Below are 54,292 nucleotides of genomic sequence, written 5' to 3' on the forward strand. Positions count from 1 at the left end.
CGGGGCTGCGCCCGCGCGCGAACGGGCGCGACCCGATGCTGGGCGCGGTGCCGGGCGCGCCGGGGGTGTTTGCGGCGCTGGGCGCGTTCAAGATCGGCTTCGGCATCGGGGCGAAGGTCGGCGCGGTACTGGTGGAGGAGATCATCGGGGGGCGGGTGGACATGCCGGAGAGTTTCCGGGTGGCGGCGCATCTGGGGCGGTGAGGGGTGAGGCTCCGGCTCGGGGGCCGGAGCGGTGGCGGAGGGGATGGCATGTGCCGGACTTGATCCGGCGGGGTCCAGGACGACGTGTCCCCGGCTCAAGGCCGGGGGGCGGGTCACGCTGGAAGCGTGCCTTCGGTACGACCGATGCGTGGCGGTGCTGCGCACCTTGATTCCGCGCAGGGGACCGGAGGTAAGCTTTCGGCACGACCGATGCGCAGCGGGCTTCGCCCTTGATTCCGCGCTGCGGAGTGGCTCAAGCCGCGTCGGCCTGCATCGCCAGCCTTCCGTCGGGGCCGCGGACCCAGAGGCGGAGGGTGTCGCCCTCCGCTTCGGCGCAGGTCTCGATCTGCTCTCCGCAGAAGATCGGGGCGCGGGCGCGGAAGGAGAAGGTCTCGAGCCGCCCGAGCGTTCGCTCCGCCCGCAAGGCCAGCAGTTGCGCGAGGATCGGGCCGTGCACGACGAGGTCGGGATAGCCTTCGACCGCCCGCGCGTAGTCGCGGTCGTAATGGATGCGGTGGCCGTTGAAGGTCAGCGCGGAGTAGCGGAACAGCAGCGTGGTGTCGGTCGGGTGCCGTTCGGGGGCGACCGCTTCGCACCGTTCGGGCGTGGCGGCGGGGGCATCGGCCTCGCGGTAGACGAGGTCCTGCTCCTCGACGAGGCAGAGCGTGCCGTCCTGCACGATCTCGTGGCGCAGGGTGACGAAGGCGAGCGGACCGGTGCGCCCGGTCTTGCGCACGGCGCTGGCGACGGTGCTGCGCCGCTCCGCCGGGCGGCCGGTGGCGAGCGGGGCGTGGAAGCTCAGCCGCCCGCCCGCCCACATGCGGCGGGGCAGGCCCATGTCGGGGATGAAATCGCCGGTCGCAGGGTGGCCGTCGCGGCCCAGGGCCGCGGGCGGCTGCGCGTCCCAGAAGTAGATGTGATGGGCGAAGGGCGGCACGGTCGCGGCGTCTCCCGCGATGCCCAGCGTGGCGAAGAGGGCGGAAATGCGCGCGGGGTCCATCAGGTCCATCGCGGTGCGGGTCTCGGTCATGCGCGCGTCTCCGTCGCCGTCAGGTGGTCGCGGCGCAGCCGGGCGGTCTGCTCCTGCGCGGCGGTCTTGAGATGGGCGCGCATCGCCTGCTCGATGAAGCCGAGATGATCGTCGAGGGCCGCCTGCGCGGCATCGGGGTCGCGGGCCTCGATCGACTCGAGGATGGCGCGGTGATGGGACAGGAGTGTGTCGCGGATGTCGCCGTTGTCGAACAGGAGCCCGCGATTGTAGAACACGCCGCGCTTCAGCATCTCGAACATCGAGCGCATCATGTGCAGCATGACGACGTTATGCGCCGCCTCGACGATGGCCATGTGGAACTGCACGTCGAGATCGGCCTCGGCCTGCGGGTCGGAGCGGGCATGGGCCGCCTCCATCCGGGCGAAGATGCGCGCGATCACGTCGAGATCGGTGGGGGTGGCGTGGCTGGCGGCGCGGCGCGCGGCGAGCCCTTCGAGATCGCGGCGGAAGGCGAGATAGTCGAAGAACGCCTCCTCATGCGTGGAGAACAGCGCGATCAGCGGCGGGGCGAAGGCGTTGCCGAGCACGTCGGCGACATAGGCCCCGGCGCCAGGGCGGGTTGTGACGAGGCCGCGGTGCTCCAGATCGGCCAGCGCCTCGCGCAGCGATGGGCGAGAGGCGCCGAGCCTGTTTGCGAGGTCGCGTTCGGCGGGCAGACGCTCGCCGGGGCGCAGAACGCCGCGCAGGATCAGACGCTCGATCTGGCGGACGATGGCATCGGCCACGCGCTCGGTCTCGATCTTCTGGAAGGGCATCGGGCCTCCGCCGGTGACTGGTCCGAAAACCTTACCACGCGGAGGGGGGCCTGCAAGCGGGTGTTCAGGCGGCGGACTTGATGAGGCCGGATCCGAGCCCGCGGATCGCCGCGCTGACCCGGTCGTTCACGCCGAGCTTCTGGTAGATGCGGCGCATATAGGCGTCGACCGTGTAGCTGGAGATTTCCAGGATATCGGCGATGGAGCTGTTGGACTTGCCCCGGGCGACCCAGGAGAGGACCTCCTGCTCACGCTTCGACAGCGGCGCGCGCTCGAAATCCTCGACCTCGCAATAGCGGTGGTGGGTCAGCTGGCAGGCCCATTGCAGCATGCGCAGGTCGGCGCGGCTCAGGGGCGCCACGTCGCGGACATAGCCGAGGCCGAAATAGCCGTTGCGGCCGTAGGGGCCGAAGACCTGGATGGCGATGCCGTCGCCTTCGACCTTTTCCTCCATCTCGTCGATGAACTCCTGCTCGGAGGCGGTGAGCTGGCGCAGGTTCTCCAGATCGGACCAGAGGAAGGGCAGCGAGCGGTTGAGCGCCGCGGCCGGGATCGGGTCGATCTGCCAGAGCTTTCGGTCATGGTAGTTCTCGACCCACTCGGCGGGCAGGCCGTCGGAGCGAATCTGCAACGCGCTGTCGGAGGTTTCCCAAGCCAGCGGCATGACGTGATAGCTCACGGTCTCGAAATCATGCGAGTGAAAGAATTCGACGCAGCAATTCCACACCTCTTCCGCCGTTTCGCAATCGGCCATGTGCTGGATATACTTGTCGATATCGACGACTTGGGGGCTGGTCATCGGGTGATCCTTTCCTGCGTTCCCCACAGAAACCCCCGGAGGATCGGCGAAGTTCCGCCAGTCGGCGCGATTTGTCCCCAGATCACGTGGCACGCGGGCGGGGTCGGGCCGCGTTCAGAGGGACTAGGCCGACTGCTCCCGCTCCTGTTCGCGCAGGCGCATCAGCCCTTCGACCTTGGCGATGAGATCGGGGATCGGCACGGGTTTTCGGAGGACGAGATCCGCACCCATCGCGCTGGCCAGTTCCAGCACCGGCGCGCCGCGCCCCCCGCTTGCGCCGGTGATCGCGACGATGGGCAGGTCGGGCCGTTCGGCGCGGGTTCCCGCCGACCGCAGCATCCCGACCAGCTTCACCCCGCCATCGGAGATCAGCGCGCCGTCGCGGCGAATGTAGATGTCGGCGATGACGGTATGGGCCTCGTTCCGGGCCAGCCAGTCGAGGCAGTCGCTGGCGTTGTGGGTCTGTACGACCCGCATCCCCGCCTCCTCGAACGCGATCTGCCATTCGGCGGCGAGGGCGAGGTCGTCCTCCATGATCATCACTGTCTTCAAATCACCTCTCCCGCCGTCATCGCCTCCCCTGCCAGTCGGAGCACGACGCCCAGGGTCGAAACGAGTTCAAAGGATAGGGGGCGTTCGGCGGGTTTGTCCAAGAAAAAACTGGTAAACGCGCTGTCTTGGCGTGCGGTGGTGCTGAGGATGTGGAGCGGGTGACCGGCGGCATCGTGCAGCTCTGCGGGCGCGGTCTCGGCTTGCGCGATCGCGCGGGCATCGACCGCGATCCGTGGCTGCACCTCGACGGGCGCGGCTTGGCCGTAAGTGGGATCGAGTTGCAGCACCGGCATGCGGTGGGCGAGCGGTTCGAGGGCCTGCGAGTCGAGCGCACCCGCAACGGCGGGCAGGGCGTCATCCTCGTTCCAGCGGTGGACATGAACGCCCTGCGCCCCCGCCAGCGCGCGCAGGCTGCGGGCGAGCACCGCGTGATCGCGCGCGCCATCCCCCTGTCGCCTGAGCAGGGTGAGCATGTGGGTCATCGGATCGGCGGGCGCGTCGCTGGTGCCGGGTCTGAGCTGGAGGGCGACCAGCTCCCCCTGCCGCAGGAGGCGACAGCTATGATCGGTGCCCTCGACGGGCAGGACGCCGGTGGCGAGGCCGGTGGTCGCCTGGCGCAATCCGCCAAGGTTGCGCAGGAGGTGGAGGCTGCGCGAGTTGAGGACGTCGTCGGGCGCCTGCGCCAGCCAGTCGGCCCGGTCGCTGCCCAGGACGGTGCCGAAGTGAAGGTCGGTCAGCAGGACATGGTCGCCGGTCGGGCGGGGCCAGTCGATCGATACCGGATCTTGCGACGACATGCGCTCAGCCCCGGCCCGGAATCAGCCGCAGATGACCGCCGCGCGGAGGGTCGTCGCCGCCGTCACCGTCATCCTCGCCGTCCGGCTCCGCTTCCTGCGTCAGGGCGGGAGGCTCGCCGGGCGTGCGGCCCAGCCGGGCGGTATCCGCGGCGAGCAGCCGTTCGAAATTGAAGCAGACATGCTCGATCTCGCTGCGGAAGGCGATGATCTGCGAGTGGAGCCGCTCGGTCCGGCCGACATCGCCCTCGGCGAGCGCGCTCTCGATCTCGGACTCGAAGTTGCGCAAGGGCAGGTAGATCCGCTCGACCGCCTGGTTGACCGCCGTCTCGACCGCACGCAGGGCGGTGTCGTCGTTCAGGACGCCGGGCGCGAGCATGCGCAGCGCGTTGCCCTGCATCTGGCGGATGCGGATGGTCAGGGCCGTGACCTCCTCCGCGTAGACGCGGGCGAGCACGGAGGCGCCGCTGAGGGTGCAGTCGTCGAGCACGACCTGCAGATCGGGCAGGCTGACCATCCCCGCCTGTGCCGGGGCGTCGCGGCACATGGAGAGGATCGCGTCGGCCATGTCGGTGTCGAACACGTCGGCGACGGGGCGATCCTCGTCGAAGGCGACGCGCAGGCGGGTGCCGTCGAGCACCATCTCGAAGCTGCGGATCGTCACGCCCGCGCGCGCCGAGCGCATCGCCTCGATCGTCAGCGCCGGGCCGAGATCGGCGAGACGCTGGCCCTGCGGCGCGGCGCTGTCCCTGTCATCCTGCCCCGACATGGAGGTCACTCCGTCCCCTGGTGGTCATGCAGGCGACACGATCCCGGACACGCGCTGTGCCTCGGGCTCGATCATCTGCGGAAGGTTCAGCATTGTTAACGCGCAATGGGCTGGTTTGTCACGGAAATTCGGTGTCTAGTGAAGCAGGATCTTCGAAGGACGGGAATGGCGCGGGCATGGCGGAGGGTGACGGAATACGGTGCCCCGTCGTGGGGATCGGCGCCTCGGCCGGCGGCTTGCCCGCGCTCGTCGATCTGTTCGGGGCGCTCTCCCCTCCGACCGGGGCGGCCTTCGTCGTCGTCCAGCACCTCGCACCTGGCGGGGCGGCGGCGCTGATCCGGCAGCTGGCGCGCGAAACCACCTTGCCCGTGCTCGCGGCGCGCGACGGGGCGGTGTTGCGGCCCGATCACGTCTATGTCGCGCCCGACAGGTGCGATCTCGGCCTGGTCGGGGACCGGCTGCGGGTGCTGCCGGTCGCGGCAGATCGGGTTGGGCCGGTGCCCTCGATCGACGGGTTCTTCCGCGCGCTGGCGCGGGCGCGGGGCGAGATGGCGACGGGAGTGGTGCTGTCGGGCACGGGCTCGGACGGGGCCGGAGGGCTCGACGCGATCGGGCGGGGCGGGGGCCGCGTGTTCGTGCAGGATGCCCACAGCGCGCGATTCGACGCGATGCCCGCCGCGGCGCGGGCCGTCTCGGGGCTTGCCGACGGTCTCAGCGCCGTGGCCATCGGGCGGCACCTGTCCTCGGCGGCGGAGCCGGAGGCGGAATTCGACCTGCCGCGGGAGATGCTGGTGCAGCTGGGCGCGTTGATGCAGGCGCGCACGGGCGCCGAGCTCGCGCAGTACAAGCCCACCACCTTGCGCCGCCGCATCGCGCGCCGGATGGCGATCGTGGGGGACGTGCGCCCCTCCGACTACATGCAGCGGCTGCGCACCGATCCGGCGGAGGCGCCCGCGCTGCTGTCGGAACTGGCGATCACGGTGACGTCCTTCTTCCGCGATCCCGAGGCGTTCGCGCGCTTCGGCCGCGTGCTCGCTGCCCGCCTGCGGCCGGATCGCACGCTGCGCGTCTGGGTCCCGGCCTGCGCGACGGGGGAGGAGGCCTGGTCGCTCGCCATGCTGCTGGCCGAGGCGGACGGGGGGGCGTTCGAGATCCTCGCCACCGACATGGATGCGGAGGCGCTGGCGGTGGCCGAGCGCGGCGTCTACGTCGCGAAGGATTGCGCGGGTTTGCCTGCGGAGCGGGCCGCGCGCCATGCGGTGTCCGTGGAGGGCGGGGGTATCCGCATCGGCGAGCCGCTGCGCGCGCATGTCCGCTTCGCCGCGCATGTGCTGGGCGATCCGGCCCCCGGCGACGGGTTCGACGCCGTCAGCTGTCGCAACGTGCTGATCTATTTCAACGGCGCGTTGCAGGCGCGGGTTCTGTCTCAGATCCACGCGGCGCTGGTGCCGGAGGGGCTCTTGTTCCTGGGGATGGCGGAGACAACGGCGACCGCGGGCACGCTCTTCGCCCGGCTGGAGGGGCGCGGCCCGGTGCATGTGGCCGTGGCGCCCGGCGACCGGCACGCGGCGGAGCGTTTCGCGGCCCTTCAGGAGCAATTCGGCGAGGCGATCCTGCTGGCGACGCCGGGAGGTGAGACGCGCGAGATCGGGGACGCGGCCCGCGCGCCGCTCGGCCTGATGCCGCGTGCGATGGAGCCGGGGCAGCCGGTGCTGACCGGTCCGCTGGCCGAGGATGTGCGCAACATCGTGCGTGGCACGTTCGCGAGCGGCGCGCGGCAGGAGAGCGGCCCGCTGACCCGGCCCGATGGCGGCGGCGCGGTGCGCCTGATCGCCGAACCGCTGGGCGAGGGCGAGGGTGTGGTGGTGCGGGTCGCGCCGACCGATGCGGGCCCCGCTGCGGCGGACGCGACGCTGGCGGCGATGAATGCGGAATTGCTGGCCGCGAACCAGGACCTGCAGGCCACGAACTCGGCGCTGGAGCTTGCCAACGAGGAATTGCAGTCCACCAACGAGGAGCTGATCACCGTCAACGAGCAGCAGCAGGTCAGCGCGACGCAGCTCGTCCGCGCGTTGCGCGAGCTCGACACCGTGCTGTCGGTGCTGGAGGCGCCGGTGCTGACGCTCGACGCGCGGCTCGACGTGCTGCGCGCCTCGCCCGCGGGGCGGAGGCTTTTCGGCGTGCCCGACGGGGGCGGGCGGATCCATCTGTCGCGCTGTGCGCTGCCCGAGGGCGCGCCGGATGCGACGCAGCTGACCGAGGAGGTGCTGCGGCCCGGCGCGGCACGGGACTTCACTGTAACGGTTGCGGACGGGGCGCGCATCCTGCGGGCGACGCCGTTCCGCGATGCGCGGCGGCTGGTGGTCGGCGTGGTGCTGAGCCTGCACTGATACCGGCCGGGGGAGGCGGAATGCGCGAAGGCCCGCACGGTGTCGCGCGGGCCTTCATCTTCCGGTCAAATACGCCCGCCCGCCGGTTCGCAGGGGCGGGCGGGTCCGCGTCTCAGAGCTTGGCCATCGCGACCGCGGTGTCGGCCATGCGGTTGGAGAAGCCCCACTCGTTGTCGTACCAGGTCAGGATGCGGCACATCGTGCCTTCCATCACCTTGGTCTGGTCCATGTGGAAGATGGACGAGTGCGGGTCGTGGTTGAAGTCGATGCTGACCAGCGGCTCGTCCGTGTAGCCCAGCACGCCCTTCAGATCGCCATCGGCGGCGGCGCGGATCGCGTCGTTGATCTCCTCGACCGTGGTGTCGCGCGCGGCCTTGAAGGTCAGGTCCACGACCGAGACATTGGGCGTCGGCACCCGGATCGCGACGCCGTCGAGTCGGCCTTTCAGTTCGGGCAGGACGAGGCCCACCGCCTTGGCCGCACCGGTCGAGGTCGGGATCATCGACATCGCGGCGGCACGCGCGCGGTAGAGATCCTTGTGCATCGTGTCGAGCGTCGGCTGGTCGCCGGTGTAGCTGTGGATCGTGGTCATGAAGCCGTGATCGATGCCGATGGCGTCGTTGAGGACCTTGGCGACCGGCGACAGGCAGTTGGTGGTGCACGACGCGTTGGAGACGACGGTGTCCTCCGCCGTCAGCGTGCCGTGGTTCACGCCGTAGACGATGGTCTTGTCGGCATCGGCGCCGGGGGCGGAGATCAGCACCTTCTTCGAGCCGTTCTCCAGATGCATGGATGCCTTGTCGCGCGCGGTGAAGATACCGGTGCATTCCAGCGCCACGTCGACGCCGTCCCAGGGCAGGGCCTTGGGATCACGCTCCGCCGTCACCTTGATCGGGCCCTGGCCGACGTCGATCGTGTCGCCGTCGACCTTCACCTCCGCCGGGAAGCGGCCGTGGACGCTGTCATAGCGCAGGAGGTGGGCGTTGGTCTCCACGGGGCCTAGATCGTTGATGGCGACGACCTGGATGTCGGTGCGCCCGCTCTCGATGATGCCGCGCAGCACGTTGCGCCCGATGCGACCGAAGCCGTTGATGGCGACCTTGACCATGGAATTCTCCTCTCGATCCGGCCCACGACGCCACGTCGCGGGGTTCGGGGGGATAGATACGCATGGGAGGCGCGCTGTCTACCCTCGCGGGGCGTGTGCGGTACAATCGCAAGCGGTTGCGGGGCGTTTGAGGCCGACCTTCCCGCCGCGAGCGACCGATCAGGTCAGCAGCGCCACCTTCGGCATGTCCCCGCGGCACAGGGCTGCGAGGACGGCGGGGTAGAGCTTGTGCTCCTGCTTGAGGACGCGCGCGGCGAGGTCGGCCTCGGTGTCCTCGGGCTTCACCGGCACCACGGCCTGGCCGAGGATCGGGCCGTCGTCGAGGGCGGCGGTCACGCCGTGGACCGTGCAGCCATGCACCGCGACGCCCGCCTCCAGCGCCTGACGGTGCGTGTGCAGCCCCTTGAAGAGCGGCAGCAGCGAGGGGTGGATGTTGAGGAGGCGCCCCTCCCATTTCGCGACGAACTCGGGCGAGAGGATGCGCATGAAGCCTGCGAGGCAGATGAGGTCGACCTCGGCGCGCTCCAGCACGGTCTGTATCGCGCCCTCGAACCCGGCGCGGTCGGGATAGTCGGCATGGGGGACGGTGGCGGTGGGCACGCCGCGCGCCTCGGCCTTGCGCAGGCCGGGGGCGCCCTCGACATTGGAGAGGACGAGAACGGGTCGCCCGTCGATGCGGCCGTCCTGCATCTCCTCGACCAGGCGGACCATGTTGGAGCCGCTGCCCGAGATCAGGATCGCGACGCGCTTCACCGCAGGCTGCCCGAATAGGCGACGCCCTCGCCCGCGACGACGGAGCCGAGGCGCACGGGGGCCTCGCCCGCCTCGGTCAGCGCGGCGGTGACGGTGTCGGCGGCGTCGGCGGCGACGATCAGGATCATGCCGATGCCGCAGTTGAAGGTCTTGAGCGCCTCGCCCTCGTCGAGATCGGCCTGGCCGATGAGCCAGTCGAGAATCGGGGGCAAGGCGATCGCGTCGAGATCGACCTCGGCCCCGCAGCCGTCGGGCAGGGCGCGGGGCAGGTTCTCGGTCAGCCCGCCGCCGGTGATGTGCGCAAGCCCGTGCACCCCGCCCGCGCGGATCGCGGCGAGCGCCTGCCGGACATAGAGGCGGGTGGGGGCGAGCAGCGCGTCGCCCAGCGTGCCGCCTTCGAATTCCGCGTCCCAGCCCAGGCCGCTTTCGGCCACGATGCGGCGCACGAGGCTGTAGCCGTTGGAATGGACGCCCGAGGAGGGCAGGCCGATCAGGACGTCGCCGGTGGTCACGCCTGCGGGCAGGGCGGTGCCTCGCTCCATCGCGCCGACGGCGAAGCCGGCGAGGTCGAAATCATTGCCCTCGTACATGCCCGGCATCTCGGCCGTCTCGCCGCCGATCAGCGCACAGCCCGACAGGCGGCAGCCCTCGGCGATGCCCTCGACCACGCGCGCGGCGCTGTCGACGTCGAGCTTGCCGGTGGCGAAATAGTCGAGGAAGAACAGTGGCTCCGCCCCTTGGCAGATCAGGTCGTTCACGCACATGGCGACGAGGTCGATGCCGACGTGATCGACGCGGCCGGTGTCGATGGCGATCCTGAGCTTGGTGCCCACCCCGTCGGTCGCGGCGACGAGGATCGGGTCCTCGTAGCCCGCGGCCTTGAGGTCGAACAGCCCGCCGAAACCGCCGAGCCCGGCCATGACGCCCGCGCGGTTCGTGGCCTTGGCGGCGGGCTTGATCCGCTCGACCAGATCGTTGCCCGCGTCGATGTCGACGCCGGCGGCGGCGTAGGTGAGTTTGCTCATGGGAAAAGGCCCTCGTGCCGGGATCGGTTGCGCCCCGTTTAGCGGTGGTGCGGGAGCCTGTCCATCGCGGCTGCGGCCTCAGCCCTTCGCGACCGCCCGGCGGGCCGCCTGAGGCATGAAGAACCGATTCACGAAGATGACCGCGGCGGTGAAGAGCGCGAGCGTCATGACGAGGATCACGGCGAGCGTCCCGTCCATCGGCAGGCCGAGCGCGAGGATGGCGAGCGGGGCCAGCAGCAGCTGCATCGCGAGGAAGGCGATGGCGGCGACGATGGCCCAGCGCCACGCCTCAGAGGGCGTCGGCACGCCGCGCTCGCGCCCCCAGCGGTCGCCCACCTGGTTGGCCGCGACCATCGCCGGGATGATCGCGGTGACGCCCGGCGGGATGCCGAAATCGACGAGGGCGGCGAGCAGGAATTCCAGCAAGGTCAGCGCGACGAGGGTGCCGACGAGCCATAGCAGGTAGGTTCCGAGATAGGGGGTGCGGGGGCGGTCGGGGGCAGGGTCTGTCATGCGTCGTCTTTCTGCGGCAGGTGCCGGGGGAAGATGGCCGGTCGCTCGCCCAGACGCAAGCCGAGCATCGACGCCACCAAGGTGAGCAGGAATACGAGTGGCAAAATCGCTATGGTCGAGGTCGAGGCCCCGGACGTGAGCGCGATGCAGAGCGCCGCGAGATGAAGAATGGCGAGACCCGGTGCGGCGCAGCGGATCGCCTCAATCAGCGTGAGCGGCCGGATCGCGCGGGACCTCGGGCTCCGGGTTGCCAACAGGTCCACGATGCCGGGCGCGAACCCGCCGGCCATGAAGGCCGCGAACAGGAGGCCGAACCGGTCGCCCCACGGCCACGCGGTGAAGAAGACCAGAATGAGGATCGGCAGGGCGACCTGTATCGCAAGACGACGGCACCGGGTCATTCAGACCTCCTTGACCCCACGCGAAGGTCTGCTATCGCTTGGCGCGCTCAGGGCCTGTAGCTCAATTGGTTAGAGCAGAGCGCTCATAACGCTTTGGTTGCGGGTTCAAGTCCTGCCGGGCCTACCAGCTATTCCGCATAGATCATCTTGCGGGTCATGCCGCCGTCGATGGCGAAGTCCTGGCCCGTGACGAATCCCGCGCCGTCCGAGGCGAGGTAGTCAATCGCCGCGGCGATGTCGGCAGCGCGGCCCACGCGGCCCGCCGGGTGCTGGGCGTGGTCGACCGCGCGCAGCTCCTCGGCCTCGCCGCCGGGACGCAAGGCGCCCACCTCGATCCAGCCGGGCAGCAGCGAGTTGACCCGGATCTCGGGCCCCAGCGAGATCGCGGCGGAGCGGGTGAAGCCCAAAAGCGCGCCCTTGGCGGTGCCGTAGGCCTCGCAATCGGGCTCGGCCATCACGGCGCGGGTTGAGGCGATGTTGACGATGCTGCCGCGTGCCCGGCGCAGAAACGGGACCGCCGCGCGGGTGGCGAGGAAGGCGGAGGTGACATGCGCGTCCTGCCAGCGCCGCCAGTCGGCGAGGCTCAGATCCTCCAGCGGGCCGGAGACGGGGTCGGAGATCCCGGCATTGTTGACGAGCAGGTGAAGTTGGTCGCCGAAGCTGTCGGCGATGCGGGCGAAGGCCGCCGCGACCGCGTCCTCGTCCGAGGTGTCGCAGCCGATCGGCAGCACGGCGTCGCCCGCCATCTCCTCCAGCGCGTCGCCGTCGATGTCGAGCGCCGCGACGCGCCAGCCGGTCGCGGCGAGGTGCTGCACCACGCCGAGGCCGATCCCCTTCGCGCCGCCGGTGACGACGGCGTGCCTCATGCGAGGGTCTGCGCCGTCTCGCAGGCCAGCGCCTCGATCCCGGCCCAGTCGCCCGCGCGCATCTTGTCGACCGGCGCGACCCAGGAGCCGCCGACCGTCACCACGTTGGGCAGGTCGAGATAGTCGCGCGCGTTGGACAGGCTGACGCCCCCGGTGGGACAGAAGGCGATATCGGGCAGGGGGCTCGCCAGCGCCTTGAGCATCGGCACGCCGCCCGCGGCGGAGGCGGGGAAGAACTTCAGCACCTCGTGGCCCCGTTCGGCCAGCGTCATGGCCTCGGTCGGGGTGTTGCAGCCGGGCAAGAAGGGAAAGACCCGCTCGGCCACCGCGTCCATCAGGGATGCGGGCGCGCCGGGGGAGACGCCGAAGGCGCAGCCCGCTTCGATGCAGTCCTCGACGTCGCGCGCCGTGCGCAGGGTGCCCGCGCCGACCACCGCGCCCTCGACCTCGCCCGCGATGCGGCGGATCGCTTCCAGCGCGACGGGGGTGCGCAGCGTCACCTCCAGCACGTCGATGCCGCCAGCGACCAGCGCGCGGGCCAGCGGGACGGCGTGGTCGATCTCCTCGATCACGATGACGGGGATCATCGGCGCACGGCGCGCCAGCTCCAGAGTGGACAGGCTCATGACGGCCCTCCTTTCACTTCCTAGAAATATCCCCGCCGGAGGCGGCGGGACCTCTGATCTCACTCGGCGGCGGTCGGGATCTCGACCGGCTCGGGATGCAGCACGCTCGCGCCGCCGGCGGCGGGGCCGACATTGCGGCGGAACGCCTCGAAGAGCTCGCGCCCGATGCCGAAACCGTTGGCGGAGAGGTCCGCGGTCACCGCCTCGCGCGCGTCGAAGCCCTCGGCCTTCACGATCAGCTCTCCGGTTTCGCCGTCGACGCGGACGATGTCGCCGTCGCGGATCTTGGCAATGGGGCCGCCATCGGCGGCCTCGGGCGACAGGTGGATGGCGGCGGGCACCTTGCCGCTCGCCCCCGACATGCGGCCATCGGTGACGAGCGCGACCTTGAAGCCCTTGTCCTGAAGCACGCCCAGCGGCGGGGTGAGGGAGTGCAGCTCGGGCATTCCGTTGGCCTGCGGGCCCTGAAAGCGGACGACGACCACGACGTCGCGGTCGAGATCGCCCGCCTTGAACGCGGCCTTCACGGCCTCCTGGTCGTGGAACACGGCCGCGGGGGCCTCGATCACCCGGCGCTCGGGCTTCACGGCGGAGGTCTTGATGACCGCGGTGCCGAGATTGCCGGTCAGAAGCGTGAGGCCGCCGGTCTTCTGGAACGGGTTCGACGCGGGCCGGACGATCATGTCGTTGCCGCTGGCCTTCGGCGCCTCCTCCCATGTCAGCTCGCCGCCGATCACCTTGGGCTCTCGCGTGTAGTGGCGCAGGCCCTCGCCCGCGATGGTGCGCACGTCCTCGTGCAAGAGGCCCTCGTCCAGCAGCTCGCGGATCAGGAATTGCAGCCCGCCCGCCGCGTGGAACTGGTTCACGTCGGCGAGGCCGTTGGGATAGACCTTGGCGAGCGAGGGCGTGACGGAGGAGAGATCGCTCATGTCCTCCCAGGTGATGGCGATGCCCGCGGCGCGCGCCATCGCGACGAGGTGCAGGATCAGGTTGGTGGAGCCGCCCGTCGCGTGCAGACCGACCATGCCGTTGACGAAGGCGCGTTCGTCCAGCACCTCGCCCGCCGGGGTGAACTCGTTGCCCGCGGCGGTGATCTGCAGCGCACGGCGGGTGGCCGCTTGCGTCAGCGCGTCGCGCAGCTCGGTGCCGGGATTGACGAAGCTGGCGCCGGGCAGGTGCAGACCCATGAACTCCATCAGCATCTGGTTGGTGTTGGCCGTGCCGTAGAAGGTGCAGGTGCCGGGCGAGTGGTAGGAGGCCATCTCGGCCTTCAGAAGCTCGTCGCGGCCGATCTCGCCCTTGGCGTATTTCTGGCGGGTCGCGGCCTTCTCGTCATTGGGCAGGCCGGATGGCATGGGACCGGCGGGCACGAAGACCGCGGGGATGTGCCCGAAGGTGGCCGCCGCGATGACGAGGCCCGGCACGATCTTGTCGCAGATGCCGAGGAACATCGCCGCGTCATAGGCATTGTGGCTGAGGCCGACACCCGCGGCGAGCGCGATCACGTCGCGCGAGAAGAGGCTGAGTTCCATCCCCGGCTGGCCCTGGGTGACGCCGTCGCACATGGCGGGCACGCCGCCCGCGACCTGCGCCGCGGCGCCGGCGGCGCGCGCCGTCTCGCGGATCATGTGCGGATAGCTCTCGTAAGGCTTATGCGCCGAGAGCATGTCGTTATAGGCGGTGATGATCCCGATATTGGCGGACGGCGTGAAGCTGAGCGTCTCCTTGTCCTGCGGGCCGCAGCCCGCCGTCACATGCGCCATGTTCCCGCAGGACAGCACGTTGCGGTGCGGGCCTTGGTCGGCGGCGCGGCGCATGCGGTCGAGATAAGGCTCCCGAAGCGGTTTGGATCGCTCGACGATGCGGTCGGTGACCGCCTTGATCTCGGTGCGGACGGACATTGGCGTGCTCCTGCAGTTCGAGGTGCGGGCCTCGCATGACATGCTCGTGCCAAGCGCGACTTCGTGGGATGACGCAACGTATAGGGCGGTGACCGCGCCGGGTCCAGCGACGCGCGGCATGGAATGTTCGCGCGAACATTCCGCCACGTCAGGTTGTGCCGGGACGGGCGAGCGCACTTGCATTACCGCGCACAGCCGTCATGCTGATCCCGTAACGGAGGATCGGGCGATCAACGACCCGGCCCCGCAAGGGAGGACGTGCAGGATGGACCTGCTGCAACTGCTTATCGGCGGTATTGCGAACGGCTGTATCTACGGTCTGGTCGCGCTGGGCTTCGTGCTGATCTACAAGGCATCCGAGGCCGTGAACTTCGCGCAGGGCGATTTCCTGATGCTGGGCGCGTTCCTCGGCATCGCCTTCATCAACACGGCCAATGCGGACCTGCCGTTCCTGGTGGGGATGGTCGCCGCGGCCCTTTGCCTCGGCGCGTTTTCCTATGCGCTCGACCGGTTCGTGCTGCGCGCGATCTTCGGCCAGCCGCAATTCGCGATGGTGATCCTGACCATCGCGCTGGGCTTCATTCTGCGGTTCCTGGCGGGGACCTTCTTCGGGTTCGAGCCGACGAGCCTGGAGACCCCGTTCGCGGGCGAGATCCTGTATCTGGGGGCGCTGTCGCTGCCGGTGGCGGACCTGATCATCATCCTCGCGACCTGCGCGCTGACCTTCGGTCTGTGGCTGTTCTTCGGGCGGACGCGGCTGGGCGTGGCGATGCAGGCGAGCTCGCAGAACCAGATCGCGGCCTATTACATGGGCATTCCGGTCAAGCGGGTGAACTCGATCGTCTGGGGGCTGTCGGGCGTGGTGTCGGCCATCGCGGGCGTTCTTTTCGCCGCCAAGGGCGCGGTGGAGCCGGCCGTCGGTCTGATCTTCGGCATCAAGGCCTTCGCCGCGGCGGTGATCGGCGGTTTCGGCAGTCTGCCGGGGGCATTGTTGGGGGGGCTCCTGATCGGCGTGGTCGAGCAGGTTGCGGGCCGCTACGCGCCCTCGGGCTCGGCCCAGATCGCGCCCTACGCGCTGATGCTGCTGGTGCTGATCCTGCGGCCGGGCGGGCTGTTCGCGCAGATCGCGCAGAAGAAGGTCTGAGATCATGCGGGTGCATTTCAAGAAATCCTATGACGAGGATATCCGCCTGTTCGAGGACGGTCGGCGGCTGGCGAAATACGCGGTGCTGCTGGCGGTGATGATCCTGCTTCCCTTCGTGCTGAGCGAGTACCTGGTGGGCGAGATCACGCTGGTGCTGATCTACTGCGTGGCGGGGATGGGGCTGATGATCCTTGCCGGGCATACCGGGCAGGTGAGCCTCGGCCATGCCGCCTTCATGGCGATGGGGGCGTTCTCGAACCTGTGGTTCATGGAGCAGGGGCTGAACTTCCTGATCGCGCTGCCGCTGGCGGCGATCTTCACCGGGGTGGTGGGGGCGGTGATCGCGCTGCCGATCCTGCGTTTGTCGGGGATCTACCTGGCCATCGCGACGCTGGCGCTGTCGGTGATCGTCGAAGATATCGCGATCATCGCGGAGCCCTTCACCGGCGGGGTCATGGGCGTCTTCGCCCCGGTGATCGAGTTCTTCGGCCTCAGCATCGACCGCTACGGCGCGCCGCGGGCGTTCTACTGGATGTGCCTCGCCGTCGTCGTGCTGGTGACGCTGGGCTATGCGAACCTGTTGCGCTCGGCCACCGGGCGGTCGTTCCTCGCCGTGCGCGACAGCGAGGTGTCGGCCCGCGCGCTGGGGGTGAACGTGACGCGGACGAAGGCGCTGGCCTTCGGCCTGTCCTGCGCGGTGACGGGGCTGGCGGGCGCGCTCTACGCGCATTTCGTGCAGATCGTGAATTACGAGAGTTTCCTGATCCTCTTGTCGATCAACCTGGTTCTGCTGGTAGTGATCGGCGGGCTGGGGTCGATCCATGGGGCGTTCTTCGGCGCGATCGTGGTGGGGCTGCTGCCGCAGTTCATCGCCATCGTGCGCGACTTCCTGCAGGCCAATGCGGGCATCGACATCTCGGCCTATCCCGGCCTCGACACCACGGTCTTTGCCGCGATCATCATCGCCATCGTGATCTACGAGCCGCTGGGGCTCTACGGCTTCTACATGAAGCTCAAGACCCAGTGGCAGCTGTTCCCGCTGGCGCGGCGCGACATGTTCCGCCGCTCCAAGACCTACCTCAAGACGGAGCGGATGCGATGAGCCTCCTGAGCGTCTCGGACCTCTCGATCAATTTCGGCGGGGTGAAGGCCGTGGACGGCGTGTCCTTCGACGTGGAGCCGGGCGAGGTCTTCACCATCGTCGGGCCGAACGGGGCGGGCAAGTCGACGATCTTCAACCTGATCTCGCGCTTCTACCAGCCCACCGGGGGGCGGATCGTCTTCGACGGGGAGGACATAACTTCTACCCCTGCGCATCACATCGCCGAGCTGGGGATCGCGCGGACCTTCCAGAATATCGAGCTGTTCGATCATTCGACGGTGCTGCAGAACCTGCTGGTGGGCGCGCATACCAAGCGGCGCGCGACCTGGATCGAGGACGTGCTGCACCTGCCGCGCACCCGGGCGAACGAGCGGGAGGCGCGGCGCGCGGTGGAGGAGGTGATCGACTTCCTCGACCTCGCCGCCTATCGCGACAAGATGATCGCGGGCCTGCCCTACGGCGTGCGCAAGGTGGCGGAGATCGCCCGCGCGCTGTCCTGCGACCCGCGGCTGATCCTGCTCGACGAGCCCGCCTCGGGCCTGTCGGTGGAGGAGACGGCGGACATGGCCTTCTGGATCGAGGACATGAAGAAGGACCTGGGCCTGACAGTGCTGATGGTCGAGCATGACATGAGCCTCGTCTCCGCCGTGTCGGACCGGGTGCTGGCGGTGGTCGAGGGCCGCCCGCTGGCGCTGGGGACCAGTGCCGAGGTGCAGAGCGATCCGCGTGTAATCGAGGCCTATCTGGGGACGGCGGCATGAGGATCGGGTGCGACCGTCCGTCCGGCGGCACGCCGGACGATGCCCGCACCGCCCCCCCGGGGCGGGCATTCTGCCCACCCCGCGGCGCGAGCACCGTCCTTCCCGCTTCGGAGCAAATGCCATGAAAGACGCCGCCACCACAAACGTCCTAGAAGTCCGCAACGTGGAGACGTTCTACGGGCCGATCATGGCGCTGCGCGGCGTGTCCATCGACGTGCCCGAGGGCAAGATCGTCACGATCCTCGGCGCGAACGGGGCGGGCAAGACCACGCTGATGAAGACCGTTTCGGGTGCGCTCGACCCCGAGAAGGGCTCCGTCACCTTCCTCGGCGAGCGCGCCCACGGGGCGGAGCCCGACGAGATGGTCAAGCGCGGCATGGCCCATGTCCCCGAAGGGCGCGAGGTATTCCCGTTCCTCAGTGTCGAGGAGAACCTGCGGCTGGGCGCCTATACCCGCCGCGACCGGGAGATCGGGGACGATATCGAGATGTGCTACCAGTACTTCCCGATCCTGAAGGAACGGCGGGCGCAGCAGGCTGGGACCCTCTCGGGCGGTCAGCAGCAGATGCTCGCCATCGGGCGGGGGCTGATGGCGCGACCGAAGCTCATGCTGCTCGACGAGCCGTCGCTGGGCCTGTCGCCGCTGCTGGTGCAGGAAATCTTCGGCATCGTGCGGCGGCTGAACGAGGAGCAGGGCGTGACCATGCTGCTGGTCGAGCAGAACGCGCAGATCGCGCTCAACACCGCCGACTATGGCTACGTGCTGGAGATCGGGCGCATCGTGATGGCGGGCGAGGCGTCGAAGCTGCTGGCGAGCCAGGACATCCAAGAATTCTACCTCGGCGGCGGCCACGCGGACGGCCCGCGCGAGCAGAAGCGCTGGAAGCGCAAGAAGACGTGGAGGTGAGCGGGATGCTGAACGTGAGCCTGCGCCAGAAGATCCTGATGGCCCTGATCGCCATCGGCTTCTTCCTCAGCCTGACGGCCGAGACGCATGGGTTCCGCATCACCACCTCAGTCGTGACCTTCGCGCTGGCTCTGGTGCTGTTCTGGGTTCACCGGCGCGAGGAAGAGGGGGAGGGGGAATGAGCGGCTCGTCGATCTGGACGCCCTATCGCTGGGTTCGCGACGCGGGACGCAGCAGTGATCGCATGGCGCGAATACACGGTAGCCGCAGCATGATGCGGTACGGCTCGGCCACGCGTCGTCACGGCCTGACTTTCCTGTTCCGTGTTTCGGTTCTGGTCGTGCCCTTCGTCGCAGGCGGCGTGATCATCCTCGCGCAATATGGTGAGTGGCTCGCTCAGCAGGATTTGTTTTGGGTCGCGGTCATGCTGCCATTCGCCTCCACGCTGTACCTCCTTTTCGGTGCGGCGCTCGATGTGCCGGAGAAGGCGATCGACAATCTCGACGATCCGGTAGCGCCGCATAATGTCAGACGACGCGGGAGGGGGCAGGGATGAAAGACCACATGGACGATCTGGCGCCGCCCAGCCCCGTGACCTTTGACGGGCATGACACGGTGGTGAAGCTCTGGGCCGCGAAATGCGCGGAGCGGGGCCGCGCGACCGCGCATCGGGAGAAGGATTACGGCATCTGGCAGGCCTATTCCTGGGCCGACTGGTACGACCGCGCACGGGCCATCGGCCTGGGGCTGGTGGAACTGGGACTGACGCGCGGCACGCCGGTCTCGATCCTCAGCGAGGACAACAAGGAATGGCTCTACTGCGATCTGGGGATCGCGGCGGTGGGGGGCATCCCGTCCGGCGTCTATACAACCGACAGCGCCAGCCAGCTGGAATATCTCGTCAACGACAGCGGCTCGGCCTTCCTGTTCGTCGAAAATGACGAGCAGCTCGACAAGTATCTCGAGGTGCAGGACCGGGTTCCGACGCTGCTCAAGGTCATCGTGTTCGATCCCAAGGGGCTGCGCGACTTCTCGCATCCGAAGGTGATGTTCCTGTCGGATCTCTACGAGATCGGGGAGAAGGCCGAGGACGGCCCGCGCCGCTTCGAGACGGAGATCGCGAAGTCCGAGCCGGGCGATACGCGGATGCTGATCTACACCTCCGGCACCACCGGGCCGCCCAAGGGGGCCATGATCTCTCACGAGAACATGCTGTTCCAGATGTGGGCGGGCCAGCAGGTGCTGACCGTGGACGCGCGCGACGAGCAGCTGTGCTTCCTGCCGCTGTGTCACGTGCTGGAGCGGATCGTGTCGGTGGAATATCCCATCGCGGTGGGGTCGACCGTGAATTTCGCGGAGAGCCCCGACACGGTGTTCGACAATCTGCGCGAGGTCAGCCCGCATATCTTCACCGCCGTGCCGCGATTGTGGGAGAAGATCTATTCGCGGGTGATGATCCTGCGGTCCGAAGGCACGCCGCTGGGCAGGTGGGCGTTCGACAAGGCGCTGGCGAGCGGGGCGGCGAAGCTGGCGGGCGAGAGCGCGCCGTTCCACTGGTTCTGGAACGCGACGGTGTTGCGCAACATCCGGCAGATGATCGGCATGGACCGCAACCGGCGTTCCACCACCGGGGCGGCGCCGATCTCGCCCGAGCTCATTCGCTGGTACGGCGCGCTCGGCGTCACGCTGCTCGAAGGCTACGGCATGACGGAGACCTCGGGCGTGGCCTCGGTCAACATGATCGGCGACAACCGCATCGGCACGGTGGGGCCGAAGCTGCCCGGCACCGAGTTGCGCATCGCCGAGAATGGCGAGATCTGCGTGAAGGGGCCCAACGTCTTCAAGGGCTACTGGAAGAAGCCGGAGAAGACGGCGGAGGACATCCGCGACGGCTGGCTGCACACGGGCGACGTGGGCCGGATCGGCAACGATGGCGCGCTGACGATCACGGGGCGGGTCAAGGACATCATCATCACCGCGGGCGGCAAGAACATCACCCCGGCGGAGATCGAGAGTCGGTTGAAATTCTCGCCCTACGTCTCCGACGCCGTGGTGATCGGCGACCGGCGCAAGTATTTGACGGTGCTTATCATGATCGACCAGGAGAACGTGGAGAAGTTCGCGCAGGACCGGCAGGTGCCGTTCTCGGACTTCGCCTCGCTGACCCGCGCGCCGGAGGTGGTGGAGCTGATCGACGGCGTGGTGCAGGAGGTCAACAAGGACTTCGCCCAGGTCGAGCAGATCAAGTATTTCCGCCTGATCGACGTGTTGCTGACAGCGGAGGATGACGAGCTGACCCCGACGATGAAACTCAAGCGGGCCTTCGTGGAGAAGAAGCACGCGGGGCTGATCGAGGAGATGTATTGAGACCGGGGCGGGGGCGCTGCCCCCGAGGGCCTTCGCGGCCCTCTCCCCCGGGATATTTCGACGAAGAAGAAGCTGGCGGAGCGCGCGTGGCGCGGTAAGCTGGCGGGCAAGGACGGGCGGCAAGCCCGCGATGTTTCCAAGGGAGGAAAGACATGAAGAGACTGCTCACGGCCCTCGCGGCCACGACCCTGATCGCGGGCGCGGCCAGCGCCCAGACCCGCGGCGTCACGGATGACGAGATCGTCATCGGCGGCTTCCACGACCTGTCGGGCGGCTTCGCGGCCTTCTCCGTCCCGGCGGTCGAGGCGGCGAACCAGGTGTTCGAGGAAGTGAACGCGGCGGGCGGCGTGCATGGCCGCCAGATCCGCTACGTGGTCGAGGATCACGGCTACCAGGTGCCGCGCGCGGCGCAGGCGGCCAACAAGCTCGTCAATCGCGACGAGGTGTTCGCGATGCTGCTGAGCCTCGGCACGCCGCACAACCTCGCGGCCTTCCGGGTGATGGACCCCAACAACGTGCCCAGCGTCTTTCCGCTGACGGCGGCGCGCCAGATGCTCGAAGGGCCGGAGGAGCTGCGTTACGCGGCCACCGCCTCCTACTACGACGCGGTGCGCGCGGCGGCGGGCTACATCATCGAGGAGGAGGGCGTCAGCCAGGTCTGCTCGATGTACATCCCCTCCGATTTCGGGGAGGAGATCCACGAGGCGACCGTCGACGAGGCTGCCGATACCGATGGCGTCGAATATGTCACCGAGACCACGCACCGCCCCGACGAGAGCGACTTCACCGGCGCGCTGGCGCGGCTGCGCGACGCGGGCTGCGAGCTGATCACCGTCGCACTGACGATCCGGCCCACGATCACCGTGGTGGCGACGGCCAAGCAGATGGGATGGGAGGATGTGAAGTTCCTGGTCTCCTCCGCCGGGTTCCACACCGCGGTGGCCAAGGTGCCGGGCGGCGTGACCGACGGGCTCTATGCCGGTGCGGGCTGGCAGGATCTGGAGGCCCGGATGGACAACGAGGAGGTCGCCGCCTGGGTCGCCACCATGCAGGAGCGGACGGGCGAGTTTCCGGGCACCGGCGCGCTCTTGGGCCGGTCCGCCGCCCACGCGCTCGTCATGGCGCTGGAGGAAGCGGGGCCGGACCTGACGCTCGAAAGCTTCACCGCCGCGATGGAGACGCTGGACTACGAGGACCAGATCGCGGGCAACCGCATGCAGATGGGTCCGGGCGACCATTCGGGCGCGGAGGAGATCTTCATCTCGCGCATCTCGGATGGCGGCTGGGAACTGGTCGGCACCGCCGATATCGAGTGATCCGGTCCTGAGACGAAACGAACGGCCCGCCCCACCCGGCGGGCCGTTTTGCATGCGACGATCGGTCGGCGATTGCGGCTGAACCCGGACGGTCCTGCCGCGTTGAACGGGCAGAGTATTCCTTCGGAGTTCCCGACCATGACCACCCCCCGTTTCAGCGACCGCGATCGCGAGCTTCTGTTCGGCGAGGATCAGCTGCGCCCCGGCGACGCTGTCGTGCATTTCGAGCACGGTCTCGCCCGTTACGAGGGGACCGAGACGGTCGAGCTGGGCGATGAGCGGCAGGAGCTGACCGCCTTCGTCTATCGCAACGGGGGCAAGCTGATGCTGCCGGCCGAGCAGGGGCAGGATTTCTGGCCCTATGGCGCGCCCGCGGACGATGTGACGCTGGACCGGCTCAAGACCGATGACTGGACCGAGGCGCGCGACGAGATGGTGACGGAGCTGAAGCGCAGCGCGGGCGAGCTGCTGAAGGAGGTGCGCGCGCGGCAGGCGCACACGGCGCGCAAGCTCGACTGCGGGGCGGAGGACTATGCCACGTTTTGCGAGGGGTTCGGGTACGAAGCGACCGAGGATCAGGCGCGCGCCATCGAGGCGGTGCGCGCGGACCTCGCGCGCGACGTGCCGATGGACCGGCTGCTGATCGGCGACGTGGGCTTCGGCAAGACCGAGGTTTCGATGCGCGCGCTCGCCGTCGCGGCACTCGCCGGATATCAGGCGGTGATCGTGGCGCCGACGACGGTGCTGGCCCGCCAGCATGTCGAGGAGGTGCGCGCGCGGTTCGGACCGCTGGGGATCGCCTGTGCCGAGCTGTCGCGGCTGACACCCTCGGGCGAGCGCGACGCGGTGCTGGCCGCGATCGCCGGGGGCGAGGCGCAGGTGGTCGTCGCCACGCAGGCCGTGCTGTCGGAGGACGTGAGCTTCGCTGATCTCGCGCTGGTCGTGATCGACGAGGAACAGAAATTCGGGCGACAGCAGAAGCTGGCGCTGCACGACCTGTCGCCCGGCGCGCATGTGCTGCGCATGACGGCGACGCCGATCCCGCGCTCGCTGGCGGCGGCAGAGGTCGGGCTGCTCGACGTGTCGGTCGTCGCGACGCCGCCCGCCGCGCGCAAGCCGGTGGAGACGGAGATCGGACCGCTCGACGCGAATGTCCTGCGCCGCGCGCTGGCGCGGGAGGTGGAGCGGGGCGGGCAGGTCTATATCGTCTGCCCGCGCATCGCGGGGGCGGAGCGGATCGCGGAGGATCTGGCCAAGGACGGGACGGAAGCCGTGCTCGCCCACGGGCAGCTGTCGGAGGCGGAGCTGGAGGCGCGGATGCTGCGCTTCACGCGCGGCGAGGTGCCGGTGCTGATCTCCACCGCCATCATCGAGAGCGGGATGCACAACCCGCGCGCCAACACGATGATCGTCTGGGGGGCGGAGATGTTCGGGCTGGCGCAGCTGCACCAGCTGCGCGGGCGGATCGGGCGCGGGGCGGAGCAGGCGCATATGCTGCTGATGACGGAAGCGGAGCTCGACGCGGAGGAGCCGGACGAGGCGGTGCGCCGCCTGCGGTCCTTCCGCGAGATTTCGGGCATCGGCGCGGGTTTCCGCATCGCGCGGGAGGATCGCAACATTCGCGGCTTCGGCGAGCTGGACGGCGACGAGCAGTCCGGGCAGCTGTCGCGGCTCGGGATCGGGCTCTACCGGCATATCCTGCGGCGAGAGATCGAGCAGGCGGCCTGAGGCTCAGCCCCGGCGGCGACGCCTGCGGCCCTCCTTCTCGCCCCCGGTGTTGAAGCTGACATCGGGCAGGGACGTGTCTGCGCGCAGTTTGGTGTAGGGCGCGGTCGCGTGCGGGATGTTGGAGGCGGCGACGAAATGCTCCTGGAAGCGGGGCTCGATCGCCGTCTCGACCTTCTGGATCTCGCCGACAGTGTGCTCGATCTCGGACCGGGAGGCGCGGTTGAGCAGCGCGATGCGTGCGCCGGTGCCCGCGGCGTTGCCAGCGCTCGTCACCTTCTCGACATCGCAATCGGGGATCATGCCCAGCACCATCGCGTGCTTGGGGCTGATATGCGCGCCGAAGGCCCCGGCCAGCACGACGCGGTCGACCTCGTCCACGCCGATCTGGTCCATCAACAGCCGCGCACCCGCGTAGAGCGCGGCCTTGGCGAGCTGGATCGCGCGCACGTCGCCATTGGTGACGGCGATGCGCGGCGTGGTCTCGTCGCCGGGATGCAGGACATAGGCATGGGTGCGGCCGTCGGGCTCGATACGGTCGCTGCCGGTCTGCTCGGCCGAGCCGATCAGGCCGTTCGCGTCCACCAGCCCGGCCATGCGCATCTCGGCGATCGCCTCGATGATGCCGGAGCCGCAGATGCCGGTGATGCGCGGCACCTCCTCGGCGAAACCGGGATCGTTGGACCACAGTTCGGAGCCGATGACGCGGAAGCGGGGCAGCTTGGTCGCGGGGTCGATCTCCACCCGCTCGATGGCACCGGGGGCGGCACGCTGGCCCGCGCTGATCTGCGCGCCCTCGAAGGCGGGCCCGGTCGGGGAGGAACAGGCGAGCACCTTATCGCGATTGCCCAGCAGGATCTCCGCATTGGTGCCGACATCGACGATCAGCACCAGGTCCTCGGACCGTTCGGGCGCTTCGGAGAGCGCGACCGCCGCCGCGTCCGCGCCGACATGGCCCGCGATGCAGGGCAGGACATAGACCTGCGCGCCGGGATGGATGCCGAGGTCGAGGTCGCGCGCTGCGAGGTAGAGCGAAGACGAAGTGGCGAGCGCGAAGGGCGCCTGGCCCAGCTCCACCGGGTCGATGCCGAGCAGCAGGTGGTGCATGACCGGATTGGCGACGAAGACCGCCTCCATGATCTGGCCCGCCTCGATCCCCGCCTCGCCCGCGACCTCCGCCGCCAGCGTGCGCAGCGCGTCGCGTACGGCGGCGGTCATCTCCGCCGCACCGCCGGGGTTCATCATCGAATAGCTGACCCGGCTCATCAGGTCCTCGCCGAAGCGGATCTGCGGGTTCATGATCCCGGCGGAGGCGACGACGCGGCCGGTGTCGAGCTCGCAAAGATGCCCCGCCACGGTGGTCGAGCCCAGGTCGATGGCGAGCCCGTAGAGGTGCCCCTCGTAGAGCCCCGGCCAGACCTGCAGGATGCGCGGCGCGCCCGGTCCGTGCTGCACGGCGACGGTGACGCGCCAGTTCCCCTTGCGCAGGGCGGGTTGCAACGTGCCGAGCACGGCGAGGTCGGCCATCGCGCCCTCGATCCCCCATTGCGCGACCAGCGCGTCGCGCACCCGCTCCAGATCGCCGGAGGGATCGTGCATGTCCGGCTCGGCCACCTCGATCAGGTGCAGCCGCGTCGCGGGGTCGAGGACGATGTCGCGCGCATCCGCCGACTTGCGCACGACCTGCTTGTGCACCTGGCTTTCGGGCGGCACGTCAATGACCACGTCGCCGGTGATCTGTGCCTGACAGCCCAGCCGCCGCCCGTCGATCATGCCGCGCTTGGACTTGTAGCGCTCCTCCACCGCGTTCCAGTCGCTGAGGTGATCGGGCGTGCTGGTGACGCCATGCTTGGAGAAGTCGCCGAAGGCCGGCTGCACCTGGCATTTCGAGCAGATGCCGCGCCCGCCGCAGACGCTGTCGAGGTCCACGCCCAGCCGCCGCGCGGCGTCGAGCACCTTGGTGCCTTCGGGGAACCGCCCCCGCTTGCCCGAGGGGGTGAAGATGACGAGGGGGTCGCTCATGTGCCTGCTCCGCCTGACCTGGGGCGCACCATACGCATTGGCGCGGAGGAGGAAAGCCGGGAAGCGACATGGCGATGCGGAACGGCGTCGGGGCAGGGGGCGTTCCTGATCGAAGGAGGACCGCCATGCCCGAATTGCTCTGCCCGATCGACACCGTCACCCTGAAATTCCGCGACCCCGAAGCGCTCGGCCATGTCAGCGATCCGATCCACAAGGATCTGTCGACCGCGACCCGCGCCGCCGGTGGCCTGTTCCTGAGCTGCGACGAGACGGCGGGGGTGGACCGACTCTTGAAGACCAAGAAGGGCTGGGGCCGACACGAGCATTTCTCGCTCGGCGAGATCTTCGACCTGCCCGCCGGGCCCGATGGCGAGATGGATATCGAGGGGCTGTGCGCCGACGATGGCTGGCTGTGGATCGTCGGCTCGCATTCGCTGACGCGCGGATCGGGGGACCTGAAGGGCATTTCGAAGGTCTATCGCAATGCGAACCGCTTTTTTCTGGGCCGGGTGCCGTTGAAGATGATCGACGGCAAGCCGGTGCCGGTGCGCAAGCATCGCAAGCGCCGCGCGGCCTGCCTGAAGCTGTCGAAGAAGGGCTCGAAGCTGAAGGACTGGCTGGACGGCGACAGGCATCTCGGCCCTTTCCTCGATCTGCCGTCGAAGGAGAACGGGCTGGATATCGAGGGGATCGCGGTGCGCGGCGACCGGGTCTATCTCGGCTTGCGCGGCCCGGTGCTGCGCAATTTCGGGATCGTCGTGGAATTGCAGGTGAAGGTGACGAAGAAGGGCTGGCTGAAGGCGCGTCGGATCGAGGGCAAGCGGCGCTACGCCAAGCACGTCTTCGACACGCACGGGCAGGGCATCCGCGATCTCGCCTTCGACGGCAAGGACCTCTTGATGCTGACCGGCACGGTGATGGCGGGCGACGGGCCGTCCGAGATCCTGCGCTGGAAGAACGCGCTCAAGGCCGAAGGGTCCGCGGTGCGTGAGGCGCATCACGTCGCCGATGTGCCCTATCGTGGCGAGGTCGACCATCCCGAGGGGCTGGTGCGCTGGCGCGAGGCGGGCAAGCGGGCCTGGATGCTGGTCTATGACAGCCCGTCCGAGGACCGGCTGCATGGAGAACAGACGAAGGTCGACGCGGATATCGTCGAGCTCTAGCCTGCCCGGGGACGGGAGGAACGCCGATGACTTCACGGATCATGTTCTGGTTGTCAGTCATATGGCTTGCGATCGTGCTCGCGAGCTTTGCCTGTTCCATGATGCTTCCCAATCATACCGATTTCGTCTGGTACGACACGCCGAGACCGATCGGCATCGAGACAGCCTGTTACTGGACGTTGGATATCATCCCGCATCCTCTTTGCGGGGAAGATGTGGTCGGACGCGAAATTCTTCAGTTTTTCTACCGTGCTTGGTTGGTTGTGCTGTACGGACCATTTTTGATGTTCATTAACCCTCCAGCGGTGCCCATTGTAAGCTTGGCTTGGGCGGCTCTAATCTACCTTGCGCAAAGGGCGAGGCGCGCAGTCATTGAACGACCGCGCGCTTGAGCGGTCGATCAGGTTTCGTCCGCGTCGTTGTCGTCGGACTCGCCTTCGTCATCATCGCCGTCGACGTCGGCCTCGTTCTCATCATCGTCGATCGTGTCGGCGTCGTTGTCGTTGTTGTCGACATCGGCGCATTGCGCGACCGTCGGGTCGCAATCCTCGATCTCGTCCTGCGCGAAGGCCTGGCCGGTCAGCGGTAGGGCGAGCAGGGCGGCGATGGCGAGGGCGGTGGTCTGCTTCGGAACGAACATCGTCAAAAACTCCTGTGTTGAACGGAAAAACAACGTGGAGTCGGCCGGACGGTTCCGGCGCCGCAGACCTACTGGACAGAGTCGAACAACTCGTCGACACCATCATCCGTGCCGTCGCGCATCAGCGGAGCGACGGGCTCGACGGCATCGGGATCGACCGTGCCGTCATCCGCATCGCCCGTCGCCTCGCATTCGGGCTGGCCTAGCGCGCATGCCGTGCCGACCTCGTTGTCGGCGACATTGCTCTCTGTGACGACCTCGCTGTCGGCATCGTTTGCGCCGTCGGGGTCGATCTCGCCCTGTGCATGGGCAGTGACGGTCAGCCCCAGAAGGGCGGCGGCGGTCAGGATCGGCAATCGTGGCATCGGAACCTCCTCGGGTAGATCTGTGCGACCAACCGGCGAGGCGACCGGGCGGTTCCCCGAACGAGAGGAGGCGACACCTTTCGATGCCGCCTCCTCGATGCGTCTAAGCGTGGGATCAGGCGCGGCGACGGCGTCCGCCCGCGCGGCGGCCACGCGCGCCCGCCTCGACCTCGCCCTCGGCCAGCGGCGCCTTGTTGGCGCGGATCCACTCCGCCCCGTGGGCGTCGTTGTTCATCAGGAAGTTGGCGGCGCGGATCGCCTCCATCTCCTGCGGGCGGACGGGGTTCATGATCGCGCTGGTCATGCCGTTGGCGATGGCCATCGGCAGGAAGGCCGCGTTGATCCCGTGCCGGTTGGGCAGGCCGAAGGACACGTTGGAGGCACCACAGGTGGTGTTCACGCCCAGTTCGTTGCGCAGGCGGCGCACCAGCTCGAAAACCTGCAGGCCCGCCGTCGCCATCGCGCCGATCGGCATGACCAGCGGGTCGACCACGATGTCATGCGCGGGGATGCCGAAATCGGCGGCACGCTCGACGATCTTCTTGGCCACGGCGAAGCGGACCTCGGGATCCTCGGAAATGCCGGTGTCGTCGTTCGAGATCGCGACGACGGGCACGTTGTATTTCTTGACCAGCGGCAGGACGACCTCCAGCCGCTCCTCCTCACCCGTGACGGAGTTGAGGAGCGGGCGGCCGTTGCACGCCTCCAGCCCCGCCTCCAGCGCGCCGGGGACGGAGGAGTCGATGCACAGCGGCACGTCGACCAGCGCCTGCACGCGCTTGATCAGCTCGGGCATCAGCATCGGCTCGACGAAGTTGTTGTCGGCGTAGCGTGCGTCCTCGGCCATCTTGTTGGTGAAGACCGCGCCCGAGTTCACGTCGAGCATCGTCGCGCCGGCGGCGACCTGCTCCAGCGCGTCCTTCTCGACGGTGGTGAAGTCGTCCATCTCCAGCTCGGCCGCCAGCTTCTTGCGGCCGGTGGGATTGATCCGCTCGCCGATCACGCAGAAGGGCTGATCGAAGCCGATGATCGCCGTCTTGGTGGCGGATTCGACGATGGTCTTGGTCATGACTGTCCTCAGGCTTGCGCGGCGCGGGCAGCGGGCTGGCCGTGCTGCGCGGTGTATTCGGCGGTCTTGGCGATGCCGCCGAGGGGGAAGAAGTGCACGGCCTCGATGCCGAACTCGGGATGCGCCGCCTTGTGCCGGGCGAGATCGGCCAGCACCTCGTCGGGGGTGAAGGGCAGCACCAGCTTGGTCAGGTCCGCCGCGCGGCGCTGAAGCACGCGCAGGGACGGCCCGACGCCGCAGGCCATCGAGAACTTGATGAGGGTCTGCAGCTTCGCCGGACCCGCGACGCCGATATGGATGGGCAGGTCGATCCCTTCCTCGGCCAGGCGGTCGGCCCAGGCGATGACGGGGGCCGCCTCGAAGCAGAACTGCGTGGCGATGGCCATCTTCGCATCCGTCCGCTCGGAGAAGTCCTGCTTCCAGCGCAGCGCGACGGAGACGTTCACGTCCGAGCCGTCGACGTCGATGTCGCGGTTGCCCTCGGGGTGGCCCGCGACGTGCAGCCGGTCGAAGCCGTACTTGTCGAAGAGCCCGGTCTCCAGCATTTCCATCGAGGAGGTGAAGTCGCCCTTGGGGCTGCTCACGCCACCGGCCAGCATCAGGCCCTGGTGGACACCGACGTCGCCGTAGCGCTGGATCCAGTCCTCAAGCTCTCCGGCCCCTGCGATGATGCGCGCGGGGAAGTGGGGCATGACGTCGAAGCCCTCGGCGGTCAGGCGCGCGGCGGTCGCGACCATCTCCTCGATCGGGGTGCCGTCGATATGGGCGATGTAGACGCGCGTGGATTGCGGCAGGATCGCGCGGAAATCGGCGATCTTCTCCGCAGTGCGCGGCATGACCTCGATCGAGAAGCCGTCGAGGAAGGCGCCGATCGTGGCGTCCGCCGGGGCCGAAGCGGGCTTGCGCCGCGCGAAAGAGAGAATATTGCTCATGGTCCGTCTCCACGCTTCGGCGCTCACCGGGGTGAGGCCCATCCACCGTTGTCGACCAGTTCGAGGATGCGGTCCTTCCCGTATTCGGCGTCGAGCCGGGCGGCCTCCGCTTCGGCGATCTCGGCCTGGTCCCCGTCCATCTCGTAGGGGTCGGCCTTGCGCCATTCGGCGAGGTAGTCGTCCGTCTCGGCGGCCCCCGATTTCATCGCGGCGCGGTCGATGGCCTGCTCGAACCGTTCGGGCAGCTGCACCTTGGCGCCCCGACGGCCCTTGCCAACGATCACCTGGGCGGGAATGTCGCGCCAGTAGACGATGGTGACGTCGGGCATCGGGAGGGGTCCTTTCCTCTTGGTCGTGGACCCGTCATAAAGCGCCGGGTCCGCGAGGGATGCGCCTTCGCGACGCGGTGACGCACGTTCCCGACATCATGAGGCACCGCGATGGGCCGTTTGCGGCATCAATCCGCGCTGGTGTCGGTTTCGAGACTTGTTGCGTCGCATATAGTGTCCTAGTTTGCTCTGCAACACGGCTTTTCCGACAGGATATTTCAGATGACCCGCCCCGAATTGAGTTTCGAGTTCTTCCCCCCCGTCTCCGCCGCCGCGAATCTGCGGTTGTGGACCTCGGTCGAGCGTCTGGCCCCGCTCGCGCCCCGCTTCGTCAGCGTGACCTATGGCGCGGGCGGCACGACCCGCGCACGCACGCAGGCGGCCATCGCCACGATCCGGGAGCGGGCGCGCCTGAACGTCGCGGGCCATCTGACCTGCGTTGGCGCCAGCCGGGAGGAAACGCTGGAGGTCGCGCGCGGCTTCGCGAAGGTCGGCGTGCGCCGCATCGTGGCGCTGCGCGGTGACGCGCCCAAGGGCGAGGACAAGTTCGTGCCGCATCCCGAGGGCTTCGCCTCTGCCGCCGAACTGGTGTCGGCGCTGCGCGAGGAGGGCTTTTCCGACATTTCGGTCGCGGCCTATCCCGAGAAGCATCCCGAGGCGGTGAATGCCGCCGCCGACCTCGACAATCTGAAGCGCAAGATCGACGCCGGGGCCACGGATGCGATCACGCAGTTCTGCTTCGATACCGAGACCTTCTTCCGCTTCCGCGACCGCGCGGCGGCGGCGGGGATCACGGCGCCGATCGTGCCCGGCATCCTGCCGGTGGAGAACTTCAAGAAGATGTCCGGCTTCGCACGCCGCTGCGCCGCGACCGTGCCCGAGTGGATGGAAAGCGCCTTCGGCAATGCCGCGACCGAGGAGGAGGCGCACCTGCTCTCCGTCTCCATCGCCGCGGAGCAGTGCACCGAGCTGATGGCGGGCGGCGTGGGCCACCTGCATTTCTACACGCTCAACAACCCGGACCTGACCTGGGACATCTGCACCGCCATCGGGATCGAGCCGGTGGCGATGCAGGGCGTCGTGGGCGGCACCGCCTGACCCGACCCGACCAGGCGCGCGCGATCAGTCGTGCGCCTGCGTCGCCGCCTGACCCTCACCCACATCGCGGACCCGCTCGCGCGGCCACCAGTCTGGATGCTCATCACGCACGAATGCGATCATCGCCTCGCGCAGACGCGCGTGCATCGCCCAGGCGGATGAGGGATCGGGCGCCATCGCGTAGAAGGTGACCTCCATTCCCGCCTCGCCGTGGCCCAGCACCAGCGTCTGCACGGTGTCCTCGCCCGTCACGGTGTCGTCGTTACCGGCGATCTCGGCGAATTTCTCGCGCAGCACGTCGACATCGGCCATGTGGTCGAGCACCAGCGTGAAGGTCCGCACCATGCGCGCATCCTGCATCGACCAGTTCTCGAACGGGTTGGAGACGAAGTACTTGACCGGAACGATCAGCCGCCGCTCGTCCCAGGTGCGCAGGCGGATATAGGTGTAGAAGATCGCCTCCACGTAAGCCCAGTCGCCCTCGTACATGACCGAGTCGCCGATGCGCACGGGCTTGGCGATGGCGATCTGCAGCGAGGCGAGGATGTTGCCCAGCACCGTCTGCCCCGCGATGCCGAGTACGACGGTCGCCACACCCGCCGAGGCCAGCAGCGACAGCCCCAGCGAGGCGAAGAGGTTGAGCTCCGCCAGCACCAGCCCGATGGCGATGGCGACCGTCACCAGCACCACGATGCGCCGTGCCGCGTAGATCGAGGTGTAGAGCTGCCGCTCGTCCTTGCTCTGCGCGTCGTCGATCTCGCCGACATAGCGTTCGGTGATCTTGTCGAGCACGGCGTCGATGCCGCGCAGCGCGGCCAGCGCCACCCCAACGACCATCGCGATGATCAGCGCGGGCGTGATCAGAGAGCTGACCGGCCCCGAGAAGCTGATCGTCGTGGCCAGCAGCGCCTGCGCAGCGCCCGCCGCGGCGACGATTCCGAGCGGCACCGCGGCCCGGTCCAGCAGCCAGCGCGCGGGGGGCCATCCCACCCGGTTCGCGATTCCCATGATGATGCCGTGCACCAAGAAGCCGACGGCGATCGCCCCCAACGCGATCAGGGGCAGGCCGATCCATTCCCACAGCCTCAGCCCCGCGACCCGTTGTTCGAGCGCGCTCGGCAGGTACTCCTCGAACCAGCGGGGGCCGAAGACCTCGTCCAGCACGGGGATCGCGTCGATGGTCTGCGGCGTGAACAGCCAGACGGGGTCCTCCCCCTCCGCCTTCACCCGATAGATGCGGATCTCGTAGGCGCGGCCGCGCGCCTCCATCAGGGCGATGGATATGTTGCGCCGGACCTGTCCGGCCTGCGGGTGGTTCTGCGCCGAATCCTCGACCAGCGCGTCGGGCCGGGCGGAGACGGAGGCCCAGTTGATCCAGACCCGACGCTCCATCACCCCGGCCAGTTCCCGTGCCAGATCGGCTCCGTCGGCGGCCTGCCGATCCTCGGGCAGCCGCGACAGGTCGAGCATGTGCGCGGCGTCCGAGAACCGCTCGGCCCCCGTCAGGTCCTCGAAACTCTCGAGCATGTCTCGCGGGGTGGAGCGATCGATGGGCCGCTCGGGGGCGGGCAGGCCGGGATTGACGGCCTCGATCTCGTACCAGCGGGTCGCGGGGCCGTCCTGTGCCTGCACGGGCAGCGCCATCAGGAGGAGAAGGACGAGCAGTCTTAGCGCCATGCGGTCTCCAAAACCTCGGTCGTGTCGCGGGCTTGCCTTGCAGGTGACCTTGGGAGGGGATAAATCAAGGAGACGGCTCCGCGCCATCGTTTCTCGGGGCCGAGAATGGAGTACGGCCCGGTCATGCGCGCAGAGCGGCACAAGCAGACCCGCAGGGGCGCGCGGGGCAGGGGCCCGGCGGGTCGCGCCGACTCGCGTCCGCTCTATGCCGCGCTCGATCTCGGGACCAATTCCTGCCGGATGCTGATCGCCGCCCCGCACGAGGGCAGCTTCCAGATCGTCGATGCGTTCTCGAAATCGGTGAAGCTGGGCAAGGAGCTGGAACGCTCCGGCGCGCTGTCGCCCGCCGCGGTCAGCCGGACGCTTGGGGCATTGCAGGTCTGTGCCAGCAAGATCCGTCGTCACGGCGTGAAACGCTGCCGCCTCGTCGCGACCGAGGCCTGCCGTCGGGCGACGAATGGCGAGGCGTTCCTCCGGCAGGTCACGCGCCAGACCGGGCTGAAGCTGGAGCTGATCGACCCGGCGGAGGAGGCGCGCCTCGCCGTCGTCTCCTGCGCGCCGCTGGTCGATCCGAAGGCGAGCCAGGTCCTCGTGATCGATATCGGCGGCGGTTCGACGGAACTCGTCTGGCTCGATATCGGCGAGGTGCCGCCCGAGAAGCGCCGTGCTGCGATCATGAAATTGAAACTTGCACGCAAGCGCGGCAGCGACACCGCATCACCCATCGACGGGTTGCGCGTCGTGGACTGGATCAGCGTGCCGCTGGGCGTGGCGACGCTGCACGAGCGGTTCTCGGATGTGGAGGACCGCCGCTCCCGCTTCGCGCTGATGAGCTGGTATTTCGAGGAGCAGATGGCCGAGTTCACGCCCTATATCGACGCGGAACTGCCCGACTATCTCAATGGCTTCCAGATGATCGGCACGTCGGGCACGGTCACGACCGTGGGTGCCGCGCATCTGGGGCTGCAACGCTACGACCGCAACGCGGTGGACGGGATGAGCCTGACCGGTGACCAGATCAACACCGTGATCGACAGCTTCCTCGGATCGGACTTCACGGGGCGGATCGGCAAGCTCGGCATCGGGCTTGACCGGGCGGATCTTGTGATCTCGGGCTCCGCGATCTTGCAGACGCTGCTGCGCATCTGGCCGACCGACCGGCTCAGCGTCGCGGACCGGGGTCTGCGCGAGGGGATGCTCTACGCGATGATGAGTGCGGACGGCGCGTTCGCCGGGACGGAGGACGCATGAGCGGCAAGAAACGCGCGGGCGGTGCCCTCGGCAAGAACACCTCCGGTCGCGGGCAGCGCGACCTGCATGTGAAGGTGAAGACCGCCAAGGGCCGCAAGATCAGCTCGAAGCTCTGGCTCGAACGCCAGCTGAACGACCCTTACGTACAGGCGGCGCGGCGCGACGGCTATCGCGGGCGCGCGGCCTACAAGATCCTCGAACTCGACGACAGGTTCCGCTTCCTCGTGCCCGGCGCGCGGGTGGTGGATCTGGGATGCGCGCCGGGGGGCTGGACGCAGGTGGCGGTGCGCCGGGTCAACGCGCTCGGCGACCGGACGTCGAAGAAGGTGGGCACCGTGCTCGGCGTGGACTTGCAGGAGGTCGACCCGATCCCCGGATCGGAACTGCACGTGCTTGACTTCCTGGAGGACGGTGCCGACGACAAGGTGAAGGGCTGGCTCGGCGGCAAGGCCGACGTGGTCATGTCCGACATGGCCGCCAGCTCCAGCGGGCACAAGCAGACCGACCACCTGCGCATCATGGCGCTGTGCGAGGCCGCCGCCTGGTTCGCCTGCGACGTGCTGGAGGAGGGCGGCACCTTCGTCGCCAAGGTCCTGGCCGGCGGGGCGGAGGCGGATCTCTTGACCATGCTCAAGAAGAATTTCGAGAAGACCACGCATGTGAAGCCGCCCGCGTCCCGCTCCGACAGCTCGGAAAAATTCGTCATCGCGACGGGGTTCCGGGGGCAGCGGGAAGAGGACTGAGCCGCGCAGCGTCGGGCCGCGGTGCGGCGATCCGACATTGGAGCGTGGTATTTTAGGTCAGCCAAGCCCGCGGATCCTGTCAGCGTCGCGCCTGCATCAACCAAATCGCCATGCCGCTGCTGCGGCCCGGCGATGCGCTGCGCATTCGGGTTGATGCCGCGTCAGCTCGTCGCCGCGCCTCTGCCTACTCCAGCACCGGTTCCGGCCGGGGGATCCGCACCGCATCCTCCACCCAGGTATCGTTGAACCAGGTCTCCAGCATCGGGTGCACGCCGTAATTGCGGACCCGTGGCTGCATATGCGCGAAGATTGAGCGCCAATAGGGCTGGATGATGACGCCCGAGGCCTGCAGCCGCGCTTGCAGCAGCGCCATCACCTCGCGCCGCCGGTCGGCATCGGGCAGGGTCAGCGCCTCGTCCAGCAGCCGGTCGAAGGTCGGGTCGGCATGGTTGCTCTCGTTCCAAGCGGCGCCGGTGCGATAGGCCAGCACCAGCACCTGCACGCCGAGCGGGCGGTGGATCCAGTCGGTCACGGAAAACGCGTGATCCGCCCAGTCCTGCGCGTAGCGCCGCTTCGAGGTCAGTCGCCTGCGCACCCTGATGCCCGCATCGAGCAGTTGCGCCGCGATCGCATCCGCCGTCAGCGTCCGCCAGTCGCCATCGACCGAGATCAGCTCGAACTCCGTCTCGCCATGCCCCGCCGCCGCGAGCATCTGCCGCGCGGCCTCGGGATCCGGCGCGATGGGGGGGAGCGACGCGTATTCCGGGTGCATCGGGCCGACATGGTGGTTCTCGGCCACGCTGCCAAAGCCCGCCTGGCCCAACTCCAGCACCACCGCATTGTCGACGGCGAGCTGCAGCGCGTTGCGCACCCGCACGTCGTCGTAAGGCGCATGGGCGGTATTCATCCGGGCCACGACGGTGGCGCCGGTCGCCACGCGGCTGATCTGCAGATCGCGCCCGTTCAGCTCCTCGACGAATTCCGACTGGGTCTGGAAATTGACGTCGATCACCCCGCTGGTGAAGGCATAGATCTCCGCCGTCTTGTCCGCCGACAGGTCGAGGAACTCGATCCGGTCGAGGAAGACCGGATCGCCCCAGTACTCCTCCCGTGGCCGCCGCTCGAACCGGGCGTTGACGCCTTCGTTGAACTCGACCAGGCGGAAGGGGCCGGTGCCCACCCCCGTGGTGCTGAGCGGCGCACTGCCGTCGAAGCTCTCGGGCACGATCAGCGAGGGATAGTCGGCGATGGACGGGATGAAGGCGATGTCGGGCCGCAGCAGGCGCAGGCGCACGGTGTGGTCGTCGACGATCTGCAGCGCGCCCTCGGCCAGTTGCCCCGTCGCGGGATCGATCAGCGCGGCCATGCGCGCGGCCATCGAGTTGCCCGCCACCTCGGTATCGCACCAGCGCCGGACATTGTGCGCGACGTCGCGCGCGGTGAAGGGCGTGCCGTCCGACCAGCGCACGCCGCGCCGCAGGTGCAGCGTGTAGTCATCCGCCGCGTCCGACACCTCCCACCGCTCGGCCAGCATCGGCTCGAAGGTCAGATCGCGGGTGTAGCGCACCAGCGTCTCGCAGATCTGGCGGCCGAGATTGCCCTTCTCCGGCCAGTCGAAGCGGCGCGGATCGTCGATCGGCATCACATCCATCGAGACGTTGAGCACGCCGCCCCGCACCCCGGCGGGCCGCCCCTGCGCCCGTGCGCCGGTGATGCCGAGCGCAGCGGCGCCCGACAGCCCGAAGGCGGTCGCCAATCCCAGGAATTCCCGCCGCGCCAGCCGTCCGGCCCGCCAGTCGGCGGTCAGCTCGGCGATGCGGGGATGCTCTCGGGTCATGCCGGAAAACTAGCGCGGCTCGACGCGATCGAAAGTCACGATCAGGTGCTCCAGCCCGTGAAAATGCCAGCGGTCGGCGAAGCGGGGCGCATCCGCAAGCGCGAGGGTCGGCAGCCGGGCGATCAGGATCGGCAGGGCGATGCCGACCTCCAGCCGGGCGAGCGGCGCGCCGATGCAGAAATGCAGGCCCGCGCCGAGCGCCAGTTGGGGGCCGGGGTCGCGCGTCGGGTCGAAGCGGGCGGGATCGTCCCAGACCTGCGGATCGCGGTTCGCACCGGCCAGCAGCAGCCCGACCTGCTCACCGCGCGCGAAGCGGTGGCCTTCGACCTCCACATCCTCCATCGCGTAGCGGGAGAAGAAGTGCAAAGGCGGGTCGAAGCGCAGGACTTCCTCGGCCAGCTTCGCCGGATCCTGCGCGGTCCATTGCCCGGTCTCGATCAGCGCCCGCACCCCGTTGCCGAGCGCGTGCACCGTCGCCTCGTGCCCCGCATTCAGCAGCAGGATGCAGGTCGCGATCAGCTCATCCGCGCTCAGCCGCTCGCCCTCCTCCTCCGCCGCGATGAGGGCGGAGATCAGGTCGTTGCGCGGCGCGGCGCGGCGTTCGTTCAGGTAGCCTTCGAGGAAGGCGCGGAACTCGGTCGTCGCGGCGACCGCCGCATCCTCGACCGCCCGGTCGCGCCGCACCTGGTACATCGCGACCATCGCGTGCGACCAAGCGAGCAGGTCGTCCGCGCGATCCTCCGGCACGCCTAGCAGGCGGCAGATCACGATGACCGGCAGCCGCTCGCAAAAGGTGGTGAGCAGGTCGCAGCCTGGCCGCAGCCCGCCGATCAGCTCGTGGCTCAACTCTGCAATGTCGGGGCGCAGCGCCTCCACCGTGCGCGGGGTGAAGGCGCGGGTGATGAGGCGGCGCAGGCGGGTATGGACCGGTGGCTCGCGATCCAGCAGGCTCAGCCGGTCGACCGCGTAGAACGGCTCGACATGTGCGGGCACCTCCTGCGGAAACGGGTTCTCCCGCCCGAAGCGGCGGTCGCGCAGGATTGCGTTGACCAGGTAGTGCCGCGCGCTCACGGGCATTCCCATCTGCGGCCAGTCGACCAGAGGCCCCGCCACGCGCACCCGGTCGTAGAACGGGTAGGGGTCCTGGACGAAGCCGTCCTCGCGCGGGTCCTGTTCAAGCACCGGCAGGCTCACGGCGCGCCCTCCAGCGCCTGTTCCAGATCGGCGATCAGGTCGGCAACGGCCTCGATCCCGATGGAGAGGCGCAGCAGCTCCGGCGCGACCACGGAATGCGGCCCCTCGACGGCGATGCGATGCTCGATCAGGCTCTCCACCCCGCCGAGCGAGGTCGCGGGAATGAACACGTTGCAATGGGTCGCGATGTGATGCGCGGCCTTGCGGCTTTGCGCCATCAGCGACAGCATCCCGCCGAAGCCGCCTTGCATCTGCCGCGCCGCTATCTCGTGGCGGGGGTGGGAGGGCAGGCCGGGATAGAGCACGCCCGCCAGCTTCGGATGCCCCTCGAAATGGCGGGCGATGGCCAGCGCACTCTCGCTCGCCCGCTCGAACCGCAGGTAGAGCGTGCGCAGCCCCCGGATCAGCAGCCACGCCTCGAAGGCGGGCATGACCGTGCCGTGCAGCGTGCGCACCAGACGCAACTCGTCTGCGAACACACCCTCTTCGCGCAGCGCCAGAACGCCGCCGGTCAAGTCGCTGTGGCCGTTGAGATATTTCGTGGCGGAGTGGAAGGCCACATCCGCCCCCAGCTCCAGCGCCCGCGTGGTGCAAGGCGGCGTCACGGTGCAATCGACCGCCAGCCGCGCGCCGCCCGCATGGGCGATCCGCGCCGCCTCGGCGATGTCGATCACGTCCCAGTTCGGGTTGGTCGGCGTCTCGATCCACACGAGTTTCGTTCCCGGCTCCATCGCCGCCTCCAACGCGCCATCCTTCGTGGCGTCGAAGAAGGTCGCGCGGATGCCGCGCAGCTCTACCAGCCGGTGCAGCCAGGTGATCGTGCCGTGATAGCCGACCTCGGGACAGACCACGTGATCTCCGGTGCGCAAGGTCTCGAACAGCGCGACGATGGCGCTCATGCCGGAGGTGAACAGCAGCGATTGCGCCGCCGCGTCCAGATCGGCCAGCACCGCCTCCGCCTGGTCCACGGTCGGGCCGCCGTCGCGCGAATAGACCGCGCGGCCCATCGGCGCGTAGTCAGAGTCGCGCGCGAAGGTCGAGGCGGGCTCGATCCCCGGCACGACGGCACCATGCGCCGGATTGACGTAGTGCAGCGCCTGCGCGGCGCGGGTGGCGGGCGACAGCTGCATCTGGCGGGGTGGTTTGGGCATCGGGTCTCTCCTTCGCGGGCCATATGATCCGGGCCGCGTGGGGATCGCAATGGGGGTCAGGCGAGGCTGGCCGCGTAGCCGATCCCGTCGGTCAGGAACCAGCTTTCGCGCGTTTCCACCTTTCGCCCGGTTATGTCGAACGCATCTCGCCGTGCCATCAGCACCGGGGTGCCGGCGGGGCAGCCGAGCGCCTTCTCCACCTTGCGCGGGGCGGCGGCGGCCGACAGCCAGTCCTCCGCCCGCGCGACCGAAATGCCGTGCGACCGCTGGTAATGGGTGTAGAGGGCGTTGGGCAACGCCCCCTCTGCCCGCACCGGCAGGATGGCGGGGTCGAGCCAGATGTCTTCCAGCGTTGCGGGGGCTCCGTTCAGCGCCCGAACGCGGCGGATGCGCAGCACCTTCGCCCCGTCGGCCAGTCCCAGACGCTCGGCGATGCGGGCAGGCGCGGTGCGGCGCGTCACCTTCTCGCTCAGCGGCTGGGGGATCAGGCTTTCCCCCTCCGGGCCGGTCAGGCGGAAGAAGCGGAAGAGGGCCCGCTCCACCGTCGTCTCTGGCACGAAGGTACCGCGCCCCTGACGGCGCAGGACGAGGTTGTCGTTCGCGAGCGTGTCGAGCGCCTTGCGCACCGTGCCCTGACTGACCTTCAGCTCGGCAGCCAGCGCGAACTCGCTGGGCAGGGCCTCACCGGGCCGGAATTCGCCCCGCGCCATGCGGTCGATCAGCGTCTCGCGGATTTGCAGGTAGAGGGGGGCGGGCATCGCGTGATCCTTGCAAGTCATGTAGAAGACATCTTATAGAAGACACGACCCCGTCACAACCGAAAGGACCGCACGATGCCGGACAAACCCCACCTTCTGGTGCACGACCACGACGACAATGTCGGCGTCGTCGTGGTCGAGGGCTTGAGCGCGGGCACCGAGATGCTTTGCGTCGTGACCCATGACAACTCCGACTTCCAACTCGTTGCGAAGGCTGACATTCCCATCGGGCACAAGGTCGCGCTGAAGGATCTGACCGAAGGCGACACAGTGGTGAAATACGGCGAGGATATCGGCCGCATGGTGGGTGCCGCGGGCAAGGGCGAGCACGTCCACACCCATAATTGCAAGACGAAGAGGTGGTGAGCATGTTCGACGCAACGCAAGAAACCGTGATGGCCTGGCGGCGCGAGAATGGCCGCGTCGGCGTGCGCAACCATGTCGTGATCCTGCCGGTGGACGACATCTCGAACGCCGCGTGCGAGGCGGTGGCCAACAACGTCAAGGGCACGATGGCGCTGCCCCATTCCTATGGCCGCCTGCAATTCGGCGCCGATCTCGACCTGCATTTCCGCACGATGATCGGCACGGGCGCGAACCCCAACGTGGCCGCCGTGGTCGTCATCGGGATCGAGCCCGAATGGACCAGGGTGATCGCCGACGGCATCCGCGAGACCGGCAAGCCGGTCGCCGAGTTTTCCATCGAGCAGAAGGGCGATTTCGAGACGATCCGCGCGGCGAGCTGGAAGGCCAAGGAGTTCGTCCACTGGGCGACCGAATTGCAGAAGGAGGAATGCCCGCTCACCGACCTCTGGGTCTCGACCAAGTGCGGGGAGAGCGACACGACCACGGGCCTGTCGTCCTGCCCGACCGTGGGCAACATGTATGACAAGCTGATCCCGCACGGGCTCTACGGCGTGTTCGGCGAGACCTCGGAGATCACGGGGGCCGAGCATATCTGCCGTAAGCGGGCCGCCACGGACGAGGCGGGCGAGAAGTTCATGAAGATCTTCCAGGCCTACCAGGACGACGTGATCGAGGCGCACAAGACCTCCGACCTCTCCGACAGCCAGCCGACCAAGGGCAACATCCTCGGCGGGCTGACGACCATCGAGGAAAAGGCGCTCGGCAACCTGGAGAAGATCGGGCGGGAGTGCACCTATATCGACGCGCTCGACGCGGCGGAGGCACCGGCGAAGGGGCCAGGGCTCTATTTCATGGACACGTCCTCGGCGGCGGCGGAATGCGTGACGCTGATGGCGGCGGCGGGTTACGTCATCCACACCTTCCCCACCGGGCAGGGCAACGTGGTGGGCAACCCGATCGTGCCGGTCATCAAGATCTCGGGCAACCCGCGCACGCTGCGCACGATGGCCGAGCATATCGACGTGGACGTGACCGGCGTGCTGACGCGCGAGCAGACCATCGACCAGGCGGGCGACGCGCTGATCGACATGATCCGCCGCACCGCCAATGGACGTCACACGGCGGCGGAGGCGCTGGGGCATCGGGAGTTCGTGATGACCAAGCTCTACCGCTCGGCGTAACGCCCTCGCCTCCTTCCTCTCCCGCCGGGCGGGAGAGGATGCTACCAAGCCCGCGACGACTCACACCCGATGCACGGCGTCCGGCTCGCGCCTGTCGCTCCCTTTCCCGCCCCGCGGGGGAGGGTCGGGGTGGGCGCGCTCGCGAAGGAGATATACCATGACCCACGAAACCCTGACGCTGGAGGAGGCCGAGGCGCTCGCCACCGCGGCGCTCATCGCCTCCGACGCATCGCCCGAGAATGCGGCGAGCACGGCGCGCGCGCTGATCCGGGCGCAGGCCGACGGGCAGGGCGGGCATGGGTTGAGCCGCATTCCCTCCTACACCGCGCAATCGGCGGCGGGGAAGGTGCGGGGCCATGCGAAGCCGACCATCGAGGATGTGCGGCCCGGCCTGTTCCGCGTCGATGCGGGGCACGGCTTCGCCTATCCGGCCTTCGACCTCGCGCTGCCGGAACTGGCGGCGCGGGCGCGGGCGCAGGGGATCGCGGCCTGCACGATCCATCGCTCCCACCATTTCGGCGTGGCGGGGCATCATTGCGAGGCATTGGCCGAGGAAGGGCTGGTCGCCTTCGTCTATGGCAATGCGCCGAAGGCGATGGCCCCCTGGGGGGCGACCGCGCCGGTGCTGGGCACCAACCCCATCGCCTTCGCCGCACCCATGAGCCCTGCGCCGCTGGTGATCGACATGGCGACCACGACCGTGGCGCGGGGGAAGATCTTGGCTGCGCGCGAGGCGGGGCGCGACAGCATCCCCGAGGGCTGGGCGCTCGGCCCCGACGGGCAGCCGACCACCGATCCCGAGACGGCGCTGAAGGGCACGGTCGCGCCGATGGGCGGCGCGAAGGGCGCGGCGCTGGCGCTTATGGTCGAGGTGATGAGCGCCTGCCTCGCGGGTGCGGCCTTCGGAACGGAGGCGTCGTCGCTGTTCGACGCGGAAGGGGACGCGCCGGATCTGGGGCAGGCGATCCTTGCCATCGACCCCGGCGCGGCCTCCGGCGGGGCATTCGGCGACCGCATGGCGGCGCTGGCGGCGATCTATGACGGGATCGAGGGCGCGCGGATGCCGGGGACCCGGCGGCTCGACGCGCGGGCGGCGGCGGCGCGGGACGGGCTGCGGCTGGAGACGGCCTTGCTCGACCGCATCCGCGCGATTGCCGGACAGGGATGACGGGCTAGATCGCGGGGCGGGTCAGGACGGTTGACCATTTCCCCGCGGGGAAACGGGTGCGCGGCTTGCCGGGCCATGCGGGTTTGCGTTTCCCCGCGGGGACGCGCGAGGCAGATCGTTAACGGCCGCCTTCGGGCAAGCCGTTGATTTTGCGTATTTTCAGGAAGATGAAGGTTAACGGGAGAGCAGGATGGAGCGGATCGGTGAGGTGAACGGGCAGGCGATGCATGCCCATACGCTCGACAGCGGCGCGGCGCGGGTCACGGTGATGAGCCTCGGGGCCGCGATCACCGACTGGCGCATCGCGGGCGTCGAGCGGGCGATGGTGCTGGGCTTCCCGACCTTGGAGGACCATCTGGCGCATGCGCGCGCGCATGGCACCATTGCGGGGCGGGTGGCGAACCGAACGGGGTTCGGGCGCTTCACGCTCGACGGCTTGGACTACCAGCTCGACACCGGCGGCAAGGAGCATCACCTGCATGGCGGGCCGGAGGGGCTCGGCTCCCGCATCTGGGAGATGGAGGCGGACGGGCCGCATGTGCGGCTGACGCACCGCTCGCCCGACGGGCACATGGGCTATCCGGGGGCGGTGGAGTTCACGGTGGAGATGCGGCTGGAGGGCACACGGCTCGACATGGAGATGACGGCGGTGCCCGACCGGCGCACGCCGATCAACCTGGCGCAGCACAACTACTACACGCTGGGGGCCGAAGGCGTGCGCGACCTCGTCTTCCACGCGGCGGCGGCGCAGTACACACCGACCGACGAGAGCCTGCGACCCACGGGCGAGATCGCGGGCGTCGAAGGTACGCGCTATGACTTCCGGGTGCCACGCTCCTCGCGCGAGGCGGACCCGGCGGAGGATGGGATCGACATCAATCTGGTGCTGGAGGAGGGACGCCCGGCGGAGGTGCCTGCCTGCACGCTGAGCAATCCCGACAATGGCGTGGTGATGCAAATGTGGACGGACCAGCCGGGCCTGCAGGTGTTCAACGCCTGGCATTTCCGCTTCGATGTGGACCACCATGACGGCTTGCGGACGGACGGCTATCAGGGCTTTGCGGTCGAGCCGCAGCACTTTCCCGATACGCTGAACAATCCCGGCTGGCCCGGGATCATCGCGTCGCCGGATGCGCCTTACCGGCAGCGGCTGGGGGTGGATATCGCGCAGGGGTGAGGGATTGGGTCGGCCCCGGCTCGGTAGGCGGGGGCACAACGTCAACCTGCACGTCGGCATCGGATCAAGATGTGGAACACCGCCGCGCAGCGTTGGGCCGCGGTGCGGCGATCCGACATCGGAACATGGCAGTTTATGTCGGCCAAGTCCGTCAGACCTACGAACGTCGCGCCTCCATCGACCATATCGCCGTGCCGGGGGGCGGCCCGGCGATGCGCGGCGCTTTCGGCTTGAGTCCGCGCTTGCGCATAATGATCGGACGGCCCCGGCTCGGGGGCCGGGGAGTGTCGTCACTCCGACGGGCGGACGCGGACGTGGCGTTTCTTGCCCGCGCTCAGCTTGTGCTCGGCGATCAGGTCGAGCATCGCGCCGGGATCGGTGACGGTGGCGTCGTCGATCTTCGCCCCGCCCTCGGCGATCAGGCGCTTGGCCTCCTTGCCGGAACTGGCGAGACCCGCCTGCACGAAGAGCTGGGCCATCGAGATCTCGGCGCGCGGCAACTCGACCGTGGGCAGGTTGTCGTCCATGCCGCCGCGCTCGAACACCTCGCGGGCCGTCGCTTCGGCCTCGGCCGCGGCCTGCGGCCCGTGGGCCAGAGTCGTGACCTCGTTGGCCAGCCGGATCTTCGCCTCGTTTATGCTCGCCCCGTCGAGTGCCGCCAGCCGGTCGCATTCGTCGATCGGCAGCTCGGTGAAGAGGCGCAGGAACTTGCCGACATCCGCGTCCAGCGTGTTGCGCCAGAACTGCCAGAACTCGTAGGGGCTCAGACGGTCGGCGTTGAGCCAGACAGCACCCGAGGCGGATTTGCCCATCTTCGAGCCGTCCGCCTTGGTCAGCAGCGGCGTGGTCAGGCCGAAGACCTGCTTGCGGTTGATGCGGCGCGTCAGGTCGATACCGTTGACGATGTTGCCCCACTGGTCCGAGCCGCCCATCTGCAGCGCGCAGCCATAGCGGCTGTTGAGCTCCATGAAGTCGTAGGCCTGCAGGAGCATGTAGTTGAACTCGAGGAAGGTCAGCGGCTGCTCGCGGTCGAGGCGCAGCTTGACGCTGTCGAAGCTGAGCATCCGGTTGATCGTGAAATGCCGCCCGTAATCGCGCAGGAAGGCGACGTAGTTGAGCTGGTCGAGCCATTCGGCATTGTCGGGCTGGACGGCGTCCGTCTCTCCCTCGCCGAAGTCGAGATACTTGTCGAACACGTCGCGAATGCCGGCCATGTTGGCGGCGATCTGCTCGGAGGTCAGCAACTGGCGCGCCTCGTCCTTGCCGCTGGGATCGCCGATCTTGGTGGTGCCGCCGCCCATCAGGGTGATCGGCTTGTGCCCCGTCTTTTGCAGCCAGCGCAGCATCATGATCTGCGTCAGGTGGCCGACATGCAGGGAATCCGCCGTGCAGTCGAAGCCGATATAGCCGGGCACGACACCGTTCAGGAGGGCTTCGTCCAGCCCCTCCATATCCGTGCAATCCTGCAGGAAACCCCGCTCGATCATCACGCGGAGGAACTCGCTTCGCGGCTGGTAGGTCATCTGTCGCATCCGTTGCGTCTGGGAAGGCCCGCGATGTATGCCCGAACGATGGGCGATTGGAAAGGGCCGGGCGATGCGGGTCGTGGGACTGATGAGCGGCACGTCGATGGACGGGGTGGACGCGGCACTGCTGGAGACGGATGGCGAGCGGATCCTGGGGTTCGGCAACGCCTATTTCGTGGATTACGCACCCGGCGAGCGCGAGGCGCTGGTTGCCGCACAGGGCCAGTGGCCGGGTGAGAGCAACGCGCTCGCCGCCACGGCGGAGATCGTAGAGCGGCGGCATATCGAGGCGGTGCAAGCGTTGCCGGGGGCGGAGCTGGTGGGGTTCCACGGGCAGACGCTGGCCCATGATCCGGGCAGGGCGCGGACGCACCAGCTCGGCGACGGGGCGGCGCTGGCGGCAACCCTGGGGGTGCCGGTGGTGTGGGATTTCCGCTCGGCGGACATGGCGGCGGGCGGGCAGGGCGCGCCGCTGGCCCCGTTCTTCCACCATGCCTGTGCGCGGTGGGCGGGGCTGGACGAGCCGGTGGCGTTCCTGAACCTCGGGGGCGTGGGCAACGTCACCTGGGTCGATCCGACCGTGGCGCGGCCCGAAGCGCCGGGGGCGCTGGTCGCCTTCGATACGGGGCCCGCGAATGCGCTGATCGACGATTTCATGCAGGAGCGGACGGGCGTGCCGCAGGATCGGTCGGGCGGAGCGGCGATCTGGGGGATGCGGGGCGGGGATCGCGCGCTGTTCGACGATCCCTATTTCGATCTCGCGCCGCCCAAGTCGCTCGACCGCAACGCGTTCCGCCCGGTGGCGCAGGCCGCGCGGGGGATGGAGACGCGCGACGGTGCTGCGTTCCTGACCGCCTTCACCATCCATTCGGTGCAGGCCGCGCAGCGCCATCTGCCCGAGCCACCCGCGCGCTGGCTGGTCTGCGGCGGCGGACGGCGCAACGCGACCATGATGGCCTGGCTCGGCACCGCGTTGGTGGGCGAGGTCGATCCGGTGGAGGCCGTGGGGCTCGATGGCGACATGCTGGAGGCGCAGGCCTTCGCCTATCTCGCAGCACGGGTGATGGCGGGGCTGCCGACCTCGGCACCGATGACGACGGGCTGCGCCGCGCCGGTCTGCGGGGGGCGGGTGAGCTATCCGGGGTGAGCGTCGAACGAGGTGAAAATGGTCGCGGACCGTCCTGCTGCGGGGCACGAAGCGCTCGCCCCCGCGCGGAATCAAGCCGAGGGCGCGCGCATCGGTCGTGCCGAAGGCACGCCTCCGGCGTGACCCGCCCCCCGGCACGGCGATTTGGTTATCTAGGCGTGACGTCGAGAGGTCGTGCGGACTTGGCGGCCATAAAGTGCCATGCTCGGGCCGTGGATCGCCGCGCCGCGGCCCGTCGATGCGCATCGCTCGACGTCAGCCCTCCTGAAATCATAACCCGGTCGATCCTCACTCCCCGCCCGACTGCGTGTCGTGCAGGGTCCGGTAGAGGCCGCCCTGCGCCATCAGCGCGTCATGCGTGCCATTCTCGACCCGGCGCCCCTCGGCGATGACGTGGATCTCGTCGGCGTCGCGGATCGTGCTGAGGCGGTGAGCGATCATGATGACCGTGCGCCCCTGCATCAGGCGCTCGATCGCATCCATCACCGCGCGCTCGGACATGGTGTCGAGCGCCGCCGTCGGCTCGTCCAGCAGCAGGATCGGCGCGTCCTTGAGCATCGCGCGCGCGATGGAGATGCGCTGGCGCTGGCCGCCCGACAGCCGCCCGCCGCCCTCGCCGACCTGCGTGGCGTAGCCCTCGGGTTGTTCGAGGATGAAATCGTGCGCATTGGCGGCGCGGGCGGCGGCCTCGACCTCGGCATCCGTGGCATCGGGGCGGCCCAGGCGGATATTGTCGGCGATCGTCGTGTCGAAGAGGAAGGCATCCTGCCCCACCACGGCCACCGCGCGGCGCAGGGCGGCGGCGTCGAGCTCGGCGATGTCCTGCCCGTCCACTTCGATCCGGCCCGATTGTGGCGCAAAGAGCCGCGAGATCATCGCGAGCGCCGTGGACTTGCCCCCGCCCGATGGGCCGACCAGTGCCGCGACGGAGTGGGCAGGGATGTCGAGGTCGAGCCCGCGCAGGATCGGCGTGTCGCCATAGGCGAAGCCGACATCGCGGAACCGCACCGACCCGTCGCTTATGTCGATCGCCGTGCCGCCGCGCGCCTCGCTGCCATCGGGCTCGGCATCGAGGATGTCGTAGACCATGCGCACGCCCACGAGATACTTTTGATAGTCCACGTTGAACTTGCCGAGCTTCTTGGCCGGGTCGTAGGCGAGCAGGAAGGCGGTGATGAACGAGAACAGCGAGCCCGCGTCGAGCGTGCCCGCCGCGATGCGCGTGCCGCCATAGACCACGATCGCGGCGAAGGCGAAGCCGCCGAGAATGTCCATGATCGGAGAGGTCAGGTTCGACAGCCGGGCGATCTTGTCGTTGAGCTTGCGCACGCGCTGGATGACGCCGTCCATCTCGGCGCCCAGACGCGCCTCCGCCGTGTAGGACTTGACCACGCGCGCGCCCAGCACGGCCTCCTTGACCAGTCCGATCAGGCGGCCGATGGAGGTGAACTCGTCACGGGCCACGCTGGTCATGCGCCGCATGATGGTGACGATGGTGATGACGGCCGGAGGTGCGATCACCAACGCGATGAAGGCCATCACCGGGTCCTGGATGATCATCACCACGACCAGAGCGACCAGGGTCAGGACGTCGCGCCCGACCGATTGCACCAGCATCTGGATGGCGTTGCGCGCGGAGGTGACGCCTGTCTGGAAGCGCACGACGAGGTCGCCGATCTCCTGCCCGTCGAGCCAGCCGAGGCTCTGCGCCTGCAACCGCTCGAACATCCGCGCCTGCAGTCGCGCGACGATGCGGTTGCCGATGCGCGCCAGCAGCACCGCGGAGGCATAGGTGGCGAGCCCCCTGATCAGGAATATCAGGATGACGCTGCTTGCGACGCCCCAGATCACCGCGCGGCTGGGCTCGATGAAGACCTCGTTGATGACGTCCTCCATCACCCAGGCGGTGAGGCCCGTCATGGCGGAGGCGAGGGTCAGCAAGAGGAAGCCGACGAGGTAGCCGACCCAGTGCTGTCGGGCGTTCTCGCCCAGCAGGCGCTTGGTCATCGCCCAGGTGGGCACGTCGGCCACGGTGGGTCGGGGCAGGGGGGCGGGTCTCTCGCTCATGCGGGGTGACATGGCGTGTCGGTCGCGAAAGGGAAAGGGGTCAATCGCCCCGACGCGGGATGGGGATGTCGAAATGCAGCACCTCTTCGCGCGTGCCGAGCTTGGTGTAGAGCGCGATGGCGGGTGGATCGACGTGATCGGCCTGCACGAAACTGACCCAGGCGCCCATGCGCGCCGCGCGGTGCCCGGCTTCCTCGATCAGGCGGGTGGCGATGCCCTTGCGACGGTGACGTGCCTCGACCGCGAGGTCGTAGATGTAGAACTCCGCCCGCGCCTGCTCCAGCTTCTCCAAGAGATAGCCGACCAGTCCGCCGACGACATCCTCCCCCTCGAGTGCCACCAGCACGAGCGTGTCGGATTTGCCGAGGACCCGATGCAAATAGGCGTCGTCAGGCTCGGGGACGTAGCTGTCAGGATCCTCGAACGCCGCGGCGAAGAGCACATTCAGCGCCCTCATCGGGGCGATGTCGTCGCTGCCGAGCCGCCTGAGCGTCACTCCCACTCGATGGTGCCCGGCGGCTTGGAGGTGATGTCGTAGGTCACGCGGTTGATTCCCGGCACCTCGTTGATGATGCGGGTCGCCGTCTCGCCCAGGAAATCGTGGGAGAAGGGGTAATAGTCGGCGGTCATGCCATCCACGCTCGTCACCGCGCGCAGGGCGCAGGCGTAGTCGTAGGTGCGCCCGTCGCCCATCACGCCCACGGTGCGCACCGGCAGGATCGCGACGAAGGCCTGCCAGATCTCGTCATAGAGACCGTGGCGGCGGATCTGGTCGATATAGACCGCATCCGCCTCGCGCAGGATGTCGAGCTTGGCGCGCGTGATCTCGCCGGGGCAGCGGATGGCGAGGCCGGGGCCGGGGAAGGGGTGGCGCCCGATGAAGCTGTCGGGCAGGCCCAGCTCGCGTCCCAGCGCGCGGACCTCGTCCTTGAAGAGCTCGCGCAGCGGCTCGACCAGCTGCATGTTCATCCGCTCGGGCAGGCCGCCGACATTGTGGTGGCTCTTGATCGTGACGGAGGGCCCGCCGGAGAAGCTGACGCTCTCGATCACGTCGGGGTAGAGCGTGCCCTGCGCGAGGAAATCCGCGCCGCCGATCTCCTGCGCGTGCTTCTCGAACACGTCGATGAACAGGCCGCCGATGATCTTGCGCTTGGTCTCGGGGTCGGAGACGCCTTCGAGCCGCCCCAGGAACAGGTCCGCCTCGTCGGCGTGGATCAGCGGCAGGTTGTAATGCTCGCGGAACATGCCGACGACTTCCTCGGCCTCGTTCTTGCGCATCAGGCCGTGGTCGACGAAGACGCAGGTCAGCTGCTCTCCGATCGCCTCGTGGATCAGGATCGCGGCGACGGACGAGTCGACGCCGCCAGACAGGGCGCAGATGACCTTGCCGTCGCCCACCTGCTCGCGGATCAGGCGGATCGCCTCCTCGCGATAGGCGCCCATCGTCCAGTCGCCGGTGAAGCCCGCGTCGCGGATGAAATTCTCGAACAGCGTGCGGCCGTTGGGGGTGTGGTGCACCTCCGGATGGAACTGCACGGCGTAGAAGCGGCGGTCGAGATCGGCGGTGATCGCGTAGGGAGCGTTCGGCGAGGTGCCGTAGACGGTGAAGCCGGGGGCGAGCTCGGACACGTGGTCGCCGTGGCTCATCCAGACCTGCTCGCGGTCGAGGAACCAGCCGTTCAAAAGGTCGATGCGGGCTTCGGCGGGGGTCACGTAGGCGCGCCCGAACTCCGCCGTGCCCTGACCGCGCAGCACCTTGCCGCCCAGCATCTGCATCATCACCTGCTGGCCGTAGCAGATGCCCAGCACCGGCACGCCGAGCTCGAACACCTTCATCGGCGGGCGCGGGGAGCCTTCGTCGGGAACGCTTGCCGGCCCGCCCGACAGGATCACGGCCTTGGGCGCGAAGCTGTCGAGGAAGGCGTCGTCCACCAGGTTGAAGGGGTGAATCTCGCAATAGACGTTCAGCTCCCGCAGGCGCCGCGCGATGAGCTGCGTGACCTGCGAGCCGAAGTCGATGATGAGGAGGCGGTCGTGTTCGTGCGCGATCTCTGTCATGGCCACCCGATAGGCCAGGACGGGCGGGCTGGCAAGCCTCAGGCTGCGGCGCGCAGGCGGGTCGTCATGCGGCGGTGCACCCAGGCCCCGATGGCGACGCATCCCAGCAGGATCGGAAGGCCCGGCAGGACGGGTCCGATGGCGAGCACCAGCAGGCCCAGAAGGCTGTAGCTGGCAAAGACGAGGGCGGCTGCAATCTGGATCATGACACGCGTCTCCACTCAAGTGACCTAGGGGAAGGTCGCACAACTGGAGCCTTGGATATGTGCGCAGCGATACCGAGGGGTTAACGCGGGGCCCGAACCGGGCATTTTGCAATCTGGGGGTGTGTGGCGGACGCTCGTTCTCATCCTCTTTCAACCCTGAGGTGTCCTGCGGTCGCAAGCAGGTGATTCGTTGCGCCCGTCCGCGACCGACACCGAACGGTCGCGGACCCGACACGAAGCTGTCATCGCTGGCGGCGAGCGTCCGCGTCACGTCATCCAATTGGAGAGAGACATGACTCGCCTGCTGATCCACACGATCCTTCTGTCCACCGCCGCCACCTGCGCCGTCGCGCAAGGTGCGGGGCCTGCCGTCGACCTCGGCCCGCGGCCCTATTTCCTCGTCGACCGCATGGAGGAGGGCGCGCTGCGCGACCGTCTCGCCGCGTGCGAGGGACCGTTCGAGCGCACCGCCTTCTCGATCGGGCATCGCGGCGCGCCGATGCAGTTCCCCGAGCATACGGTCGAATCGAATCGGGCCGCGGCGCGCATGGGCGCGGGCATCCTGGAATGCGACGTGACCTTTACCGAGGATCACGAGCTGGTCTGCCGTCACGCGCAGAACGACCTGCACACCACGACCGATATCCTCGCCACCGACCTCGCGTCCGAGTGTACGACCGGCTTCACCGGTGCCACCGCCGATGCGCCCGCCAGCGCCGAGTGCCGCACCTCCGACATCACCTTGGCCGAGTTCCGAACGCTGAACGGCAAGATGGACGCCGCCGACGACACCGCGGCGGATGTCGCGGGCTACATGGACGGCACCGCCGCCTGGCGCACGGATCTCTACGCCACGACCGGCACGCTGATGACCCATGCCGAGTCCATCGCGCTGTTCGACGAGCTGGGCGCGGATTTCACGCCCGAGCTGAAGGCCCCTTCCGTCGAGATGCCGCATGACGGCTTCAGCCAGGAGGATTACGCGCAGAAGATGATCGACGAGTACCGCGAGGCGGGCATCGACCCGTCGCGCGTCTGGGCGCAGAGCTTCGATCTGTCGGACGTGCTCTACTGGATCGAGAACGAGCCGGAATTCGGCGCGCAGGCGGTCTATCTCGACGATCGCTACGAGGCCGAGGACGAGGACGAGGGCCTGATCGACCCGATGGACGCGGCGACCTTCAAGCCGACGATGCAGGAACTGGCCGATATGGGCGTGAACTACATCGCGCCGCCGACCTGGATGCTGCTGACGCTGGACGACGCGGGCGAGATCGTGCCGTCGGTCTATGCCGAGGAGGCTAAGGCCGCGGGCCTCGATATCATCACCTGGACCATCGAACGCTCCGGCCCGCTCGCCTCGGGCGGGGGCTGGTACTACCAGTCCGTCACGGACGCGGTGGCCGAGGGCGGCGACGGCATGATGTACGAGGTCATCGATGTGCTGGCGCAGGATGTCGGCGTCGTCGGTATCTTCTCCGACTGGCCGGCGACCGTGACCTATTACGCCAACTGCATGGGCCTCTGATCACAGACCCAGAAGCCGTCGCCAGAGCGGGCGACGGGCGCGCGCGCGGAGCAGGCCGAACCAGGCCTGCTCCTTTTCATATTCGGAAGCACCTTTTCGCAGATGCTGCATCTCGGCATGGTCGTAGGGGCTACGCATGGTTTGTCTCCTGTCGCTATCCTGTGCCGAGGATGACGGCGCGACCCCGCGCCGGAAACGGACGGGATCGCAGGGGGAGTTTCGGAAATGAAAGACCGGATCGGATGGGACGACCTCGCGCTCTTCGCCGCGGTGGCCCGCAACCGGAGCCTGACCCGCGCGGCGGAGGTGACGGGGGCGAGCGCGCCGACCCTGTCGCGGCGGATGAAGGCGCTGGAGGCCCGCATCGGACGCAGGCTCTTCGTGCACGGGGCCGAGGGCTACACGCCCACCGGCGAGGGGCGCGCGCTAATGGACCGGGCCGCGCGGATGGAGGAAGCCGCCGCCGAGATCGAACATTGGCGCACGGCGTCGGGCGGGCCGGTGCGGGTGCGCCTCTCGGCCGGGACCTGGACGGCGCGGCGGCTGGCGCGCGACCTGCGGCACTACTGGAGCCCCGACGCGCCCTGGGTGCCGGAGTTCGTGCAGTGCAACCTCGACATGGACATCGCGCGGCGCGAGATCGACATCGGCGTGCGCAACCGGCGGCCCGAGCAGCCCTGGCTCGCCGGGCGGCGGACGGGCGCGGTTGCCTATGCGGTCTATGCCACGGCGCCGGAGGTCACGGGCTGGATCGGCGCGAGCGTCGAGACGCATCCGCTGCCTTCGGAAGCGTGGATGCAGGCGCATCACGCGGACGCGTTCGTGACGCTGGCCAATTCCGCAGCCCTGCGGCTGGAACTGGCGCAGGCGGGGCTGGGACGGACGGTTCTGCCGACCTTCGCCGGCGATGCGGAACCGGGTCTGGTGCGGGTCTCGGACCCGATCGCGGAGCTGGCCTCCGAGGAGTGGCTCGTCAGCCATCATGAGGCGCGCCACGACCCGCCGATCCGTGCGGCACTCGATGCGCTCGGGGCCTACCTCTCGGGCGGGCGGGGTTGAGGCTGGCGGGCGCAATCCTTATCTTCCCGCTCAGGTATTCGAGGAGAGTTCGCATGTTCGCCATCCCCGGCAAGCAGGCCGTCACCATGACCGACCGGGCCGCCGCCCAGATCCGCCGACTGATGGAAAAGGGCGGCACCAAGGGCCTGCGCGTCGGCGTCAAGAAAGGCGGCTGCGCGGGCATGGAGTACACGATGGACTATGTGGACGAGATCGACCCGCATGACGAGGTGGTCGAGCAGGACGGCGCCCGCGTGATGATCGCACCGATGGCGCAGATGTTCCTGTTCGGGACCGAGATCGACTACAAGACCGCGCTTCTCGAAAGCGGGTTCGAGTTCAACAATCCCAACGTGACCGAAGCCTGCGGATGCGGTGAATCGATCAAGTTCGAGGGCATGTAGTGGCGGGCACGCCCCGTCGCCTTAGGTTGGCGGCTGACTGACGCAAAGGAGAGCCGCTCATGACGATTCGCCCCCTCATCGCCGGGAACTGGAAGATGAACGGCCTCGCGGCCTCGCTGGGGGAGGTGCACGCGCTGCGCGAGGCGCAGGCCGCGCCCGCCTGCGACGTGCTGATCTGCCCGCCCGCCACGCTGATCGGCGCGATGGTCGCGGCGGTGCAGGGCCATCCCATGATGGTCGGCGCGCAGGACTGCCACGCGGCGGAAAGCGGCGCGCATACGGGCGATCTGTCGGCGGAGATGATCGCCGATGCGGGCGGTTCCGCCGTCATCGTCGGCCATTCCGAGC

General features: G+C 68.6%; 55 protein-coding genes, 1 tRNA gene and 1 pseudogene (1 of these 57 cut by a window edge). 26 read left to right on the top strand and 31 right to left on the bottom strand.

Annotated features, from left to right (window positions below; all coding sequences use genetic code 11):
* Positions 1-203, top strand: a pseudogene (locus tag RX333_RS05400) (FAD-dependent oxidoreductase); the annotation flags it as partial.
* Positions 204-456: 253 nt separating this feature from the next.
* On the opposite strand, the gene RX333_RS05405 reads toward RX333_RS05400, so the two are convergent.
* The 6 genes from RX333_RS05405 to RX333_RS05430 all read right to left on the bottom strand — a co-directional run bounded on the left by RX333_RS05405 (position 457) and on the right by RX333_RS05430 (position 4,923).
* Positions 457-1,233 (bottom strand): MaoC family dehydratase N-terminal domain-containing protein, encoded by a 777-nt coding sequence (locus RX333_RS05405; protein ID WP_316013904.1) that lies wholly within the window; start codon positions 1,231-1,233, stop codon positions 457-459.
* Positions 1,230-2,009 carry an FCD domain-containing protein gene (locus RX333_RS05410; protein WP_316013905.1) on the bottom strand — a complete coding sequence of 260 codons (780 nt, stop codon included), beginning with the start codon at positions 2,007-2,009 and terminating at the stop codon, positions 1,230-1,232. The genes RX333_RS05405 and RX333_RS05410 overlap by 4 nt, the downstream gene beginning before the upstream one ends.
* Before the next feature lie 64 nt (positions 2,010-2,073).
* Positions 2,074-2,808 carry a LuxR family transcriptional regulator gene (locus RX333_RS05415; protein WP_316013906.1) on the bottom strand — a complete coding sequence of 245 codons (735 nt, stop codon included), beginning with the start codon at positions 2,806-2,808 and terminating at the stop codon, positions 2,074-2,076.
* A 123-nt stretch (positions 2,809-2,931) separates the two neighbouring features.
* Positions 2,932-3,351, bottom strand: coding sequence for a response regulator (locus RX333_RS05420; protein ID WP_316014030.1), 420 nt, complete (start codon positions 3,349-3,351; stop codon positions 2,932-2,934).
* Between the two features lie 5 nt (positions 3,352-3,356).
* On the bottom strand, positions 3,357-4,157 hold the full coding sequence (locus tag RX333_RS05425) for a hypothetical protein (RefSeq protein ID WP_316013907.1): 801 nt from the start codon (positions 4,155-4,157) through the stop codon (positions 3,357-3,359).
* Between the two features lie 4 nt (positions 4,158-4,161).
* On the bottom strand, positions 4,162-4,923 hold the full coding sequence (locus RX333_RS05430; protein ID WP_316013908.1) for a hypothetical protein: 762 nt from the start codon (positions 4,921-4,923) through the stop codon (positions 4,162-4,164).
* A 176-nt stretch (positions 4,924-5,099) separates the two neighbouring features.
* On the opposite strand from RX333_RS05430, the gene RX333_RS05435 reads away from it, so the two are divergent.
* Complete coding sequence (locus RX333_RS05435) at positions 5,100-7,313, top strand: chemotaxis protein CheB (RefSeq protein ID WP_316013909.1); 2,214 nt, start codon at positions 5,100-5,102, stop codon at positions 7,311-7,313.
* Positions 7,314-7,425: 112 nt separating this feature from the next.
* Here RX333_RS05435 and gap read toward each other — a convergent pair whose 3' ends face one another.
* The 5 genes from gap to RX333_RS05460 all read right to left on the bottom strand — a co-directional run bounded on the left by gap (position 7,426) and on the right by RX333_RS05460 (position 11,113).
* Positions 7,426-8,421, bottom strand: coding sequence for a type I glyceraldehyde-3-phosphate dehydrogenase (gene gap, locus RX333_RS05440; protein ID WP_316013910.1), 996 nt, complete (start codon positions 8,419-8,421; stop codon positions 7,426-7,428).
* A gap of 159 nt (positions 8,422-8,580) precedes the next feature.
* Positions 8,581-9,174 carry a phosphoribosylglycinamide formyltransferase gene (purN, locus tag RX333_RS05445; protein WP_316013911.1) on the bottom strand — a complete coding sequence of 198 codons (594 nt, stop codon included), beginning with the start codon at positions 9,172-9,174 and terminating at the stop codon, positions 8,581-8,583.
* Complete coding sequence (gene purM, locus RX333_RS05450; RefSeq protein ID WP_316013912.1) at positions 9,171-10,199, bottom strand: phosphoribosylformylglycinamidine cyclo-ligase; 1,029 nt, start codon at positions 10,197-10,199, stop codon at positions 9,171-9,173. The genes purN and purM overlap by 4 nt, the downstream gene beginning before the upstream one ends.
* Before the next feature lie 78 nt (positions 10,200-10,277).
* Complete coding sequence (locus tag RX333_RS05455; protein WP_316013913.1) at positions 10,278-10,712, bottom strand: ABZJ_00895 family protein; 435 nt, start codon at positions 10,710-10,712, stop codon at positions 10,278-10,280.
* Entirely contained in the window at positions 10,709-11,113 is a 405-nt protein-coding gene (locus RX333_RS05460; RefSeq protein WP_316013914.1) for a hypothetical protein, read from the bottom strand. The genes RX333_RS05455 and RX333_RS05460 overlap by 4 nt, the downstream gene beginning before the upstream one ends.
* 50 nt (positions 11,114-11,163) lie before the next feature.
* Between RX333_RS05460 and RX333_RS05465 the strand changes: the two genes are divergently transcribed.
* A tRNA-Ile gene (locus RX333_RS05465) sits at positions 11,164-11,240 on the top strand.
* Position 11,241: 1 nt separating this feature from the next.
* On the opposite strand, the gene RX333_RS05470 is transcribed toward RX333_RS05465, so the two are convergent.
* From RX333_RS05470 to edd, 3 genes are read right to left on the bottom strand one after another with little or no spacing between them, the layout of a single operon-like run.
* Positions 11,242-11,979 (bottom strand): SDR family oxidoreductase, encoded by a 738-nt coding sequence (locus RX333_RS05470; RefSeq protein ID WP_316013915.1) that lies wholly within the window; start codon positions 11,977-11,979, stop codon positions 11,242-11,244.
* A complete protein-coding gene (gene eda, locus RX333_RS05475; protein WP_316013916.1) occupies positions 11,976-12,605 on the bottom strand; it encodes a bifunctional 4-hydroxy-2-oxoglutarate aldolase/2-dehydro-3-deoxy-phosphogluconate aldolase in 630 nt (209 codons plus the stop codon). The genes RX333_RS05470 and eda overlap by 4 nt, the downstream gene beginning before the upstream one ends.
* A gap of 59 nt (positions 12,606-12,664) precedes the next feature.
* Entirely contained in the window at positions 12,665-14,506 is a 1,842-nt protein-coding gene (gene edd / locus RX333_RS05480) for a phosphogluconate dehydratase (RefSeq protein ID WP_316013917.1), read from the bottom strand.
* A gap of 265 nt (positions 14,507-14,771) precedes the next feature.
* On the opposite strand from edd, the gene RX333_RS05485 reads away from it, so the two are divergent.
* The 9 genes from RX333_RS05485 (at position 14,772) to RX333_RS05525 (ending at position 23,831) form a co-directional block, all read left to right on the top strand.
* The gene (locus RX333_RS05485; RefSeq protein WP_316013918.1) at positions 14,772-15,650 is read left to right on the top strand and encodes a branched-chain amino acid ABC transporter permease; all 879 of its coding nucleotides are present in this window, start codon (positions 14,772-14,774) and stop codon (positions 15,648-15,650) included.
* A gap of 4 nt (positions 15,651-15,654) precedes the next feature.
* Complete coding sequence (locus RX333_RS05490) at positions 15,655-16,752, top strand: branched-chain amino acid ABC transporter permease (RefSeq protein WP_316013919.1); 1,098 nt, start codon at positions 15,655-15,657, stop codon at positions 16,750-16,752.
* On the top strand, positions 16,749-17,513 hold the full coding sequence (locus tag RX333_RS05495) for an ABC transporter ATP-binding protein (RefSeq protein WP_316013920.1): 765 nt from the start codon (positions 16,749-16,751) through the stop codon (positions 17,511-17,513). The genes RX333_RS05490 and RX333_RS05495 overlap by 4 nt, the downstream gene beginning before the upstream one ends.
* Positions 17,514-17,634: 121 nt before the next feature.
* On the top strand, positions 17,635-18,420 hold the full coding sequence (locus RX333_RS05500) for an ABC transporter ATP-binding protein (RefSeq protein ID WP_316013921.1): 786 nt from the start codon (positions 17,635-17,637) through the stop codon (positions 18,418-18,420).
* 5 nt (positions 18,421-18,425) lie between these two features.
* Positions 18,426-18,602, top strand: a complete 177-nt coding sequence (locus tag RX333_RS05505; protein WP_316013922.1) for a hypothetical protein — start codon at positions 18,426-18,428, stop codon at positions 18,600-18,602.
* Positions 18,599-18,976, top strand: a complete 378-nt coding sequence (locus tag RX333_RS05510) for a hypothetical protein (protein ID WP_316013923.1) — start codon at positions 18,599-18,601, stop codon at positions 18,974-18,976. The genes RX333_RS05505 and RX333_RS05510 overlap by 4 nt, the downstream gene beginning before the upstream one ends.
* Positions 18,973-20,787, top strand: coding sequence for a long-chain fatty acid--CoA ligase (locus tag RX333_RS05515; RefSeq protein ID WP_316013924.1), 1,815 nt, complete (start codon positions 18,973-18,975; stop codon positions 20,785-20,787). The genes RX333_RS05510 and RX333_RS05515 overlap by 4 nt, the downstream gene beginning before the upstream one ends.
* A 152-nt stretch (positions 20,788-20,939) precedes the next feature.
* Entirely contained in the window at positions 20,940-22,103 is a 1,164-nt protein-coding gene (locus tag RX333_RS05520; protein ID WP_316013925.1) for an ABC transporter substrate-binding protein, read from the top strand.
* Between the two features lie 138 nt (positions 22,104-22,241).
* Entirely contained in the window at positions 22,242-23,831 is a 1,590-nt protein-coding gene (locus tag RX333_RS05525; protein ID WP_316013926.1) for a helicase-related protein, read from the top strand.
* A gap of 3 nt (positions 23,832-23,834) precedes the next feature.
* On the opposite strand, the gene RX333_RS05530 is transcribed toward RX333_RS05525, so the two are convergent.
* A complete protein-coding gene (locus tag RX333_RS05530; protein ID WP_316013927.1) occupies positions 23,835-25,850 on the bottom strand; it encodes an ASKHA domain-containing protein in 2,016 nt (671 codons plus the stop codon).
* Between the two features lie 125 nt (positions 25,851-25,975).
* On the opposite strand from RX333_RS05530, the gene RX333_RS05535 reads away from it, so the two are divergent.
* On the top strand, positions 25,976-27,013 hold the full coding sequence (locus RX333_RS05535; protein ID WP_316013928.1) for a DUF3616 domain-containing protein: 1,038 nt from the start codon (positions 25,976-25,978) through the stop codon (positions 27,011-27,013).
* 26 nt (positions 27,014-27,039) lie between these two features.
* Complete coding sequence (locus tag RX333_RS05540; RefSeq protein ID WP_316013929.1) at positions 27,040-27,405, top strand: hypothetical protein; 366 nt, start codon at positions 27,040-27,042, stop codon at positions 27,403-27,405.
* Between the two features lie 8 nt (positions 27,406-27,413).
* Here the strand turns inward: RX333_RS05540 and RX333_RS05545 are convergent, their stop codons facing one another.
* From RX333_RS05545 to RX333_RS05565, 5 genes are all read right to left on the bottom strand, one after another.
* Positions 27,414-27,653, bottom strand: coding sequence for a hypothetical protein (locus tag RX333_RS05545; RefSeq protein ID WP_316013930.1), 240 nt, complete (start codon positions 27,651-27,653; stop codon positions 27,414-27,416).
* 68 nt (positions 27,654-27,721) lie between these two features.
* Positions 27,722-28,018 (bottom strand): hypothetical protein, encoded by a 297-nt coding sequence (locus tag RX333_RS05550; protein ID WP_316013931.1) that lies wholly within the window; start codon positions 28,016-28,018, stop codon positions 27,722-27,724.
* 115 nt (positions 28,019-28,133) lie between these two features.
* Positions 28,134-29,087 carry a methyltetrahydrofolate cobalamin methyltransferase gene (locus tag RX333_RS05555; protein WP_316013932.1) on the bottom strand — a complete coding sequence of 318 codons (954 nt, stop codon included), beginning with the start codon at positions 29,085-29,087 and terminating at the stop codon, positions 28,134-28,136.
* 8 nt (positions 29,088-29,095) lie between these two features.
* A complete protein-coding gene (locus RX333_RS05560; RefSeq protein ID WP_316013933.1) occupies positions 29,096-30,019 on the bottom strand; it encodes a methylenetetrahydrofolate reductase in 924 nt (307 codons plus the stop codon).
* Between the two features lie 23 nt (positions 30,020-30,042).
* Positions 30,043-30,348, bottom strand: a complete 306-nt coding sequence (locus RX333_RS05565) for a virulence factor (protein WP_316013934.1) — start codon at positions 30,346-30,348, stop codon at positions 30,043-30,045.
* A gap of 222 nt (positions 30,349-30,570) precedes the next feature.
* Between RX333_RS05565 and metF the strand changes: the two genes are divergently transcribed.
* Positions 30,571-31,446, top strand: coding sequence for a methylenetetrahydrofolate reductase [NAD(P)H] (gene metF / locus RX333_RS05570; RefSeq protein ID WP_316013935.1), 876 nt, complete (start codon positions 30,571-30,573; stop codon positions 31,444-31,446).
* Between the two features lie 24 nt (positions 31,447-31,470).
* Here the strand turns inward: metF and RX333_RS05575 are convergent, their stop codons facing one another.
* Positions 31,471-33,123, bottom strand: coding sequence for a mechanosensitive ion channel family protein (locus RX333_RS05575; RefSeq protein WP_316013936.1), 1,653 nt, complete (start codon positions 33,121-33,123; stop codon positions 31,471-31,473).
* Positions 33,124-33,246: 123 nt separating this feature from the next.
* On the opposite strand from RX333_RS05575, the gene RX333_RS05580 reads away from it, so the two are divergent.
* Both RX333_RS05580 and RX333_RS05585 read left to right on the top strand, forming a co-directional pair.
* Positions 33,247-34,374: a Ppx/GppA phosphatase family protein gene (locus tag RX333_RS05580; RefSeq protein ID WP_316014031.1), complete on the top strand. Its 1,128-nt coding sequence runs from the start codon at positions 33,247-33,249 to the stop codon at positions 34,372-34,374.
* Positions 34,371-35,117, top strand: coding sequence for an RlmE family RNA methyltransferase (locus RX333_RS05585; protein ID WP_316013937.1), 747 nt, complete (start codon positions 34,371-34,373; stop codon positions 35,115-35,117). The genes RX333_RS05580 and RX333_RS05585 overlap by 4 nt, the downstream gene beginning before the upstream one ends.
* Positions 35,118-35,301: 184 nt before the next feature.
* Here RX333_RS05585 and RX333_RS05590 read toward each other — a convergent pair whose 3' ends face one another.
* The 4 genes from RX333_RS05590 to RX333_RS05605 are packed head-to-tail and all read right to left on the bottom strand — an operon-like array spanning position 35,302 to position 40,057.
* Positions 35,302-36,954 (bottom strand): ABC transporter substrate-binding protein, encoded by a 1,653-nt coding sequence (locus RX333_RS05590; RefSeq protein WP_316013938.1) that lies wholly within the window; start codon positions 36,952-36,954, stop codon positions 35,302-35,304.
* Between the two features lie 9 nt (positions 36,955-36,963).
* Entirely contained in the window at positions 36,964-38,148 is a 1,185-nt protein-coding gene (locus RX333_RS05595) for a cytochrome P450 (protein ID WP_316013939.1), read from the bottom strand.
* A complete protein-coding gene (locus tag RX333_RS05600) occupies positions 38,145-39,299 on the bottom strand; it encodes a trans-sulfuration enzyme family protein (RefSeq protein WP_316013940.1) in 1,155 nt (384 codons plus the stop codon). Before RX333_RS05600 ends, RX333_RS05595 begins: the two co-directional genes overlap by 4 nt.
* 56 nt (positions 39,300-39,355) lie before the next feature.
* On the bottom strand, positions 39,356-40,057 hold the full coding sequence (locus RX333_RS05605) for a GntR family transcriptional regulator (protein WP_316013941.1): 702 nt from the start codon (positions 40,055-40,057) through the stop codon (positions 39,356-39,358).
* A 75-nt stretch (positions 40,058-40,132) separates the two neighbouring features.
* On the opposite strand from RX333_RS05605, the gene RX333_RS05610 reads away from it, so the two are divergent.
* The 4 genes from RX333_RS05610 to RX333_RS05625 all read left to right on the top strand — a co-directional run bounded on the left by RX333_RS05610 (position 40,133) and on the right by RX333_RS05625 (position 43,949).
* The gene (locus RX333_RS05610) at positions 40,133-40,423 is read left to right on the top strand and encodes a UxaA family hydrolase (protein WP_316013942.1); all 291 of its coding nucleotides are present in this window, start codon (positions 40,133-40,135) and stop codon (positions 40,421-40,423) included.
* Positions 40,424-40,425: 2 nt separating this feature from the next.
* Positions 40,426-41,604: a UxaA family hydrolase gene (locus RX333_RS05615; RefSeq protein WP_316013943.1), complete on the top strand. Its 1,179-nt coding sequence runs from the start codon at positions 40,426-40,428 to the stop codon at positions 41,602-41,604.
* Positions 41,605-41,761: 157 nt separating this feature from the next.
* Positions 41,762-42,772 carry an Ldh family oxidoreductase gene (locus RX333_RS05620; protein ID WP_316013944.1) on the top strand — a complete coding sequence of 337 codons (1,011 nt, stop codon included), beginning with the start codon at positions 41,762-41,764 and terminating at the stop codon, positions 42,770-42,772.
* 190 nt (positions 42,773-42,962) lie between these two features.
* Positions 42,963-43,949 (top strand): aldose epimerase family protein, encoded by a 987-nt coding sequence (locus RX333_RS05625; RefSeq protein ID WP_316013945.1) that lies wholly within the window; start codon positions 42,963-42,965, stop codon positions 43,947-43,949.
* A gap of 290 nt (positions 43,950-44,239) precedes the next feature.
* On the opposite strand, the gene tyrS is transcribed toward RX333_RS05625, so the two are convergent.
* On the bottom strand, positions 44,240-45,472 hold the full coding sequence (gene tyrS, locus RX333_RS05630) for a tyrosine--tRNA ligase (RefSeq protein WP_316013946.1): 1,233 nt from the start codon (positions 45,470-45,472) through the stop codon (positions 44,240-44,242).
* 73 nt (positions 45,473-45,545) lie between these two features.
* Here tyrS and RX333_RS05635 point away from each other — a divergent pair, with 73 nt between their 5' ends.
* A complete protein-coding gene (locus tag RX333_RS05635) occupies positions 45,546-46,622 on the top strand; it encodes an anhydro-N-acetylmuramic acid kinase (protein ID WP_316013947.1) in 1,077 nt (358 codons plus the stop codon).
* 288 nt (positions 46,623-46,910) lie between these two features.
* Here RX333_RS05635 and RX333_RS05640 read toward each other — a convergent pair whose 3' ends face one another.
* Genes RX333_RS05640 through RX333_RS05655 form a run of 4 tightly spaced genes read right to left on the bottom strand, consistent with a single transcriptional unit; the run spans position 46,911 to position 50,953 of the window.
* A complete protein-coding gene (locus RX333_RS05640) occupies positions 46,911-48,689 on the bottom strand; it encodes an ABC transporter ATP-binding protein (RefSeq protein ID WP_316013948.1) in 1,779 nt (592 codons plus the stop codon).
* Between the two features lie 40 nt (positions 48,690-48,729).
* Positions 48,730-49,146 carry a GNAT family N-acetyltransferase gene (locus RX333_RS05645; protein ID WP_410056050.1) on the bottom strand — a complete coding sequence of 139 codons (417 nt, stop codon included), beginning with the start codon at positions 49,144-49,146 and terminating at the stop codon, positions 48,730-48,732.
* A 35-nt stretch (positions 49,147-49,181) separates the two neighbouring features.
* Positions 49,182-50,747, bottom strand: a complete 1,566-nt coding sequence (gene guaA, locus RX333_RS05650) for a glutamine-hydrolyzing GMP synthase (RefSeq protein ID WP_316013950.1) — start codon at positions 50,745-50,747, stop codon at positions 49,182-49,184.
* Between the two features lie 38 nt (positions 50,748-50,785).
* A complete protein-coding gene (locus tag RX333_RS05655) occupies positions 50,786-50,953 on the bottom strand; it encodes a hypothetical protein (RefSeq protein WP_316013951.1) in 168 nt (55 codons plus the stop codon).
* A 292-nt stretch (positions 50,954-51,245) separates the two neighbouring features.
* Between RX333_RS05655 and RX333_RS05660 the strand changes: the two genes are divergently transcribed.
* Positions 51,246-52,481, top strand: a complete 1,236-nt coding sequence (locus RX333_RS05660; protein WP_316013952.1) for a glycerophosphodiester phosphodiesterase family protein — start codon at positions 51,246-51,248, stop codon at positions 52,479-52,481.
* Here RX333_RS05660 and RX333_RS05665 read toward each other — a convergent pair whose 3' ends face one another.
* Positions 52,482-52,619, bottom strand: a complete 138-nt coding sequence (locus RX333_RS05665; RefSeq protein WP_316013953.1) for a hypothetical protein — start codon at positions 52,617-52,619, stop codon at positions 52,482-52,484.
* An 87-nt stretch (positions 52,620-52,706) separates the two neighbouring features.
* Here RX333_RS05665 and RX333_RS05670 point away from each other — a divergent pair, with 87 nt between their 5' ends.
* The 3 genes in view from RX333_RS05670 to tpiA are tightly spaced (at most 59 nt apart) and all read left to right on the top strand, a layout consistent with a single transcriptional unit that may run on beyond the window.
* Positions 52,707-53,540 carry a LysR family transcriptional regulator gene (locus RX333_RS05670; RefSeq protein WP_316013954.1) on the top strand — a complete coding sequence of 278 codons (834 nt, stop codon included), beginning with the start codon at positions 52,707-52,709 and terminating at the stop codon, positions 53,538-53,540.
* Positions 53,541-53,593: 53 nt separating this feature from the next.
* Positions 53,594-53,944, top strand: coding sequence for an iron-sulfur cluster assembly accessory protein (locus tag RX333_RS05675; RefSeq protein WP_316013955.1), 351 nt, complete (start codon positions 53,594-53,596; stop codon positions 53,942-53,944).
* A 59-nt stretch (positions 53,945-54,003) separates the two neighbouring features.
* Positions 54,004-54,292 carry the start of a triose-phosphate isomerase gene (gene tpiA, locus RX333_RS05680; protein ID WP_410056051.1) on the top strand. 449 nt of this gene lie beyond the right edge of the window, so 289 of the gene's 738 nt are visible here — the first part of the coding sequence; it begins with the start codon at positions 54,004-54,006; the stop codon falls past the right edge of the window.

Source organism: Roseobacter sp. HKCCA0434 (assembly GCF_032464675.1).
In the GTDB taxonomy this organism is placed as follows: Bacteria; Pseudomonadota; Alphaproteobacteria; order Rhodobacterales; family Rhodobacteraceae; genus Pontivivens.

Excerpts from the sequence above, each read along its gene's own strand:
- RX333_RS05405 (WP_316013904.1), bottom strand. The coding sequence starts at position 1,233 with ATGACCGAGACCCGCACCGCGATGGACCTGATGGACCCCGCGCGCATT.
- RX333_RS05410 (WP_316013905.1), bottom strand. The coding sequence starts at position 2,009 with ATGCCCTTCCAGAAGATCGAGACCGAGCGCGTGGCCGATGCCATCGTC.
- RX333_RS05415 (WP_316013906.1), bottom strand. The coding sequence starts at position 2,808 with ATGACCAGCCCCCAAGTCGTCGATATCGACAAGTATATCCAGCACATG.
- RX333_RS05425 (WP_316013907.1), bottom strand. The coding sequence starts at position 4,157 with ATGTCGTCGCAAGATCCGGTATCGATCGACTGGCCCCGCCCGACCGGC.
- RX333_RS05430 (WP_316013908.1), bottom strand. The coding sequence starts at position 4,923 with ATGTCGGGGCAGGATGACAGGGACAGCGCCGCGCCGCAGGGCCAGCGT.
- RX333_RS05435 (WP_316013909.1), top strand. The coding sequence starts at position 5,100 with ATGGCGGAGGGTGACGGAATACGGTGCCCCGTCGTGGGGATCGGCGCC.
- gap (WP_316013910.1), bottom strand. The coding sequence starts at position 8,421 with ATGGTCAAGGTCGCCATCAACGGCTTCGGTCGCATCGGGCGCAACGTG.
- purM (WP_316013912.1), bottom strand. The coding sequence starts at position 10,199 with ATGAGCAAACTCACCTACGCCGCCGCCGGCGTCGACATCGACGCGGGC.
- RX333_RS05455 (WP_316013913.1), bottom strand. The coding sequence starts at position 10,712 with ATGACAGACCCTGCCCCCGACCGCCCCCGCACCCCCTATCTCGGAACC.
- RX333_RS05460 (WP_316013914.1), bottom strand. The coding sequence starts at position 11,113 with ATGACCCGGTGCCGTCGTCTTGCGATACAGGTCGCCCTGCCGATCCTC.
- RX333_RS05470 (WP_316013915.1), bottom strand. The coding sequence starts at position 11,979 with ATGAGGCACGCCGTCGTCACCGGCGGCGCGAAGGGGATCGGCCTCGGC.
- eda (WP_316013916.1), bottom strand. The coding sequence starts at position 12,605 with ATGAGCCTGTCCACTCTGGAGCTGGCGCGCCGTGCGCCGATGATCCCC.
- edd (WP_316013917.1), bottom strand. The coding sequence starts at position 14,506 with ATGTCCGTCCGCACCGAGATCAAGGCGGTCACCGACCGCATCGTCGAG.
- RX333_RS05485 (WP_316013918.1), top strand. The coding sequence starts at position 14,772 with ATGGACCTGCTGCAACTGCTTATCGGCGGTATTGCGAACGGCTGTATC.
- RX333_RS05490 (WP_316013919.1), top strand. The coding sequence starts at position 15,655 with ATGCGGGTGCATTTCAAGAAATCCTATGACGAGGATATCCGCCTGTTC.
- RX333_RS05495 (WP_316013920.1), top strand. The coding sequence starts at position 16,749 with ATGAGCCTCCTGAGCGTCTCGGACCTCTCGATCAATTTCGGCGGGGTG.
- RX333_RS05500 (WP_316013921.1), top strand. The coding sequence starts at position 17,635 with ATGAAAGACGCCGCCACCACAAACGTCCTAGAAGTCCGCAACGTGGAG.
- RX333_RS05505 (WP_316013922.1), top strand. The coding sequence starts at position 18,426 with ATGCTGAACGTGAGCCTGCGCCAGAAGATCCTGATGGCCCTGATCGCC.
- RX333_RS05510 (WP_316013923.1), top strand. The coding sequence starts at position 18,599 with ATGAGCGGCTCGTCGATCTGGACGCCCTATCGCTGGGTTCGCGACGCG.
- RX333_RS05515 (WP_316013924.1), top strand. The coding sequence starts at position 18,973 with ATGAAAGACCACATGGACGATCTGGCGCCGCCCAGCCCCGTGACCTTT.
- RX333_RS05520 (WP_316013925.1), top strand. The coding sequence starts at position 20,940 with ATGAAGAGACTGCTCACGGCCCTCGCGGCCACGACCCTGATCGCGGGC.
- RX333_RS05525 (WP_316013926.1), top strand. The coding sequence starts at position 22,242 with ATGACCACCCCCCGTTTCAGCGACCGCGATCGCGAGCTTCTGTTCGGC.
- RX333_RS05530 (WP_316013927.1), bottom strand. The coding sequence starts at position 25,850 with ATGAGCGACCCCCTCGTCATCTTCACCCCCTCGGGCAAGCGGGGGCGG.
- RX333_RS05535 (WP_316013928.1), top strand. The coding sequence starts at position 25,976 with ATGCCCGAATTGCTCTGCCCGATCGACACCGTCACCCTGAAATTCCGC.
- RX333_RS05540 (WP_316013929.1), top strand. The coding sequence starts at position 27,040 with ATGACTTCACGGATCATGTTCTGGTTGTCAGTCATATGGCTTGCGATC.
- RX333_RS05545 (WP_316013930.1), bottom strand. The coding sequence starts at position 27,653 with ATGTTCGTTCCGAAGCAGACCACCGCCCTCGCCATCGCCGCCCTGCTC.
- RX333_RS05550 (WP_316013931.1), bottom strand. The coding sequence starts at position 28,018 with ATGCCACGATTGCCGATCCTGACCGCCGCCGCCCTTCTGGGGCTGACC.
- RX333_RS05555 (WP_316013932.1), bottom strand. The coding sequence starts at position 29,087 with ATGACCAAGACCATCGTCGAATCCGCCACCAAGACGGCGATCATCGGC.
- RX333_RS05560 (WP_316013933.1), bottom strand. The coding sequence starts at position 30,019 with ATGAGCAATATTCTCTCTTTCGCGCGGCGCAAGCCCGCTTCGGCCCCG.
- RX333_RS05565 (WP_316013934.1), bottom strand. The coding sequence starts at position 30,348 with ATGCCCGACGTCACCATCGTCTACTGGCGCGACATTCCCGCCCAGGTG.
- metF (WP_316013935.1), top strand. The coding sequence starts at position 30,571 with ATGACCCGCCCCGAATTGAGTTTCGAGTTCTTCCCCCCCGTCTCCGCC.
- RX333_RS05575 (WP_316013936.1), bottom strand. The coding sequence starts at position 33,123 with ATGGCGCTAAGACTGCTCGTCCTTCTCCTCCTGATGGCGCTGCCCGTG.
- RX333_RS05580 (WP_316014031.1), top strand. The coding sequence starts at position 33,247 with ATGCGCGCAGAGCGGCACAAGCAGACCCGCAGGGGCGCGCGGGGCAGG.
- RX333_RS05585 (WP_316013937.1), top strand. The coding sequence starts at position 34,371 with ATGAGCGGCAAGAAACGCGCGGGCGGTGCCCTCGGCAAGAACACCTCC.
- RX333_RS05590 (WP_316013938.1), bottom strand. The coding sequence starts at position 36,954 with ATGACCCGAGAGCATCCCCGCATCGCCGAGCTGACCGCCGACTGGCGG.
- RX333_RS05600 (WP_316013940.1), bottom strand. The coding sequence starts at position 39,299 with ATGCCCAAACCACCCCGCCAGATGCAGCTGTCGCCCGCCACCCGCGCC.
- RX333_RS05605 (WP_316013941.1), bottom strand. The coding sequence starts at position 40,057 with ATGCCCGCCCCCCTCTACCTGCAAATCCGCGAGACGCTGATCGACCGC.
- RX333_RS05610 (WP_316013942.1), top strand. The coding sequence starts at position 40,133 with ATGCCGGACAAACCCCACCTTCTGGTGCACGACCACGACGACAATGTC.
- RX333_RS05615 (WP_316013943.1), top strand. The coding sequence starts at position 40,426 with ATGTTCGACGCAACGCAAGAAACCGTGATGGCCTGGCGGCGCGAGAAT.
- RX333_RS05620 (WP_316013944.1), top strand. The coding sequence starts at position 41,762 with ATGACCCACGAAACCCTGACGCTGGAGGAGGCCGAGGCGCTCGCCACC.
- RX333_RS05625 (WP_316013945.1), top strand. The coding sequence starts at position 42,963 with ATGGAGCGGATCGGTGAGGTGAACGGGCAGGCGATGCATGCCCATACG.
- tyrS (WP_316013946.1), bottom strand. The coding sequence starts at position 45,472 with ATGACCTACCAGCCGCGAAGCGAGTTCCTCCGCGTGATGATCGAGCGG.
- RX333_RS05635 (WP_316013947.1), top strand. The coding sequence starts at position 45,546 with ATGCGGGTCGTGGGACTGATGAGCGGCACGTCGATGGACGGGGTGGAC.
- RX333_RS05640 (WP_316013948.1), bottom strand. The coding sequence starts at position 48,689 with ATGAGCGAGAGACCCGCCCCCCTGCCCCGACCCACCGTGGCCGACGTG.
- RX333_RS05645 (WP_410056050.1), bottom strand. The coding sequence starts at position 49,146 with ATGAGGGCGCTGAATGTGCTCTTCGCCGCGGCGTTCGAGGATCCTGAC.
- guaA (WP_316013950.1), bottom strand. The coding sequence starts at position 50,747 with ATGACAGAGATCGCGCACGAACACGACCGCCTCCTCATCATCGACTTC.
- RX333_RS05655 (WP_316013951.1), bottom strand. The coding sequence starts at position 50,953 with ATGATCCAGATTGCAGCCGCCCTCGTCTTTGCCAGCTACAGCCTTCTG.
- RX333_RS05660 (WP_316013952.1), top strand. The coding sequence starts at position 51,246 with ATGACTCGCCTGCTGATCCACACGATCCTTCTGTCCACCGCCGCCACC.
- RX333_RS05665 (WP_316013953.1), bottom strand. The coding sequence starts at position 52,619 with ATGCGTAGCCCCTACGACCATGCCGAGATGCAGCATCTGCGAAAAGGT.
- RX333_RS05670 (WP_316013954.1), top strand. The coding sequence starts at position 52,707 with ATGAAAGACCGGATCGGATGGGACGACCTCGCGCTCTTCGCCGCGGTG.
- RX333_RS05675 (WP_316013955.1), top strand. The coding sequence starts at position 53,594 with ATGTTCGCCATCCCCGGCAAGCAGGCCGTCACCATGACCGACCGGGCC.